Annotated in this window: 55 protein-coding genes, 8 pseudogenes and 1 other annotated feature (2 of these 64 cut by a window edge); of the genes and pseudogenes, 42 read left to right on the forward strand and 21 right to left on the reverse strand. The window is 59.5% G+C overall.

The window, feature by feature from the left end:
• Positions 1–457 carry the 5' portion of an alpha/beta fold hydrolase gene (locus tag RG540_RS28790; RefSeq protein ID WP_041366534.1) on the reverse strand. 431 nt of this gene lie to the left of the window's left edge, so only the first 457 of its 888 coding nucleotides appear in the window; its start codon is at positions 455–457; its stop codon lies beyond the left edge, outside the window.
• A 217-nt stretch (positions 458–674) separates the two neighbouring features.
• Between RG540_RS28790 and RG540_RS28795 the strand changes: the two genes are divergently transcribed.
• Together RG540_RS28795 and RG540_RS32095 are read left to right on the forward strand one after the other, a co-directional pair.
• Entirely contained in the window at positions 675–1,229 is a 555-nt protein-coding gene (locus RG540_RS28795; RefSeq protein WP_041366536.1) for a methyltransferase family protein, read from the forward strand.
• A 405-nt stretch (positions 1,230–1,634) separates the two neighbouring features.
• A complete protein-coding gene (locus RG540_RS32095; protein WP_244446726.1) occupies positions 1,635–1,796 on the forward strand; it encodes a hypothetical protein in 162 nt (53 codons plus the stop codon).
• A gap of 95 nt (positions 1,797–1,891) precedes the next feature.
• On the opposite strand, the gene RG540_RS33690 is transcribed toward RG540_RS32095, so the two are convergent.
• The gene (locus RG540_RS33690) at positions 1,892–2,125 is read right to left on the reverse strand and encodes a DUF6894 family protein (RefSeq protein WP_041365631.1); all 234 of its coding nucleotides are present in this window, start codon (positions 2,123–2,125) and stop codon (positions 1,892–1,894) included.
• 750 nt (positions 2,126–2,875) lie between these two features.
• Between RG540_RS33690 and RG540_RS31315 the strand changes: the two genes are divergently transcribed.
• From RG540_RS31315 to RG540_RS28835, 7 genes and pseudogenes are all read left to right on the forward strand, one after another.
• Positions 2,876–3,061 (forward strand): hypothetical protein, encoded by a 186-nt coding sequence (locus tag RG540_RS31315; protein ID WP_051909884.1) that lies wholly within the window; start codon positions 2,876–2,878, stop codon positions 3,059–3,061.
• 1,253 nt (positions 3,062–4,314) lie between these two features.
• Positions 4,315–6,192: a 4-alpha-glucanotransferase gene (malQ, locus tag RG540_RS28815; protein WP_041365635.1), complete on the forward strand. Its 1,878-nt coding sequence runs from the start codon at positions 4,315–4,317 to the stop codon at positions 6,190–6,192.
• A 340-nt stretch (positions 6,193–6,532) separates the two neighbouring features.
• Positions 6,533–6,670 (forward strand): annotated as a pseudogene (locus RG540_RS33360) (FMN reductase); the annotation flags it as partial.
• A 169-nt stretch (positions 6,671–6,839) separates the two neighbouring features.
• A complete protein-coding gene (locus RG540_RS32665; protein ID WP_041365637.1) occupies positions 6,840–7,697 on the forward strand; it encodes an ABC transporter substrate-binding protein in 858 nt (285 codons plus the stop codon).
• Complete coding sequence (locus tag RG540_RS28825; RefSeq protein WP_041365639.1) at positions 7,697–8,716, forward strand: ABC transporter substrate-binding protein; 1,020 nt, start codon at positions 7,697–7,699, stop codon at positions 8,714–8,716. Before RG540_RS32665 ends, RG540_RS28825 begins: the two co-directional genes overlap by 1 nt.
• Before the next feature lie 70 nt (positions 8,717–8,786).
• Positions 8,787–9,479: an ABC transporter permease gene (locus tag RG540_RS28830; protein ID WP_080725123.1), complete on the forward strand. Its 693-nt coding sequence runs from the start codon at positions 8,787–8,789 to the stop codon at positions 9,477–9,479.
• 8 nt (positions 9,480–9,487) lie between these two features.
• Positions 9,488–10,279 carry an ABC transporter ATP-binding protein gene (locus RG540_RS28835; protein WP_046601111.1) on the forward strand — a complete coding sequence of 264 codons (792 nt, stop codon included), beginning with the start codon at positions 9,488–9,490 and terminating at the stop codon, positions 10,277–10,279.
• 64 nt (positions 10,280–10,343) lie between these two features.
• On the opposite strand, the gene RG540_RS32670 is transcribed toward RG540_RS28835, so the two are convergent.
• Positions 10,344–10,526 carry a hypothetical protein gene (locus RG540_RS32670; protein ID WP_041365641.1) on the reverse strand — a complete coding sequence of 61 codons (183 nt, stop codon included), beginning with the start codon at positions 10,524–10,526 and terminating at the stop codon, positions 10,344–10,346.
• Positions 10,527–11,094: 568 nt separating this feature from the next.
• Between RG540_RS32670 and RG540_RS28845 the strand changes: the two genes are divergently transcribed.
• From RG540_RS28845 to RG540_RS28900, 11 genes are all read left to right on the forward strand, one after another.
• Positions 11,095–12,978, forward strand: coding sequence for a methyl-accepting chemotaxis protein (locus tag RG540_RS28845; protein ID WP_041365643.1), 1,884 nt, complete (start codon positions 11,095–11,097; stop codon positions 12,976–12,978).
• A 120-nt stretch (positions 12,979–13,098) separates the two neighbouring features.
• Positions 13,099–14,327 (forward strand): IS3 family transposase gene (locus RG540_RS28855; protein WP_155414875.1). Its coding sequence is split into 2 segments (ribosomal slippage): positions 13,099–13,393 and positions 13,393–14,327, totalling 1,230 coding nucleotides; the frame shifts between segments, so codons are not numbered across the junction.
• Positions 13,380–13,496, forward strand: a sequence feature (AL1L pseudoknot). It overlaps the preceding gene by 117 nt.
• Positions 14,328–15,442: 1,115 nt before the next feature.
• Positions 15,443–16,957 carry an ABC transporter substrate-binding protein gene (locus RG540_RS28860; protein ID WP_080725125.1) on the forward strand — a complete coding sequence of 505 codons (1,515 nt, stop codon included), beginning with the start codon at positions 15,443–15,445 and terminating at the stop codon, positions 16,955–16,957.
• Between the two features lie 33 nt (positions 16,958–16,990).
• Positions 16,991–17,908: an ABC transporter permease gene (locus RG540_RS28865; RefSeq protein ID WP_041365652.1), complete on the forward strand. Its 918-nt coding sequence runs from the start codon at positions 16,991–16,993 to the stop codon at positions 17,906–17,908.
• Between the two features lies 1 nt (position 17,909).
• Positions 17,910–18,848 (forward strand): ABC transporter permease, encoded by a 939-nt coding sequence (locus RG540_RS28870; protein ID WP_080725126.1) that lies wholly within the window; start codon positions 17,910–17,912, stop codon positions 18,846–18,848.
• Positions 18,845–19,822, forward strand: a complete 978-nt coding sequence (locus RG540_RS28875) for an ABC transporter ATP-binding protein (RefSeq protein ID WP_244446727.1) — start codon at positions 18,845–18,847, stop codon at positions 19,820–19,822. Before RG540_RS28870 ends, RG540_RS28875 begins: the two co-directional genes overlap by 4 nt.
• Positions 19,815–20,618, forward strand: coding sequence for an ATP-binding cassette domain-containing protein (locus RG540_RS28880; protein ID WP_244446728.1), 804 nt, complete (start codon positions 19,815–19,817; stop codon positions 20,616–20,618). Before RG540_RS28875 ends, RG540_RS28880 begins: the two co-directional genes overlap by 8 nt.
• 9 nt (positions 20,619–20,627) lie before the next feature.
• Positions 20,628–21,644: a 2-hydroxyacid dehydrogenase gene (locus RG540_RS31320; RefSeq protein WP_051909886.1), complete on the forward strand. Its 1,017-nt coding sequence runs from the start codon at positions 20,628–20,630 to the stop codon at positions 21,642–21,644.
• The gene (locus tag RG540_RS28890; protein ID WP_245291497.1) at positions 21,641–22,828 is read left to right on the forward strand and encodes a mandelate racemase family protein; all 1,188 of its coding nucleotides are present in this window, start codon (positions 21,641–21,643) and stop codon (positions 22,826–22,828) included. Before RG540_RS31320 ends, RG540_RS28890 begins: the two co-directional genes overlap by 4 nt.
• The gene (locus tag RG540_RS28895) at positions 22,825–23,856 is read left to right on the forward strand and encodes a Gfo/Idh/MocA family protein (RefSeq protein WP_051909889.1); all 1,032 of its coding nucleotides are present in this window, start codon (positions 22,825–22,827) and stop codon (positions 23,854–23,856) included. Before RG540_RS28890 ends, RG540_RS28895 begins: the two co-directional genes overlap by 4 nt.
• The gene (locus RG540_RS28900) at positions 23,843–24,742 is read left to right on the forward strand and encodes a beta/alpha barrel domain-containing protein (RefSeq protein ID WP_051909891.1); all 900 of its coding nucleotides are present in this window, start codon (positions 23,843–23,845) and stop codon (positions 24,740–24,742) included. The genes RG540_RS28895 and RG540_RS28900 overlap by 14 nt, the downstream gene beginning before the upstream one ends.
• 1 nt (position 24,743) lies before the next feature.
• Here RG540_RS28900 and RG540_RS28905 read toward each other — a convergent pair whose 3' ends face one another.
• The 6 genes from RG540_RS28905 to RG540_RS28930 form a co-directional block, all read right to left on the reverse strand.
• Positions 24,744–25,676, reverse strand: a complete 933-nt coding sequence (locus tag RG540_RS28905; RefSeq protein WP_041365654.1) for a beta/alpha barrel domain-containing protein — start codon at positions 25,674–25,676, stop codon at positions 24,744–24,746.
• A gap of 12 nt (positions 25,677–25,688) precedes the next feature.
• Entirely contained in the window at positions 25,689–26,690 is a 1,002-nt protein-coding gene (locus RG540_RS28910; RefSeq protein WP_051909892.1) for an NAD(P)-dependent oxidoreductase, read from the reverse strand.
• Positions 26,691–26,751: 61 nt separating this feature from the next.
• The gene (locus RG540_RS28915; RefSeq protein WP_041365656.1) at positions 26,752–28,284 is read right to left on the reverse strand and encodes an ABC transporter substrate-binding protein; all 1,533 of its coding nucleotides are present in this window, start codon (positions 28,282–28,284) and stop codon (positions 26,752–26,754) included.
• Positions 28,285–28,385: 101 nt separating this feature from the next.
• On the reverse strand, positions 28,386–29,321 hold the full coding sequence (locus tag RG540_RS28920) for an ABC transporter permease (protein ID WP_080725127.1): 936 nt from the start codon (positions 29,319–29,321) through the stop codon (positions 28,386–28,388).
• 10 nt (positions 29,322–29,331) lie between these two features.
• Entirely contained in the window at positions 29,332–30,249 is a 918-nt protein-coding gene (locus RG540_RS28925; protein ID WP_041365661.1) for an ABC transporter permease, read from the reverse strand.
• Positions 30,250–30,360: 111 nt separating this feature from the next.
• Entirely contained in the window at positions 30,361–31,056 is a 696-nt protein-coding gene (locus tag RG540_RS28930) for a Crp/Fnr family transcriptional regulator (protein WP_041365663.1), read from the reverse strand.
• 167 nt (positions 31,057–31,223) lie between these two features.
• Between RG540_RS28930 and RG540_RS28935 the strand changes: the two genes are divergently transcribed.
• The 5 genes from RG540_RS28935 to RG540_RS28960 all read left to right on the forward strand — a co-directional run bounded on the left by RG540_RS28935 (position 31,224) and on the right by RG540_RS28960 (position 37,726).
• The gene (locus RG540_RS28935) at positions 31,224–32,357 is read left to right on the forward strand and encodes a mandelate racemase/muconate lactonizing enzyme family protein (protein ID WP_046601108.1); all 1,134 of its coding nucleotides are present in this window, start codon (positions 31,224–31,226) and stop codon (positions 32,355–32,357) included.
• A gap of 21 nt (positions 32,358–32,378) precedes the next feature.
• A complete protein-coding gene (locus RG540_RS28940) occupies positions 32,379–33,443 on the forward strand; it encodes an Ldh family oxidoreductase (RefSeq protein ID WP_041365664.1) in 1,065 nt (354 codons plus the stop codon).
• Positions 33,440–34,489 (forward strand): ABC transporter ATP-binding protein, encoded by a 1,050-nt coding sequence (locus tag RG540_RS28945; protein WP_046601107.1) that lies wholly within the window; start codon positions 33,440–33,442, stop codon positions 34,487–34,489. Before RG540_RS28940 ends, RG540_RS28945 begins: the two co-directional genes overlap by 4 nt.
• The gene (locus RG540_RS28950; protein ID WP_041365666.1) at positions 34,486–35,484 is read left to right on the forward strand and encodes an ABC transporter ATP-binding protein; all 999 of its coding nucleotides are present in this window, start codon (positions 34,486–34,488) and stop codon (positions 35,482–35,484) included. The genes RG540_RS28945 and RG540_RS28950 overlap by 4 nt, the downstream gene beginning before the upstream one ends.
• 1,327 nt (positions 35,485–36,811) lie before the next feature.
• Positions 36,812–37,726 (forward strand): membrane protein, encoded by a 915-nt coding sequence (locus RG540_RS28960; RefSeq protein WP_041365670.1) that lies wholly within the window; start codon positions 36,812–36,814, stop codon positions 37,724–37,726.
• 55 nt (positions 37,727–37,781) lie between these two features.
• Here RG540_RS28960 and RG540_RS33695 read toward each other — a convergent pair.
• The 3 genes and pseudogenes from RG540_RS33695 to RG540_RS28965 form a co-directional block, all read right to left on the reverse strand.
• Positions 37,782–37,871 (reverse strand): annotated as a pseudogene (locus RG540_RS33695) (SAM-dependent methyltransferase); the annotation flags it as partial.
• Positions 37,872–38,016: 145 nt separating this feature from the next.
• Entirely contained in the window at positions 38,017–38,190 is a 174-nt protein-coding gene (locus tag RG540_RS32675) for a hypothetical protein (protein WP_155414749.1), read from the reverse strand.
• The gene (locus RG540_RS28965) at positions 38,187–38,387 is read right to left on the reverse strand and encodes a hypothetical protein (protein ID WP_155414748.1); all 201 of its coding nucleotides are present in this window, start codon (positions 38,385–38,387) and stop codon (positions 38,187–38,189) included. The genes RG540_RS32675 and RG540_RS28965 overlap by 4 nt, the downstream gene beginning before the upstream one ends.
• Positions 38,388–38,824: 437 nt before the next feature.
• Between RG540_RS28965 and RG540_RS33510 the strand changes: the two genes are divergently transcribed.
• The gene (locus RG540_RS33510) at positions 38,825–38,956 is read left to right on the forward strand and encodes a hypothetical protein (RefSeq protein ID WP_255761374.1); all 132 of its coding nucleotides are present in this window, start codon (positions 38,825–38,827) and stop codon (positions 38,954–38,956) included.
• A gap of 840 nt (positions 38,957–39,796) precedes the next feature.
• Here the strand turns inward: RG540_RS33510 and RG540_RS32135 are convergent.
• A complete protein-coding gene (locus RG540_RS32135) occupies positions 39,797–40,054 on the reverse strand; it encodes a hypothetical protein (RefSeq protein ID WP_046601106.1) in 258 nt (85 codons plus the stop codon).
• A gap of 696 nt (positions 40,055–40,750) precedes the next feature.
• Between RG540_RS32135 and RG540_RS28975 the strand changes: the two genes are divergently transcribed.
• The 4 genes and pseudogenes from RG540_RS28975 (at position 40,751) to RG540_RS28990 (ending at position 43,735) form a co-directional block, all read left to right on the forward strand.
• Complete coding sequence (locus RG540_RS28975) at positions 40,751–41,839, forward strand: alpha/beta hydrolase (RefSeq protein WP_080725129.1); 1,089 nt, start codon at positions 40,751–40,753, stop codon at positions 41,837–41,839.
• 58 nt (positions 41,840–41,897) lie between these two features.
• A complete protein-coding gene (locus tag RG540_RS28980) occupies positions 41,898–42,356 on the forward strand; it encodes a hypothetical protein (protein WP_155414747.1) in 459 nt (152 codons plus the stop codon).
• 475 nt (positions 42,357–42,831) lie between these two features.
• Positions 42,832–43,057 (forward strand): annotated as a pseudogene (locus tag RG540_RS33700) (ISKra4-like element ISMet1 family transposase); the annotation flags it as partial.
• Positions 43,058–43,531: 474 nt separating this feature from the next.
• Positions 43,532–43,735, forward strand: a complete 204-nt coding sequence (locus tag RG540_RS28990; protein ID WP_041365680.1) for a cold-shock protein — start codon at positions 43,532–43,534, stop codon at positions 43,733–43,735.
• 77 nt (positions 43,736–43,812) lie between these two features.
• Here RG540_RS28990 and RG540_RS28995 read toward each other — a convergent pair whose 3' ends face one another.
• The 7 genes from RG540_RS28995 to RG540_RS29020 form a co-directional block, all read right to left on the reverse strand.
• Positions 43,813–44,190 carry a response regulator gene (locus RG540_RS28995; RefSeq protein WP_041366557.1) on the reverse strand — a complete coding sequence of 126 codons (378 nt, stop codon included), beginning with the start codon at positions 44,188–44,190 and terminating at the stop codon, positions 43,813–43,815.
• A 178-nt stretch (positions 44,191–44,368) separates the two neighbouring features.
• Positions 44,369–44,626 carry a hypothetical protein gene (locus RG540_RS29000; protein WP_046601103.1) on the reverse strand — a complete coding sequence of 86 codons (258 nt, stop codon included), beginning with the start codon at positions 44,624–44,626 and terminating at the stop codon, positions 44,369–44,371.
• A gap of 172 nt (positions 44,627–44,798) precedes the next feature.
• Positions 44,799–45,803, reverse strand: a complete 1,005-nt coding sequence (locus tag RG540_RS29005) for a sensor histidine kinase (RefSeq protein ID WP_041365682.1) — start codon at positions 45,801–45,803, stop codon at positions 44,799–44,801.
• A 57-nt stretch (positions 45,804–45,860) separates the two neighbouring features.
• Positions 45,861–46,085, reverse strand: coding sequence for a hypothetical protein (locus RG540_RS29010; RefSeq protein ID WP_041365684.1), 225 nt, complete (start codon positions 46,083–46,085; stop codon positions 45,861–45,863).
• A gap of 120 nt (positions 46,086–46,205) precedes the next feature.
• The gene (locus RG540_RS29015; RefSeq protein WP_041365687.1) at positions 46,206–46,415 is read right to left on the reverse strand and encodes a cold-shock protein; all 210 of its coding nucleotides are present in this window, start codon (positions 46,413–46,415) and stop codon (positions 46,206–46,208) included.
• Positions 46,416–46,699: 284 nt separating this feature from the next.
• Positions 46,700–46,831, reverse strand: coding sequence for a hypothetical protein (locus tag RG540_RS33515; RefSeq protein ID WP_255761375.1), 132 nt, complete (start codon positions 46,829–46,831; stop codon positions 46,700–46,702).
• 580 nt (positions 46,832–47,411) lie between these two features.
• A complete protein-coding gene (locus RG540_RS29020) occupies positions 47,412–48,020 on the reverse strand; it encodes a TetR/AcrR family transcriptional regulator (protein WP_041365689.1) in 609 nt (202 codons plus the stop codon).
• Between the two features lie 566 nt (positions 48,021–48,586).
• Here RG540_RS29020 and RG540_RS33705 point away from each other — a divergent pair.
• The 11 genes and pseudogenes from RG540_RS33705 to RG540_RS33375 all read left to right on the forward strand — a co-directional run.
• Positions 48,587–48,808, forward strand: coding sequence for a hypothetical protein (locus RG540_RS33705; protein WP_407668988.1), 222 nt, complete (start codon positions 48,587–48,589; stop codon positions 48,806–48,808).
• Positions 48,735–49,046 carry a hypothetical protein gene (locus RG540_RS32780; protein WP_155414744.1) on the forward strand — a complete coding sequence of 104 codons (312 nt, stop codon included), beginning with the start codon at positions 48,735–48,737 and terminating at the stop codon, positions 49,044–49,046. The genes RG540_RS33705 and RG540_RS32780 overlap by 74 nt, the downstream gene beginning before the upstream one ends.
• A gap of 411 nt (positions 49,047–49,457) precedes the next feature.
• On the forward strand, positions 49,458–49,676 hold the full coding sequence (locus RG540_RS32140) for a hypothetical protein (RefSeq protein ID WP_080725130.1): 219 nt from the start codon (positions 49,458–49,460) through the stop codon (positions 49,674–49,676).
• 144 nt (positions 49,677–49,820) lie between these two features.
• Positions 49,821–50,319, forward strand: a pseudogene (locus RG540_RS29035) (carboxylesterase family protein); the annotation flags it as partial.
• 84 nt (positions 50,320–50,403) lie between these two features.
• Positions 50,404–51,059 (forward strand): annotated as a pseudogene (locus tag RG540_RS32145) (IS3 family transposase); the annotation flags it as partial.
• Between the two features lie 79 nt (positions 51,060–51,138).
• The gene (locus RG540_RS29045; RefSeq protein WP_041365349.1) at positions 51,139–52,173 is read left to right on the forward strand and encodes an IS110 family RNA-guided transposase; all 1,035 of its coding nucleotides are present in this window, start codon (positions 51,139–51,141) and stop codon (positions 52,171–52,173) included.
• Positions 52,174–52,558: 385 nt separating this feature from the next.
• Positions 52,559–53,044 (forward strand): annotated as a pseudogene (locus tag RG540_RS29050) (IS3 family transposase); the annotation flags it as partial.
• A gap of 62 nt (positions 53,045–53,106) precedes the next feature.
• Positions 53,107–53,343: pseudogene (locus RG540_RS33370) on the forward strand (phospholipase); the annotation flags it as partial.
• A gap of 120 nt (positions 53,344–53,463) precedes the next feature.
• A complete protein-coding gene (locus tag RG540_RS29055; protein WP_041365697.1) occupies positions 53,464–53,784 on the forward strand; it encodes a hypothetical protein in 321 nt (106 codons plus the stop codon).
• A 297-nt stretch (positions 53,785–54,081) separates the two neighbouring features.
• Positions 54,082–54,942: a subclass B3 metallo-beta-lactamase gene (gene bla / locus RG540_RS29060; RefSeq protein ID WP_041365699.1), complete on the forward strand. Its 861-nt coding sequence runs from the start codon at positions 54,082–54,084 to the stop codon at positions 54,940–54,942.
• A 103-nt stretch (positions 54,943–55,045) separates the two neighbouring features.
• Positions 55,046–55,323 (forward strand): annotated as a pseudogene (locus RG540_RS33375) (AraC family transcriptional regulator); the annotation flags it as partial.
• Here RG540_RS33375 and RG540_RS29065 read toward each other — a convergent pair.
• Complete coding sequence (locus tag RG540_RS29065; protein WP_041365701.1) at positions 55,323–55,937, reverse strand: TetR/AcrR family transcriptional regulator; 615 nt, start codon at positions 55,935–55,937, stop codon at positions 55,323–55,325. The pseudogene RG540_RS33375 and the gene RG540_RS29065 overlap by 1 nt on opposite strands.
• A gap of 116 nt (positions 55,938–56,053) precedes the next feature.
• Between RG540_RS29065 and gstA the strand changes: the two genes are divergently transcribed.
• Positions 56,054–56,614, forward strand: the 5' portion of a protein-coding gene (gene gstA / locus RG540_RS29070; protein WP_041365703.1) for a glutathione transferase GstA. 123 nt of this gene lie beyond the right edge of the window; the window shows 561 of its 684 coding nt (coding positions 1–561); the start codon lies at positions 56,054–56,056; the stop codon falls past the right edge of the window.

Raw genomic sequence — 56,614 nt, forward strand, 5'->3', positions numbered from 1 at the left:
TCTGTTTTGATGCAAGAAGAATATCGAAAGACGGGCTAAAACCCCGCAGCATCCCGATGAGTCCGTTTGAGACGGGGGGCGTGCCGCATAACATGAGGCCCGAAATGCCCTTTCCGCTGCCCGCCATCTCAACCGCGACATGGCCGCCAAGTGACCATCCGAATACAGGGAAGCGGTGAAGGCCCAAGCGGGCGGCCACCTCGCCTATGCAGTCGGCAAGACCGGTGACGGTGTAGGTCGATTGCGGATCTCGGGCATCGCTCGATTCGCCGTGGCCCGGAAGATCGATCGCAATCAGCCGCCAGTTCCGGGACAGATGGCTTTGTAATTGCCGGGCGAACACGTGCCTGGAACTGCCGGAGCCGTGTATCATAACCAGCGGCGCTGCCCCAGTCATTGTGTCGCTGATGCGCACGGACCCGTGGCGGGTGTCGATTGTACGGTCAAATACGGCCATAAGCTGCGGATCCCAAAAGCACAGCTTCAAGTCTTGCACAACAATGTCTACGGCAGGTGCATGATCATCGTAAACCGGATATAAACAAGGTTGCGTCGGCACGAAGCATTTCGATGCAGTCACGTGTCATACATGGATCATTTGCATTGGCGATGCATACGGGTTAGGTCTGTCGGCAGCAGCAATTGTAACCAACCTTAAAATGGTGGGCATCAAGATGCACGTTCTTCTCGACTTGATCATTTCGATTGCCAGCCTCACTATCGTCGGGTTCTACGCGTGGTCGTTGCGCGGCCATTTCAACTCGCCGAAGATGGAAGCCGGAGCAAAGCTGATCTCGGTCGTGGTCATCGTCACCACAGCGTTTTTCCTGTACCTAGTCTGGTCCGGGGCACAGACGCGATGGGTACAGATAGTAGGACTGGGATTTGAACTCGGGGCGGCGAGCTTATTCTGGTGGGCAGTATCGGCGTCGAGAAAGGCCAGGTTGCGCTTTGCCTTCGACCAAGAATTCCCAGATAGTCTTGTCACCGACGGCCCCTACCGATACCTGCGGCACCCATTTTACACGTCCTACCTGCTGTTCTGGTGCGGATGGGGGCTTGCTTCTTGGTCGATATGGTCGATCGTGCCGGTCTTATTTTTTACGATTGTCTATGTGATTGCAGCCCGCAACGAGGAGAGGAAGTTCTCTCTATCACCGCTGGCATCCGAATATGAAGCCTATCGGCGCAAGACCGGCTTCCTGACACCACGGTTTGATCAGCGATAGCCTATCTCTGAGGGAGGGTAGCGCGTTGCGCGTTCTATGGACGCTTCCGGTCCAGGACCGGGGCGTCCAATGTAACTGTTGTCGCCGGGTTGGGGAAACCCCAGGGCTTTCCGTTGAAGCTCTGCGTGCCGAGGATGGCCCGACTGGCTCACGAGGCTTACCTCTGCTCCGAACGAACTGCTATTTGGCCGGCACCCGTGGTTTCCCTCCGACTCCCGCGCCGCCACGCTAGAATTCCTTCATCGACACCCGGCATTTGCCTGGTGCCACAGGTCGATACTTTTGTAACGTATATAGCAAATGCCGCAATAACTAAACAAACCCCAAAGTTCCGTTCCCTATCCAGACCGTGATATCGGCTGCCAAGAGGCGCTGGAGCAGCCCTGTCTTGAGCTGGCAAAGGGGTTGACCCCTGACAACGTGGCGGAGACGGCCGGTGGCAATCTTCCTCCGGTGCTGAAAGGCCTCGCACTGCGTGCGGAAAACGTTGGCTGGACCGTTGAGGAAGCGGAAGTCGCGATCAACGAACTGGCCCAGAACCTGCTGGATGAGATGTCACTCATGTAGGCCGACGGCGATGGTTCAAGATTTGGCGTTGGACTTGTCGGCCGCCAGGTGAGCTAGTCCGAGTCGATGATAGGGATATTTTGGATGAAATCACTTCATTGATGGCTTCCGGAACCAAGACTTCGGCCAGCCAGCATGTCGCCTGCATCATTCGAAATCCGCACGCTCCAGAACGTGAACTCCCGGCGCGTCCGAAAACAATCGGCTACCAAGTCACGAATGCCTTGTCGGGATTCGGTCCTCGCAGCCTCCAGATCGGGAAGTTCCGACCCATCCGGGTCCTCGATGTGATCCCTCAAATCATTGAGATGAAAGAAATACCTCGACATTGTGTGCTCCGCTTGCGCCTAGACGCGGGGAGACGCTCCAACACGGTCTTCCACCGCAACTTTAGCACGGGTTGGGGGGGCTGTTGAATACGTTAGAGCTGGCGAGAAATATGGCGATGGCTGCCAGCCGCTCTGGGTTATCCTGCCATTCTTATTGCGATTTGTTTCGTTTGCACTCTGGGCAGCCGCCAACGAGCACACCGCGCATCGGTGAGCAATCGAGCTTTAGCGCTAACTCAGAAAATCCTATAAGGTCGAAACGAAAAAGCCCCTCCTCACGGAAGGGCTTGCTTTCATAGCCAGTCGCGGCGTTCGCGCCTATCGCGACCGTCTCGCCAATCCCGCCGAGGCGGGCCGCGACGGTCGTCCCATCCATCGCGCCGGTCTCGGTGATAATACCGCGGCGGCGGCGGTGGCGCCCACCGGCTGGGCCGGCAAAATCCGCGACGGGTCAATTCAAAACCACGGCCACATGCACGATCCACTAACTGAACGTTGGGATTCGGCGGGACAGTGATTCCGTCGGCCGGCATCGAGTTGGCTGGACCAGCAAACAATCCAGCCACCAATAGGCCAGCTGCCAAAAGTACATTGCGCATTTTCTTCCTCCATGTGGCGGCACTTAGCGCGCTGGTCGATGAACGGTGCCTGAATAGCTTCATCCCGCATACACGCAGCGCGCGCAAAATCATTGAGCTTTTTGGCTGCGAAGCAGTCTGAGATGAACGTGAAGAACATCGAGCGCGCCATATGTCGCTCGATAGATCCCGCGATCTGAGCCACGCGGGAGCGTCAGTCACCGGTAACCGGCTTGGCCCCATCCGCCTCACCAACGCGCTGATCGAGCATCTGCGCCGTCAGCCTCACGCTGCTATCGTCAATCTCAGCTCGGACCTAGCCTTCGTGTCGCTGGTGATCGCCCAACCTATTCCGTGATCTAGGCCGTCATCCCCAGCTATACGGTCTCGCTCCGTGCAGTCCCGAGGGACAAAATCGAGGTCATCGAGCTGGTCCCGCTGGCCGTGCAGACGGACCTGACACCGGCCAAAAGTCCAATGAGCGCTTCATTCCGCTCGATATCTCTACTGATCGGGTCATGTCTTGCGCGTGCTCGCCAAGGGAATCCTGACTCTTCAGTTTTTCCAGGGAGTGAGCTCCTCGCATTCGCTCGCATCAAGAGCAAAATGAGGTATGTACATCATTGTGAAGATATATCAGTTATTGCCGAGGAACTATCATCAGCTGTCCACGCCATCCGGAGCGGCGGCCGCGATCTAAACCGGTCGCGCCGGACAAGCGAGCGTATGGGCTTTTCTATCACGCGAAAATGGGCCGGAGACAAAGTCTCACGGCCCAAGTTTTTCTCATCGACGCGTAGGGAGGACAATGCGTCGAGAACCCAATGGTAGCGAATCATGGTTAACGAAGCGTAAACGCTGCTCGGTGTGTGTGTGTCGCGCGGCTCGTGGCTCTGAGACGGAGATTTTCCCTTTCATGGCCTCAGGACGTCCGAACAGAAAACCCTGCAATTGATGCGGAGCCTTGTCAGCGACGCGAGTGCGTTGTGCTTCCGTTTCAATGCCCTCGACGACGACCGTCAGGCCAAGGCTCTTGCCGAGCGCCAAGGCGCAGTCAATGACGACCTTTCAGCAACCTGCAGATCTATTAGGCCGTTTGGAACCGGGAGGCCGCCAAACGGTTTCATATGCGGCCTGTCAATTGGAACGCCTCCTATGCAAGATACACCTTCAGCATCTCCGGCCGTAGCGTCGCTTCATGACGAGCAAGCCCGCCAGAGGACTGCTCGAGCAGATCTCAACCAAGGTTTGGAAGATGCGTTTCCGGCGTCAGATCCTGTTGCCGGGACCGCAACAACGACGGCGGGGCGAACAGACGATATCGCGAAAATCCGAATCGCGAGTTCGCTCCTCGCGTCGACCAGGCACTGGCGGCGGTTAGTGGGCGGAACAGCACCCAATCTAGCGATTTCGCCCGGGAAGAGCTCCACGCAATGCGAGCGGAGGTGAAGCAGATGGCTGCCTCCACTCGGGGACTCCTTTCGGCATCTGGTCGTGTGACCGTCGGCGGGGTCGACACGATGGCGAAGCAGGTCGGTGATCGCATACAAGCTCGTCCATTCGCTACCATCGGCTGGCTGCCGTGATCGGTTATGTCTTGGGAATGACGAGATGAGTAAGCGCCCTCGCTCAGACGTGGCTGAAAAGATCGGCCGGTTGGCTTTAGATTACGGCTTGGAGCCCGAGCGGCCGTCACCGGACGGGCGGGCGGTCCTTGTCTCCAGCGAAACCAAACGCCAACTTTTGCGTGCTTTGAACGTAGATATCGACAGGGAATACAAAGATTCTCCATCTGCTCTCGACGAACCGGCGCGCCGGTCATCGCTCGACCGCAACTCACAGTGTTTCCTGCCGGCATTGCTGTCGAGCGAGCGGATCTGGGGTCTCAGCCTGCAACTCTACGAGCTCCGCTCGCAGCGGAACTGGGGCATAGGCGACTTCGAGGACCTCAAGGTCATCATCGATCTGGTCTCGTCGCTGGGCGGCGATTTCGTCGGGCTGAACCCGATGCATGCCCCGTTCCTGGCCGACGCTGGTCGCTGCAGTCCATATGAGCCGTCAAGTCGGTTCTTCCTCAATCCGCTGTATATCGCTGTGGACAAGCTTCCCGGCTTCGATGTCGATGATGCGCAGCAGAAGAGGATGACCGCGGCGCTTCGCGGTACCGACCTCGTTGAATATGGCAGCGTGGCGTCTGCAAAGCTGTCGGCGTTGCGATCGATATGGGAACGCTGGAAGAGGGACGGCAACTGTGGGCCTTACAGCCAGCAGGATTTCGGCGCGTTTTCCGAGGCTCAGGGTAAAGCGCTCCAGCGCCATGCCCTGTTTGAGACCCTATCGGAGGAAATGGTCCGGCGCGGTTTTACCGCAGGCTGGCACAGCTGGCCACAAGAATATCGCGACCCGCAAGACCCGGCCGTAGCGTCATTCGCCATCAAGCACGACGACGAGGTTCGGTTTCATGTTTGGCTTCAATGGCTCACGCATAGGCAGCTTTCCGAAACTGCCGAGCATGCCCGCACTGCAGGTCTACGCATCGGGCTATATCTTGATCTTGCAGTCGGTGAGGCGCTGGATGGATCGGCGACCTGGAGCGACCGCGATGTCTACCTCACGGGAGCGACGGTCGGGAGTCCGCCCGACCCGTTCGCGCCCAACGGTCAGGACTGGAGCTTGGCCGGGTACCAGCCCGGCCGGATCGCTTCCGGAGACGATTCTCCGTTCCGGCGCATAGTATCGCAAGCGATGCGATATGCGGGTGCGATCCGTATCGACCATGCCGCTGTCCTTCGGCGTCTTTATCTTGTTCCTCTCGGCAGCACACCGGCAGACGGCGCCTATGTTACCTATCCGGAGGACAAGCTGCTGCAAATCCTGGCCGAAGCGTCCACGAAATACCGCTGCATCGTCATCGGCGAGGACCTTGGGCTTCTTCCGGATGGATTGCGGGACGAACTCGCCGCTGCGTGCATCCTGTCCTACCGAATTCTCTCCTATGAACGTGATGACAAGAGCTTCAAGCCTGCCTCCGCATACCCTCGGCTGGCGCTTGCGTGTATCTCCACCCATGACCACCAGACGCTAGCCGGCTGGTGGCGGGGCGCCGATATCGCCATGCGTGGCGACCATGGCATCGTCTCCGAACAGTTGACCGAGCAACATGAGGCCGAACGTCAGGACGAACGCCGATTTCTCCTTGACGCGCTTGAGGCGCAAGAACGCCATCAGGAGGTCGACATCGACGGTTTGGCCGAGCTCACGATAAAGGCGCATCGCTTCATTGCGAAAACACCGAGCCTGCTGGCTGCGGTTCGCCTCGCCGATCTGTCGGACGAAAAGCGGCCGACGAACGTTCCCGGAACAAGCGAAAGCTATCCCAATTGGCGGCCCAAACTTTCGGTATCTATCGAAGATCTGCGGACGTTACCGTTGGTCAAAGCGGTGTCCGGAGCAATGCGCGAAGGCCGCGCTTCACAATCCGAAACCTAGGACGAGCGGATAAGAGTGGCGCTCCAGGCCACCGCATCCGACATCGATCGGATGCAGAGGGTTGCGAGACACAAAAAGCCGCGGGGAGTGCAATGCTAGCCGTCGATGAACTGAAACGAACGATCCGTTCCCGCCCGATGGCGGCTGTCGCGATTGCCGGTTTGCTCGGCCATATTATCGGGTTAGGCGGCTGACACCTGCCGGAAGCTCCGATCGAGGTGGTCGGTCGATGGCGCCGCACTGAAAGATGAGACAGGTCGTACGGATGTGTCCGGCGGAAAAAGCAAAGCGGCCCGCCTCGCCGCCGATCACAGAGCCGAGCAATTATCCATTCGGTTCGTTAGATCGCGACAGCTTGAAAGCAAGCCCTGAAATCTGGCGATTCAATCGTCACGCGTTGATGGTCGAGCACCAACTTCGCCCGCTCTTCGGCTTCTTCATGGCTCACACCCTCCCAACAGCCGTCTACCCGAGCAACCTGGCAAGGCTATTTACCGAGCGTGATGGACCAGGCGCACTGGATACACATTGAAACACGCCCACGCAAAAAAGGAATCCTACCGCGAGATTATTATTAGTCTACTGTTTCTATAGAGAAACCCATTGAAGGACTAGGGTGCCCTGTCAGCATTTTACAGGAGAGACAGATGGACGCATCGCTATATCGCTTCACGCTATCCCCAAACGGCCCCGTCTTCGACCTGCCGATCTACGTGGCTTTGGAGGAGGGCATTTTTGAGAAGAATGGCCTCAAGGTTGAATTTGTCAGCAAATACGACCCCCAAAGCTCTTCGCAGGACCCGTTCAAGCGCCAGAAGGAAGCGCTGTACGAAGCCGGAGCGGCGTCGGCTTATAACCTTTGCGAATGGGCAGGGCTCGACCGGTCAGAAAAGAGCACTCGCGGCAGTCAAGTGTTCGGACTGAGGCCCGCCGTTGCAGCGCAGGCGATCATCACCTTCGATGACGAGATCCAGGAGCCGCGCGATCTGGAAAACGTCGCCGTCGGCATCAATGAACTGACGGGCTCGCACTATACGACCCTTCAGCTGCTTGAAGGTGCCATCCCCCGAGACAGCATCATCGTGGAACATGCCGGCCCTCCGCATGAGCGCTACCAGTCCCTGAAGGACGGCAAGCTCAAGGCCATCGCCATCATGGAGCCTTTCATTAGTCTTGCCCTCAAGGAAGGCGCGCACATCGTGGCCGTCAACTTCTATCGAGGGGCTGAGGTCATCTCGCCGGACGTCCCGGCTGACAAGCGTGGCGCTTACGTCGCGTCGGTCAACGAGGCTGCCGATCTGATCCGCGCTGATTTTGCTCGCTACAAGCACCATGTGGTGGCTGAGCTGAATGGTCGCCTGGCGCCCGAGGAACTGGCGTCGCACTTCGTCCACTATGCGCATTCCAGGCCGCTCGATGAAAAGCGCTTCGACTACACCTATGAATGGATGAAGACTTGGAACCTGACCAAGGGGACCAGCGAATACAAGCGGCTTGTCGCCTGATGGTCAGCCGCAAGGAATATACGTTTGGTGGCCCGATTGCGGGCCGCCGGCAAGTTCTGGCGGGCTTGACGGCGTCAGCTCTAGCCCTGCCGTTCTTCCCACGCCTGTCGAGCGCCGCTTCGGACCGGCTGCCTGTCAGAATGAGCAAGGCAGGGCCTGGGACAGCCGGAACCGTCCAAGACGACCTGCTAACGAAATTCCCCGAGCTGGACCCGGGCCTGGACATCGAATGGATTGACGGCTCGCCTGGGCAGTTCCAGATGCTCCTGATAAGCGGCGCGCTCGACTGCGGACCGTTCGGCGCGCTCGGGATAGCAGAAGCTGCACAAAAAGGTGCCGAGCTTGTCATCTTCGGATCGCGGCTGAACAACCACGGCTCCTGGATCGTCAGAGGCGACAGTCCCTACCAGCATCCCTCCGACCTCAAGGGCAAGCGTATCGCTACGCAATTGCCGACCAGCGACACCTATCGCCAAGCTCGAATGGCGGCGGCACTCCAGAAGCTGGATCTGGAAAAAGACTTTCAGGTCTCGTTCGGCCCGTCGGTCTCGAACGTTGCGCTGTTCAATCGCGGCGACGTCGACGCTGTCATAGCTATCGAGCCCGTATCCACGCAGCTGATCGCGCAAGGACATCGGGAGATTGCCCGGGTTGCCGATCAATGGCGCGAAGCAACCGGTGACAACGCGCCGCTATCGCTCGTCGGCGTGTCCGCGACTGCCAAGTGGGTGGATGGGAATACGGAAACGGCACGCCGGGTCGCTCAGATGACACTCGCAGTGAACCGGCGCTTCGCTACCGAGCCGTCTTTGATACGAGACCCCGCCATTCAGGGCGGAATGGGTATCAAGAACCCCAGCGAAGAGCTTCTGGCATTGCTCGAAAAGCGATTGCCACGGGTCTACGCAACGGAATGGAACGAGGCGGTCATCAATGACTTCAATCGACAGCTCGACGTCGCAATCGATCTCAAGATCATCGAAAGGCGACCGAAATATTCCTTCGCCAAGACGCTATAGCTGGCGACTCATTTCTTCTCTCGCGCTACCCTTCAGCTTCCTGGTCCTGCTCGCGGCAGGCTGGGAAGCGATGGCGCGGAGGCTTGCCAATCCCCTGGTTCCAGGGGTGCAGGAGGTGTTCACCGAACTCGTCGACATCCTCACAAGCGGCGTGTTCTTCAGCCATATGGTGATCACGTTGGGGAGAGTGGCGCTTGGGTTCCTGCTTGCGTTCATCGTCTCGCTGGCTCTGGGCATCCTCATGGGCCGAAACAGATATGCGCGGCAGTTCTTCGAGCCCGCGATCCTGATCGGACTGACCGTTCCAGGCCTTGTTTGGGCACTGCTCTGTGTCATCTGGTTTGGCATTTCGCTGACGACATCCACTCTCGCCGTGGCTCTCAGCCTTTCGCCGCCGCTGGCACTGAGCATTGCGCAAGGCATCAAGACGGTGAACGCCGATCTCCAGGAAATCACAGCGGTCTACAGGCTGTCGACCTGGTCGCGAATGCGTTTCCTGTTCCTGCCGACCTTGATCCCGTTCCTGCTGAACGGCGTCCGGATAGGGCTCTCGATGGGATGGAAGGTTATCGTGCTGGTCGAGATCTTCGGGCTGTCCAGCGGTGTCGGCTATCGGTTGAACGCGGAATACAGTGCGATGAACGTGGCTGGCGTGCTCGCCTGGACAATCGGCTTCGCTGGGGTAATGGCGATCCTCGAATATGGCGTAATTGGCGGTGTTGAACGATACCTGACCCGTTGGCGTCGTGTGGCGACAGTTTAGGAGATCAGATGGACCACTTGAACAGCCGCATCAAGCCGGACGCCGAAGAGAGACAGCGCAGCTTGCACGTTGAGGGCGTCTCCAAGACCTATGCGACGGACGGATCGGTCGAGGTCCTGAGGAATGTCACGTTCGACGTCGGCAGCAACGAGATCATCGGAATTGTCGGCCGGAGCGGCTGCGGAAAGTCGACCCTTCTAAGACTGATCGCCGGTCTGGACGGAGATTTCACAGGACGCATTTCGTTGGATGGAAACGGCATTCTCGGCCCGGGCACCGAGCGCGGCGTTGTCTTTCAGGAGCCTCGTCTGTTTCCTTGGCTGACCGTCGAACAGAACGTTGCCATCGCGGTTCATGAGGTCGGCATACCCAAGGATGAAAAGAGGGAGCGCGTGGCACGCAATCTCGCTCTCGTCGGCCTGACCGGATTTGAAAAGCGTTTTCCGCATGAGATTTCCGGCGGCATGGCACAGCGGGCCGCTTTGGCCCGCGCGCTGACCTCACAACCCTCTCTCCTGTTGCTCGACGAGCCATTCGCTGCATTGGACGCCCTGACGAAGATGCAGATGCAAGACGAATTGATCGGCATCTGGCAACAGAGCCGCGTTTCGATCGTCCTGATCACCCACGACATCGAAGAGGCGATCCACCTATGCGACCGGATCATTGTGATGTCGCCCCGACCAGGTGAGATCAAGTCGATCACCGAGGTGAACATTACACGGCCGAGACCGCGCGTTTGTGCCGCGTCCTCGGCGCTCCGTGAACAACTGATGGCCGACCTTGGGCTTATACACTGAGGAAGTTGGGAGCCTATTCTCACCGGCGGCGACAAGCCCGCACTCTTCCGAGGTGAACGTAGATTCAGACAATGAGATCCCGCAATGCGCTGGTGCCGGCGTCAGGCCGGTAGCTCGACCTGATATTCAACCCTCGGACGCTCGACGGACCAGCGACAAGGACCGCAAGAAGGCGGTAGCAACTCTGGCTTGCCTGCTGATGCAGGCCGCCGGTCTGGTCGTCGAGGAGCTCGACGATGACCAGCACTGATTTGATTCCGATAGCGCTGCTCGCGCGCAAGTCCGTCGTTTATGTGCGGCAGGCCACGCAGTCGCGGCCTGTGGTAAACACGGTTGCGCTACCACGGAGGACGCCCTGGCGGTGACGCGCAGCATGGCTGGGCGCTGATCCGATGAACATATCGCCGCCGAGGCGTGGCCCATACCCGAACACGAACTTGAAAAAACGCTCGCAGCCAATTGAGAGGAAGCCGAATGGAGGTTGCTGTCTAGGGATACTTTACCCAAACGCCTCACCAAGTTGCACTTCCTGCCCTTGATTGCCCGCCTAATCCGTAAACGCTCGCCGTCGTAGCCATAAGTATTGGCGCGGAAAGCTTGATCCGCCCGAAGGTCCCCAGGCGCGGCAAATCGAGAGGCTGAAGGCGGCAACAAAATGCTCGCGGCGCCTGCGTTCGATCTCGCAGTCGATGGGACCGGAGAGTTCCAGAGTGGAGGTGAGCCCCGCGTTACATATAAGCAAAGCATTAAATTGTTTTTGTTACAAACTCTTGTCAGTCCGCCACAGGGTCGGACTTCCAACGGGGGGTCTTTCAATGCGTCGTCCGAGCATAAAGTCGAGCCTGCTCCTGATTTTCAGCGGTATAGCGCTTCTTTTTGCCATAGTCGCATATCTTGCGATCGATGGCCTTAGCAAGACGAACGGCTCCACCGAAGAAATCGCCACGAATTGGTTGCCGAGCGTACAAGCATCCCGGACGATCAATCTTAACATGGCGAATTTGCGCCTCGCTTACCGCGATCACATCATCGCCCAGGTGGAAGCGGAAAAGAAAACGCGCGAAGAGGCTATTGCAGTCGCCGAGGATACGGTTCGCAAATCGATAGATGCCTATCTTTCGCTGGCGTCATCGGACCGTGAACGCCAATTGATCAGCGGGATAAAGGAGAACGTTGATGGTTATATCGCCAGCAAGCCGCAGCTTCTCGCCCTTTCGCGTGTAAACAAGACCGAAGACGCCGGACAATATCTCGGCGGGAAGATGCGTACCTATTCAGACAAACTGAAAGAATTGACGACAGCTCTGGTTGAATTGAATGTTAGTGGCAGCAAAGAGGCCGCCGACGTCAGCAGGACGACCTACGCGTCTGTCAAATTCTACCTGTTTGCCGCGATTGGTTTTGCAGGGTTGCTCGTTGTCGGCGCTATTACATTCGTGCTGACAGGCATTGCCAATCCCATTACCCAGATTACAACCTCGATGAGGCGACTGGCCGAGGGCGAGACCGGTTCCACGATCCCGTTCGCCGGCCGTGCCGATGAAATCGGTTCCATGGCGGGAGCGGTAGAGATTTTCCGCCAGGCCGCCATCGCGAACAAGCGAATGGAGATGGAAGCGGAAGAAAGCCGGAAGCAGGCGGAGGCCGATCGCATCGCCACCCAGCAACAGGCGGAATCGGATGCCCGTGAGCGGTTGCGGGTAGCCACATCGGGTCTCGCGTCCGGTTTGAGGCGGCTCGCTGCAGGCGACCTCGCCTTTCAGCTCAATGAGGCGTTCGCTCCCGACTTCGAGGCCCTGCGCCACGACTTCAACCAATCCGTCACCCAACTTGGCGGAGCGTTGACGTCGATTTCCAGCAGCATCACCACGATTGACGATGGCACCCGAGAAATCTCCTCGGGAGCCAGTGATCTTTCAAAGCGTACCGAACAGCAGGCGGCCTCGCTTGAAGAGACGGCTGCCGCACTTGAAGAGATCACCGCAAACGTGTCGAATTCCAGCAAGCGGACTGAAGAGACCCGGGCGGTCGCCACGGAGGCAAACCGAAGCGCCGCGATGTCTGCGGACGTCGTTTCTCATGCCGAAGAGGCGATGGGACGCATCGAGACTTCGTCGCAACAGATTTCCAACATCATCGGCGTGATCGATGAAATCGCATTCCAGACCAACCTTCTTGCCCTGAACGCAGGCGTGGAAGCGGCCAGGGCGGGTGAGGCTGGCAAGGGCTTCGCAGTCGTTGCCCAGGAGGTGCGAGAACTTGCACAGCGTTCGGCCAGCGCGGCCAAGGAGATCAAGGGCCTCATCCAGAACTCCTCCAAGGAGGTGGAGAGCGGGGTTAAGCTGGTGCGTGATACCGGCCAGGCTCTCAAGACCATCGTCAGCTTCATCACTCAGATCAACCAGCATATGGATGCGATCGCAACCTCTTCCAAAGAACAGTCGGTCGGCCTGAGCGAAGTCAACGTTGCAGTCAATCAAATGGACCAGACCACGCAACAGAATGCGGCCATGGTGGAGCAATCGACCGCCGCCTCCGCCTCACTCGCTCAGGAAGCCCAGAAGCTGCGCGAGCTTGTCAGGCAGTTCAAGCTCGCAGATGCCGTTCCCAACCAGTCCGGAGTTCCTCGCTCGACACTGAGAGCGATGGCACAACCTACCGCCGGTGCTACCGTTCAGCGCGCTTCGGTGCGACGGTAATGTCCGTAGCTTTGCCCCGCGTTTAATTTAACGGTGGTGCTCTTGAACGGATGCGACCTGTCGACCCTGAACCGCACCGGGTTTGCCGGAGGCTCCAACTTCTGAGAGAGTGGAGCCGATATGAGCAAGACAACCAACAAGTTTTCACCTGAAGTCCGCGACCGTGCCATCCGTATGGTGCTGGATCACGAAGCAGAACACCCGTCGCGATGGGCAGCCGTTTCATCTATCGCGGCCAAGATCGGCTGCTCGCCAGCCACGTTGCATGAATGGGTGAAGAAGACCGAGGTCGACAGCGCCAAACGAGCAGGCTTGCCGAGTGATGTGGCCGAGAAGATGAAGGCTCTTGAGCGGGAGAACCGTGAGCTTCGTCAGGCCAACGAGATTCTGCGCAAGGCGTCTGCCTATTTCGCGATGGCGGAGCTCGACCGCCCCTTCAAACGATGATCTCGTTCATCGACGAACACCGAGGCGTGTTCGGGGTCGAGCCGATCTGCAGACTATTGCCGATTGCCCCGTCAACTTACTACGAGAACGTCGCCAAGCGCTTGGATGTGGACCGCCTGTCGGTCCGCGCCCGCAGCGATATCACCCTGAAGATCGAGATACGTCGTGTCTTTGAACAGAACTTCCGGGTCTATGGCGTTCGCAAGGTCTGGCGGCAATTGAAGCGGGAAGGCTTCGACGTCGCCCGCTGCACTGTCGCTCGGCTGATGAGGTCGATGAGCCTGCAGGGCATCATTCGCGGAAAGCCGATCCGCACGACGTTCCCGGACAAATCGGCTCCGAGCCCACTGGATCGTGTGAATCGCCAGTTCAAAGCTCCTGCGCCAAACAGGCTGTGGGTTTCAGACTTCACCTATGTCGCCACCTGGCAGGGCTTCGTCTACGTGGCCTTTGTGATCGATGCCTTCGCCCGTCGCATCGTCGGCTGGCGAGTGAGCCGGACGGCACACGCGGGTTTCGTCCTTGATGCTCTGGAGCAGGCGCTTCATGATCGGCGTCCCGTTCACGGCGGTGGCCTCGTGCATCACTCCGACAGAGGCGTTCAATACGTGTCCATTCGCTATTCCGAACGATTGGCTGAGGCAGGCATCGAGCCGTCCGTCGGGAGTGTTGGCGACAGCTATGACAATGCTCTCGCCGAAACGATCAACGGTCTCTACAAAGCAGAGGTCATCCATCGACGAGGGCCGTGGCGCAACGCCGAGGCGGTCGAGTTCGCTACCCTGGAATGGGTCGATTGGTTCAACCACCGGCGAATTCTGGAGCCCATCGGAAACATTCCCCCAGCCGAAGCCGAGGAGCAGTATTACGCCATACTGGACGCACCAGCCATGGCCGCATAACTTAAACCAATGGCCTCCGGCAAACCCGGTGCGGTTCAACCCAGCTTATGTTCCGGTTTGTTTCACCGATTGGGGCCGAAATGGAAATTGCTTTGGGTGCGCAAGCCCTTGAATAAGCGCACATCAAATTTGACCGACAGCATCGGCTAACGATCTCGACAGTCGGATGTGCTTGGAACCATGCGTTTGCGCTCTCGACGCTGCCGTCGTCCAGAACCTCCACGACGGAATGATGCTCGAGATCGACCATGATCGTGCGGTACCGCGAGGAATGCTGCCAGATCCAATCAACAATGCCCACAACCCGAATAGTGTCTTTTTGTATGGACGCCGAATTCTTGTGCTTCAATTGCCGCAAAATCGTGTCGTCGCTGACCGGCATTCCGAGCCGATGCAACAAGGTATTCACCCCGGCGACCCCCCACCCTGCGGCCAATCAAGCCGACAATCTCAGCCATCCGTTCAGTTCGTCGCATGTAGGGTGAAGCAATCTCAGGCAACCTGTCGGTGAAGGTTTGTCGCCCGCATTTCGGGTGTCTACACTGCCACCGGTTCAGTGCAAGCTCGATTTTCACGACTTGACCTGAACTGGCAAGTCCTGGAGGCAGCGGTTGTGCCAGCCGCGCCGGTTCCGGCTTCGCGTTCCGCCATCCGGGCAGACACCGACAGGTTCCGCAGTGGCAGAAACAACCCAGTTTTCTTTATCTTGAAGGGTGATACCCAGAACTTCGACCCTTGGGCCGGGTGACCATTTCAACTGCGTTCCCTTCCCCGCCGACCTGATTGCAAGTCGTCACCGATTTCCGAGCTCCCCATATTATGACATATGGCCCCACTCATCGTACGCGTGCGTCAATCACGATGGAAGGAATCCCCCACACGTGTCGCCTGTCCTCCCGTGAGCCAGGAATTGCCCCTCGAGAACCAAAAATAGTGATAGGTGCGGGCCGCGTTCGTTCTTACACATATGATAAGTTGAGAGCTTGATATGATTACATGACCTGTCGGCTGGGTGACAGCTTTTTAGACGATGTATGCCGAAATTGGCGGGCACGGTGCCCGGCGTGAGCTGGATGACACTCTTGTAAGTGAGCTGCCGCTACAGGGAGGGAATCATGATTCTGAGAATTGAGGCTGCACTGCGGTCTTGCGTTGCCGCATGCCTTGTCGCGACAGCGTTGGCGGCACCAGTATTGGCGGCCGAAGGGGCGATCGTCCTGGCACTTCCCTCAGAGCCCACGTCGATGGATGCTTGCGACGACAGCACCAATGCCAATGCTCGGGTGTTGCGCGGCAATGTGGTTGAAGGCCTGACGCGGCTCAGCCCGGATGGGGGCGGAGAGGTGATCCCGCTTCTGGCGACTGAATGGAAGCGCGTCGACGACAACAACTGGCTGTTCACGCTGCGCGACGGCGTCAAATTCCACGACGGTACGCCGCTCGATGCAGACGCCGCCGTCTACGGTATCAACCGAATGATGAGCGCCGAGCTGAACTGCAACACCCTGCCGCTGTTTAAAACACCCACGTCGGCTTCGGTCGAGGGCAAGATGGTGAAGATCACCACCAAAACGCCTGATCCGATCCTGCCGGCGCGCATGGCCTATGTCGATCTGCCCTCGCCCAAGACAGCTAAGGACAAGAAGAGTACTCAGCCGATCGGCACCGGTCCCTACAAATTCGTCTCGCGCGAGCCTGGCCAGTCGATCGTGCTGCAGGCCAGCGACAGCTATTGGGGCAAGCCGGTCGATTTCGCGAAGGCAACCTATGTCTGGCGCGGCGAGGCGACCATCCGCGCCTCGATGGTCAAGACGCGCGAAGCCGACATCGCTATCGACATCCCCTTCCACGAAGCGGACGGCCAACAGAACGCGCAGGAATATTCCACCAACAGCGTGTTTTTCATCCGACCGATGATGCTGAAGCCGCCACTGAACGATCTTCGCGTTCGCCAGGCGCTCGCTCATGCCATCGACAAGGACACGTTGACCGAAGTTCTGATGGAAAAGGCGGCAACGCCGGCCAGCCAATTGGTCAGCCCCCTCATCAACGGCAACATTCCTGGCTTTAGGGGCCTGCCTTTCGACGTCGACAAGGCCAAGAAGCTTCTGGCTGATGCCAAAGCCACAGGCGTGCCGGTGGATACACGCATCGAGCTGATTTCCCGCGCCGACCTCTTTGCCGGCATCGGCGAGGTCTCGCAGGCAATCCAGCAGATGCTCAAGAATGTCGGCTTCAACGTGAACCTCGTTACGGTGGACTCGGTCGCCTGGAGCCCGTGGGCCCGCAAGCCGGACTCCGCTAACCAGCCGGTGAACCTGCTGACGGTGACGCATGACAACGTTTCCGGCGACGCTTCGCTTTCCTTCCCCACCTATTTCGGGAGCGAAGCACGGCTCAGCATGGCGAGCGACGCTGACTTGAACAAGCGGCTGGAACAGGCCGGCACGCTGGTCGGCCAAGCGCGCATCGATGCCTACCGGGCCATCTCCAAGACCGCCTACGAGCAGCAGATCATCCTGCCGATCGCGGCACTGCAGAGCCGGCTGCTGACGTCCAGCAAGGTCACCTACAAGGCCAATGGCTTTACCGATATCGAGATCCATCTCGCAGACGTGACACGCAAATAAAGATTGCATTCCGCATCGACTGGACCGGATACAATGCTGAAATTCCTCAGTGCGCGATTGTTCGCGAGCCTTCTGACACTCGTAGGTGTCATGATGCTGGTCTTCTTTCTCGCCCGTCTGACCGGAAGCCCGGCGGCACTCTATCTGCCGGTCGATGCCACCGATGCGATGGTCGAAGCCTTCAATCGCCAGAACGGCTTCGATCAGCCCCTGCTGGTCCAGTTCGGCAATTTCGTGACCCATACGCTGCAACTCGATTTCGGGCCATCGCTCGCCCAGCAGCGCCCGGCCTCCGTCGCTGCGCTTTCGGCAATGCCGCAGACCATCCTGCTCGCCTTCGTCGCCATGACTTTGACGCTCCTGATATCCATTCCGCTTGGTACATTTGCCGCGCTGAAGCCCAATTCGCCAAGAGATCATGTGATCACCGCATTTTCCCTCTTCATCGCCAGCATTCCGGACTTCTGGTTCGCGCTGGTCTGCGTGCTGGTCTTCTCGGTCAATCTCGGACTGCTGCCGACATCGGGTCAGGCAAGCGCGCTGTCGTGGGTCATGCCAGTCGCGACCGTTATGTTGCATCCGGTCGGCGTCCTCACCCAGGTAGTGCGTGGCGCCATGCTCGAGACGCTGAATGCCGGCTATGTGCAAAACGCGAGAGCACGCGGCTATTCCTGGCGGCGGCTCGCCTTCCGGCACGCGCTGCGCAACGCGGCACTTCCCATCATCACGGTCGCTGGCGACCGGGCTGGGGGCATGGTCAACGGGGCGGTGATCGTCTCGGCGGTCTTCGCCTGGCCGGGCATCGGCAAGATCCTGGTGGACGCGGTCTACACCCGCGACTTCGCCGTCATCCAGGCCGGCGTCTTCGTGGTCGGCCTCACCGTCATCCTTCTCAATATTCTGGTCGATCTCGTCTATGCCGTGGCCGACCCCCGCATCCGGATTTCCTGAGATGGCGGCCCTCGACACTCCCGCACCCGCCCTGCCCTTACGAACCCGTCTATTGACCGGGCGGTCGGGACGTCTGCTCCGCTCGCCGCTCCCACTCTGCTGCGCGACCTTACTCTGCCTGCTTGTCGTGGTTGCGCTTGTCGGCACGCCGCTAGTGAAGGATTTTGCAGACACCCAGAACCTGCGCCTGCGTTTCTTCGCGCCTTTCAGCCTCAAGAATGGCTGGGGCTACATGCTGGGCACTGACGCACTCGGGCGAAGTGTGCTGGCCCAGCTGGTCGTCGGAGCCCGCACGAGCTTCCTCGTCGCCGGGGCCACGGTGGCGCTTGCTTGCTTCATCGGCACCACCATCGGCATGATCAGCGGCTATTTCGGCGGCATCGTCGATACAATCCTGATGCGCATCAGTGATATCATCGTCACAGTCCCTTCGCTGCTGCTGGCGCTCGCGGTGCTTTTCGTGCTCGACCCGAGCGTCGTCAATCTCGTCCTCGTCCTTGCCATTGCCCGCCTGCCGGTCTACCTGCGCGTATCGCGGGCGCAGACGCTGGAACTGCGCGAACGCGTCTTCGTGGAAGCCTCCAGGGCGCTTGGAGCACGAGACAGCGCCATCATCTGGCGCGACATCTTTCCGCTCGTCGTGCCGACGGTGATGACCGTCGCCATGCTGGAACTGGCAAGCGTGATGCTTGCCGCCGCCGGCCTCAGCTTCCTCGGCGTTGGCCTGCAGCGCCCCGATGTTGATTGGGGGACACTGGTGTCGGAAGGCCGGGAGTATCTCACCCGCGCCTGGTGGGCGACCGTCTTTCCCGGAACCGCCATCCTGATCACCGCGCTCTGCGCCAACCTCCTGTCCAACTGGATGCGCGCCGACGCCGATCCGATGCAGGCTACCGCCATGGATCCGGCGCACACTGGCGAAGAGGCGGCCCGTCCATGATGCACGCGTTGAAGCCTTCGCTCCTTTCCATTTCCGGCCTAGGGGTGCGTTTCGGACCCACACAGGTCGTCCGGGGCATCGACCTTACCATTGCGCCGGGCGAAAGCGTTGCGGTTCTGGGTGAATCCGGCTCCGGCAAGAGCGTCACCGGCAAGGCCGTGATGGGGCTGATCAACCCGCCCGGCAGGGTGGAGGGTTCGGTGCGCTTCGAAGGCGAGGAGCTTGTCGGGCGCAGCGAGGCGGATATGAAGGCGGTGCGCGGGCCGGGCATTGCCATGGTGTTCCAGGATTCGCTGGATGCGCTCAATCCGGTCTATTCCGTCGGCGATCAGATCATGGAAATCCTCACCGTTCGGCTCGGCTGGTCTCGCCATCAGGCGCGCTCCGAAGCTATCCGGCTGATGGAACAGGTCGGAATTTCGCAGCCAGAAAATCGGCTGAAGGACTATCCTCATCAGTTTTCCGGCGGCATGCGACAGCGCATCTGCATCGCCATGGCGATCGCGCTCAAACCCAAGCTGTTGATCGCCGACGAACCGACCACGGCGCTCGACGTCACAGTGCAAGCCGGCATCCTGAACCTGATCAACCGCCTGCGCGCCGATACGGGCATGGCATTGCTTTTCGTCACGCACGATCTCGCTGTCGCCCGGCGGGTGGCACACTCCCTGATCATCATGTATGCGGGGCGCATCGTGGAACGCGGCACTGTCGACGACATCTTTGTGCGGCCGGCGCATCCCTACACGCGGGCGCTGCTTGCCTCCAATCCCGGCTCGGTCCGCCACTGGTCGCAACTGCAGCCGATTTCCGGAAGCCCTCCGGACAAGGCCGCGCGTTTTGCCGGTTGCGCCTTTGCGCCTCGCTGTCCGCGGGCCGAGGCACGCTGCACGGACGAGGCCCCAGAGCTGCGGCGCATTCTGCCCAATCGCGAGAGCCGCTGCCATTTCGCCGAGGAGATCGCCCATGCCTGAAGCGGATATGTCTGCGGCAAAATCGGCGAATGTCCTGTCTGTGCGCAACCTCACCAAGCATTTCGGCTCCGTCAAGGCACTCGACGATATCAGCTTCGATATCCGTGAAGGGGAAATCCTCGCGGTGGTCGGGGAATCCGGCTCGGGCAAATCCACACTGGCGCGGGCAGTGCTGCGGCTGATCGATGCCAGCGGTGGAGAGGTTCTATACCGTGGCAGCAATATCTTCGGGCTGCCGCGGGAAGAGATGCGGCGGATGCGCCAGCACATGCAAATGATCTTTCAGGACCCCTACGCTTCGTTACATCCGCGCCGGCGGGTCGAGGACCTGATCTCCGATCCCTGGCGCGTCCATCTAAATACCGTCGCCAAGCCGCAATGGGAGGCTCGCGTACGGGAGTTGCTGTCGCAAGTCGGCCTTCCTGAAAGCTATGCCGGCTATTATCCTGCGCGGCTCAGCGGCGGCGAGCGCCAGCGCGTCGCCATCGCCCGCGCATTGGCGCTCCAGCCGGATTTTCTTATCCTCGACGAACCGGTTTCGGCGCTCGATGTTTCGATCCAGGCGCAGGTCATCAAGCTGCTCATGGGCCTGCAGGAGAAATTCGGTTTCACCTGCATGTTCATTTCCCACGATCTGGCGCTGGTGCGCCTCATCGCCCACCGGGTGATCGTTATGTACCGCGGCCAGATCGTGGAGCACGGGGAAACCGAACGTATCTTCACCGCGCCGGCCCATGATTATACCCGGCTGCTGCTCGACTCCTCGCCTTCGCTGGAAGGCGAGACCGTTTATTAGGATTATTTCATGCGCGTTCTTGTCGATTGGGATATCCCGCCCGAGGAGCGGCCAGTCATCGATGCCTGGTCCGAAGGTATAGAGGTCATCGAAGGCGGCAGCAGATTGACGAAGCGGCAGAGGCTCGACCTTGCGCCGACACTCGACGTACATACCGGCCTGATGCGTACCGCGAGCCGCGCACTGCTGGAGGCGGCAACCGGCCTCAAACTCGTCAACCTGACGGGGCATGGCGTCGATCTCTTGCTGCGGGACGGCATACCGGACCTCATGAAGGCCCGTGGCATCCGTCTTGCCACCGCCGACGGAGGCGACATCGCCATCGCCGAATATGCCATCATGGCCATGACCATGCTGTCGCGGCAGGTTCTTCGCGCCCATGCGGCACTGGTCGAGCGGGGTCTGTGGGATGGCAAGCGCGGCCCGGAACTCCATGGTGCCACACTCGCGATCGTCGGTTACGGCAGCATCGGGCAGGCGACCGCCAGCCGGGCGGAGGCCATGGGCATGTCGGTCGGCATGGTGACGCGCAATCCAGCCGCTTATGCCGACCGGCGTCATGCCCGCGCCTTCGCCTACGGTTTCGATGGGCTCGAAACGGCCCTGGCTCAGGCCGACTACGTTCTGATGACTGCGCCGTTGACAGCGCTGACCCAAGGCATGTTCAACGCCCGGCGCTTTGCCGCGATGAAGCCGGCGAGCTATCTCGTCTGCATCACCCGCGCTCCGGTCATCGAGGAGCAGGCGCTGTTCGAGGCGCTGCGATCCGGGCATCTCGCCGGCGCCGCGCTCGATTGCTGGTGGCATGAGGAGGAGGATGGTTCCGGACGCGACGGGTACCCCGCCAATCTGCCGTTCCACCAGTTCAATATGCTGATGACCCCGCATTTTTCAGGGACGACCTTCGGCACCCGCCGCCGCGCCCTTGCGCTGATCGGGGACAACATAACCCGCCTCATGCACGGCGAACCGCTCCTCAACGAAGTTTCCACCGAGGATCTCAAGATAATGGCGATGCAACCATGACAGCAAAAGACATGAAACCCGATGGTGACATTTCCGGCCGCGAATGGGAGATCGCCCGGATCGGTGTCCGGACCTTCAGATACACCTCCTTCATCCGGCGCGGCTTCGGCCATTCCCATCCGGGTCCGCCGAACGAAGCCCTGCAGACGCTTTTCGAGATCGAGACGCGCGGCGGAGCGAAGGGTTATGCTTTCGGGATTGCTCCCGATCTCGCAGAGCGCACGCTGAGGCCCATGCTGATCGGCGAGAACGCGCTCTATCGCGAGAAGATCTGGCAGAAGCTTTCCGAGCTTCAGCGGGGCAACGGCGCCACTCTAAACGACGCGCAGATGGCGCTTGTTGATGTCGCTTTGTGGGACCTTGCCGGGCGCGCCTTCGGCCAGCCCGTCTACCGGCTACTCGGAGCCTTCCGCGACAAGATCCCGGCCTATGCGAGCACGATGTGCGGCGACCACGACATGCCCGGCGGGCTGAACAGCCCGGAAGCCTATGCCGATTTTGCCGTGCAGTGCCGCGATGAAGGTTACACCGCATTGAAGATGCATCCATGGATGCCACCCGTACCCGGCGCGCCTTCCGTCGATCGGGATATCGCCATGTGCGTCGAGGTGCGCAAGCGGGTCGGCGACAGCATGCATCTGATGCTCGATCCCTACCACCAGTACAGCCGCCAGGAAGCAAAGAGGATCGGCCGCGCCATCGAGGAACTCGGCTTCCTCTGGATGGAAGAGCCGATGCGGGAGGCGAGCGTCAGCTCCTACCAATGGCTGTGCGACGAACTCGACCTTGACATCTGCGGGCCGGAGACTGCGCCGGGGCAGATCTGGACGCGGGCGGAATGGATAAGGGCCGGCGCCTGCGACATCCTCCGGACCGGCGTCCTCGATGTCGGCGGCATTACGCCGGTGATGAAGACGATCCATCTGGCCGAGGCCAACGGCATGTCGATTGAGTTGCACCAAAACGGCGCGGCGACGCTGCACGCGCTCGGCGCCATGCAGATTCCCGGCCGTTACTACGAACGCGGCCTGCTGCACCCGTTGATCGACTATACCAAACGCACCCCCTGGCTCGCGACCATCGACGACGCGATGGACAAGGACGGTAACGTCCATGTGCCGACCGGCCCCGGCATGGGCTGGGATATTGACTGGGACTTCATCAAGACCAACGAGGTGGCATGATGCGCGTCGGGGTCATTGGAACCGCCTTCGGCGAAAGCCGCTGCCAGATGCTCCAGCAGACGCCGGAGGCGCAACTGACCGTCGTCTGTGGCCGCGATGCCAGCCGGACACGCGCCGTCGCGGACCGGTACGACGCGGCCGCCGAGACCGACTGGCGCCGCATGATCGACCGCGATGACGTCGATGTCGTTGCGGTGTACACCTCGACCGACCTGCATGGGCCGATCGCGGCGGCCGCAGCGAAGGCCGGCAAGCACGTGGTCGTCAGTAAGCCGACGGCCGTCACGCTGGAAGAAGGCCGGGCGATGTTGACATCGGCACGATCCGCGGGAACGCATCTCGTCGTCGAGTTCGATACGCGTTACCTCACAGCTCCCTACCGGGTTCACAAGGCGATAGCTGAGGGGCGCCTAGGCCGTCTGATCCAAGGCGAATACGCCAACAAATGCCTGCGCGGGCAGGCTTATTACGACGAGGGCTCCGGCTGGCGCGGCAAGGCGGAATTCGGCGGCGGCTGCCTCCTGAACCAGGGCGTCCACGCGATCGACCACCTTCTCTGGTACCAGGGTGCAGTCGAGGGTGTGTGCGCCCTCAGCGGCACCTACGCGCATGATATCGAAGCGGAGGACGCGGCAAGCGCCATTATCCGGTTTGCCGACCAGTCCATCGCGACCCTGACGGTCACGACGACCTTCAATTCAGGGCTGCGTGCCGGCCGCTATGGCGGCGGCGGGACATTGAAGCGGGCGCAGGTGCATGGGGTAAGGGGCGCGGCCACGATCGAGGGCAATGAGGTGACCCATTGGGTCATGCCCGACGAGGATGTCGAAGCCATTCTTCCCGAAGCTCCACCGCTCAACGTCTTCCAGGATCTGGCCTGGAATCTGAGGGACCCCGCACGGCGCTCCACGACACTGGTCAGCGGCCCATCGGCACTGGAATCCATCTATCTCACCACCGCGCTGCGGCAATCCGCCGAACTCGGCCGGTATGTCTCGCTCGCGAGCCTCGGCCATGGCAGGGACTGAGCCGGTGGTCCGTCTCGTCGCGGATCTGCCTGTCGCATTGAACGACAATCTGTCCGTCAATGCCTCCGAAACATTGCGGCTCGCAGCACATGTCCGGGCAGGTGGCGTTCCTGAATTGCTGTTCAGCGGCAATGCAAACCTGTCGGCCTTCAGCCTCGCACAGTTCGAAACCGTGCTCGATCTGGCCGGCGAGGCAGCACGATACGGGCCGGTGACGATTGGGATCGGCCCCGAGCTTGGCCGCATGCTGGATCAGGCGCCGCTCATCGAGCGGTCAGGCCTGAAGGACGTGCTGGTGCTGCCGATCCACGCACCGGCCGATACGCACGGAACAGCCGACGGCATCCGCCATATCGCCGACCGTCTGGGCCGAGGCGTCATCGTGGATCTCATTCGGGACAATCACCTGCGGCCGGTGACGCTTCGCAAGCTGCTCGATGAAGGCTCGATCGTTGCGGCCCGTTATTCGGTTCAGATGCCCAATCCCGGAGATGACGGTTATCTCGACCGGGTCATCGAGGTCATGACGCGCGAGCGCATGATCGGCGGACTGGGAGAGGCTGCGATCCTCGATCATCTGGCTGTCCGCCGGTTTGGTGCGATCACATCAGGCGCAGCGGCGCTTGTACCGGCCCGCATCCGCGCGGTCGTAGAAGCGATCGCCATCAGTGACATGGCTCTCGCCCGTCGACTACTCACGCCGGTGCTCGAGCTTGAGCGCGTGCGCGCCATGCTGGGTCCGATCCAGGTCCTGCACGACGCTGTCACACACGCCGGAATTGCAGCCATGGGCCGTCAAATGCCGATGCTGTCGCCGGTCAAGGTCAAGTATCGCGCAGACATGGAGGCCGGGGTCGAGGCCCTGCTTGCCTCAGCCCGCGCTTGAACTATGCGGACTGGTGTTGACGTGCTTTTCGCGCGATGTCTTCGATACGGCGCAATGCCTCCAACACCCGCAACACTTCGGGCATGTTGCGCTCCTTGACGACGGAAACCATCGGCATCATCGGCCCCATGTCGGCAATGCCGGAGGCGCTGATGGCGCTATGAAGGACTTGAATGCCGCCAAAACTTGCCCGGACGCGCTCGAAGTCGATAAAGGGTTCGATGTCGACTTCGATACCGGCGCGCAGGCCGTCAAGCAACGCCATGGCGGCGGCCGGCGCGATGCAGACGGCCCCAGATGTAAAAGTGGCGACACCGCGGCGGCCCACATGGTCGACAATCGGCGTCTCGCCCATTCCGCTTGCCACCAGGTCGCGGCCGACAGCCGAAAGCACGGAATCGAGGTAAGGATCATCCGCCGGATCGCAACGTTCGACCGCATACTTGACGAACCGGACCGCCCCTTCGGCGATGAGCTTTTCCAGAACTTCGGGCCGCACATACATCTCGCGCTTGAGATAGACGATCACGCCAAACCCCAGCCGTGCCGCGATCCGTCGGATGCCATCGCCGACACCGTGAGAGTCCGATGGAAAGCCGGTCGGCAGCAGCATCACATTGCGCAGGCCCGAGCGCTCCACCAGCGGCGCCTGATCCATCATCTTTCCGTAGTCTGGACCGATCGAGGTGATGACATGGGCCATGTTCGCCGCGTCCGCCATGGCGGCCAGCGCGTCCGCGTAGTCGTCCAGTCCGAAGTGGTAGAGATTGGCGTTCCCGCCATAAAGCAGGATATTGACGCCACCATCGACGATATGGCGGGCGAGCAGCGCGTTCGGCTCCGGTGCGACCTTGAGCGACGCAGTCAGTGCAAGCGGCGGCACGGCCACGACTGATTTCTTGAAATCCTGGGGCGTCAGCATCGTGGCAGTCATCGGTCGGTCCTTTCAGATGGCGGAGATCATCAGGTGGCGCGCCCTGAGAACATTTCTTTTGAGGATTTCCGGATTGACGAGCCGTTCCGGTCGGGCGCCGGAAAGATAGAGGGCGATATTGGACAATGTCCCTTCGACCTGCCGCTCCACGATCTCGATCCCCGCGCCGCCGACATGGGGCGTGGTAATGACGTTCGGCATGCTGCGCAGCACGTGGTCGGGCGCGAGTGGTTCATCTTCGAACACGTCGAGGCCAGCGGCGCGAAGCCCTCCGGTCTGCAGCGCTTCGATCATGGCGGCCTGGTCGACGATCTGGCCGCGGGACGTGTTGATGAGCACGGTGGTCGGCTTCATCAAGCCAAGCGCGCGTCGGTCGATCATCTGCCGCGTCTCCTCGACCAGCGGGACGTGCAGCGAGATGACGTCGGCAGTCGAGAAGATCGCATCGAGCTCCGCCCATTGCGCACCGGCCGGCAGGGCAACCTCACGGTCGCGCTGATAGCAGATGACGCGGGCCTCGAGGCCGAGCAGGGCGCGTGCTACCTTGCCGCCAACCGCGCCGACGCCGATGATGCCCACGGTCCGGCCGTTCAGCATGAAGGGCTGCGCACCGGGCAGGTCGCGAAGCCATTTGCCTTCGCGCATGCTGTCGATGAAATCGAGCGATCGCCGCAGGGTGAGCAGCGTCAGCAGGACGGTGTGTTCGGCTACACTTGGGGAATTGAAGCCGCTGTTGACCGCCACAAGTATCCCGAGCTTCGATAGCAGACCCAAATCGAACCAGTCCGCTCCCGAGCCGGATCGATGGACGAATTTCAGGTTGGGCGCCTCCGTCACCATGTCCCTTTGGAAGGCGAATGGCAGGACGCGGCGGAAGCCCACGACATCCGCCGGTCGCATCGCTTCCGCCAGTGCGTGGGGGTCGGTGATGCTGCTAGGGAAGTAACGCACATCGTGCCCGTCAAACCGGTGTCCAACACCTTCGCGATAGGCTTCGTCGAGAAGAATGATCATCTGATTGCCATCAAAACGAGGGCGGGACACAGGTTCCTGACCTTATGCCCCCATGATTGCGCTACCGGGAAAGCTTTACAGTGTTGAAATACACGAAGCCATCGTCGCGCGGCGTCCAGGTCGTCCGGGCGGACAGGCCGTGGATGTAGTCGATGCCGAAAATCGGGATGACCCAGTATTTGCCATAGGCATCCGCCCAGAGGCTGCGATAGGCCGTGACCCGCTCGCTGCCGCTCAGAACGGCCGCCTTGTCCATGCCGGCCTGGAATGCCACATCGTCGGAATGCGAGAACTGGCCGGTTCCGTAGTAGAAGTTCATCACGCGACTGGTGTCGAACTGGATGTTGCTCGCCGAAATGATGATCATGTCGGTTCGCTCCTGGCCTTCCTTGTTCGCAAACAGCAGGTCGCGCCAGGGGCCGGCTTCCATCGGGACCAGCGTGACCTTGAGGCCCGTCTCCTGCAGCATGCCCTGCATGGCCTCGGCAAGTTCGCTGACATTCGGAATGAGGTCGGTGCGCACGATCAGCTTGAGCTGCTTGCCGGTTGCTCCCGCGGTGCTGACGAGGTTCTTGGCCTCGGCCGGGTTGCTGGGATATTCCTTGAGGTCGGGATTGAAGCCGAGCGCCGAGGGCCGGATGATCTGGCCGTTCAGGGGCGTCGAAACACCCGGATAGAGCGCCTGCCGGATGGTAGCCGTGTCGATCGCTTGCGAAATCGCCTTGCGCACGTTGACGTCGGCAAGAACCGGGTTCTTGACATTCAGACGGAGGAATACGGCCTCGGTCGTATGTTCCGCCACGGACTTCGGCAGGGGCTTTGCCTGCTCCTGGGAGATATTGACGGCGATGTCGGCCTCTCCGGCCCGCACCATTGCCGCCCGAACGGCCGCTTCGGAGCGCGAGACGATGCGCACCTGTTCTATCGTCGGTCTGTTCTTGCCATCCCAGTAGTTCGGGTTGGCCTTGAGGGTGATGTGGCTGCCCTTGACCCACTCCGACAGCGTATAGGGACCGGTCCCAATCGCGCTGGTCGCGGTGGCCTCATCGCTCGTCGAAGTCAGCCATTTTGGTGCCATGATGTAGAGCTTGAGCAGCCGGCTCGGCAGCGTCGGGTCTGGCGACATGGTCTTGATATCGACCGTCATGTCGTCGATCTTCGTGGCGCTTTCGATGGTGCTGTAATCACCGCGGCAACGGCTCGACATTTTGGGGTCGAAGTAATACTTGATCGTCTCGGCGACGGCCGTGGCATCCAGCGCCTCGCCGTTGGAGAACTTTATCCCGGGCCGCAGCTTGAACCGCCAGGTGACCTTGTCGGTCTGCTGAAAGCTCTCCGCCAGCCATCCGACGACCGACCCGTCGGCTGCACGCTGGGTAAGGCGTTCATAGATGTTGTCGGTCACGAAATTGGTTTCGTAGCGGCATGCATCACGCGGCAGCATCGTCGCGGGCTCAGCCCCGATCGCGACCGTCAGCGCTGCGGCAGTCTGGGCATACACGGTCCCGGTGGCGAGCGGCAGAGCCGAAATGCCGGCAAATACGCTCAGGGTGACCGCAAGACATGATGGAAGAATCGGCTTCATTTTCATCATTTATGTCTCCTCCTCTTTGCGCCTTTTCCGGCGCTGCTTTTCTGTAGACGAAGATTGCGCCCGTTTGGACAAACGGCGCTGTCAAGCAGATGACAACTGCCTCAATGCTTGGTCAGCCGGGCAGCAATGCGTTTGCGATAGATCGGATCGTTGACGCTGCGCGCCCAGCCCGCAAGCAGATTGGTCGACAGCGTCGTCAGCGCGATGGCGAGGCCGGGGAAGGTCACCAGCCACCAGGCCGAGTCGATGTAGGATCGTCCCTGCGCTAGCATCAGGCCCCAGGAGGCGTCCGGTGGCTGGATACCCATGCCGAGGAAGCTTAGTCCCGCCTCCGACAGCATAACGCGGCCGAACTCCAGCGAGATGAGGATCAGCAAAGTCGATGTGAGGTTGGGCAGGATGTGAAACACCACGATGCGCAGATGCGTCGCGCCGAGCGAGCGCGCGGCCTCGACAAAAAGCGTCTGGCTGAGCGACAGGGTCGTCGCCCGGGTGACGCGGGCAATCGCCATCCAGCGCGTCAGTGCCAGCACGAGGACCAGATTTGCGATGCTCGGCCCGGCGGAATAGATGATGATGAGCGCAAGGAGCATCTGGGGGAAACCCATCTGGATATCCACCAGACGCATGATGATGTCGTCCGTCCGTCCGCCCCGATAGCCGGCGATCAGACCCAGCGTAATGCCGATCACGCTGGAAATAATGATAGTAATGAAGCCGACGCCGAGTGAGATGCGGGCGCCGAAGATCAGGCGTGCCAGGAGATCGCGGCCCAGCTGGTCTGTACCGAGGACATGAAGCCCCAGATTGCTTGCAAACATCGGGGGCTTGTTGCGGCCGAGCAGATTCTGCTTGAGCGGATCCAGCAGAACGCCCAGCTGAACGAGCTGGTCTGCGAATACGGCCCCGGCTGTTACCACGAGCAGGAAAATGACGGCTGTGAGCGCGACCGGGTCGTGCAGCAACAGGGACCAGTTGGAGAGCGGCCTGCGACGCCGACCTGTATCGCGTTCACGGGAAGAAGTCACAACAGCCATCAATCCACCTCTACGAATACCGGATGCGCGGATCGAGCCACGCATAGGCGAGATCGACGATCAGGTTTACCGCGATGACAGTCAGCGCCACGAAGATGACGCTTGCCTGAATGACGGCGAAGTCGCGCCGCTCGATGGCGTCGATGGTCAGCTTGCCGATGCCAGGCCAACCGAAGATGACCTCGATCACGACCGAACCGTTCAGCAGTCCGATGATCTCGTCGCCCAGTATGGTGACGATCGGCAGCAGCGCGTTTCGCAAACCGTGACGGATGACGATGACGCTTTCGTACAGCCCCTTGCTGCGGGCGGTCACCAGATATTGGGCATTCAGAACATCCAGCATGCTGGTCTTCACCACCTGCGCGAGGCGACCGATGCTCTGTGCCGAGATCGCCAGCATCGGCAGGATGAGATATTCAAAGCCGCCGTAGCCGGACGTCTTGAGCCAGCCGAGCTGCACGGAAAACACCGTGATCAGCAGCAATGCCAGCCAAAACGTCGGCACCGAGAGACCGAAGATCGATATGACCGTCGCCAGCCGGTCGAAGATCGACCCCGGCTTCAATGCTGCGCCGATGCCAACCGGAAGTGCGATAGCGAACGCGAAGGTCAGGGTTGCGAAAGCCAGAAGCGCGGTTGCAGGAAAACGGGACAGAACCAGCCCCATGGCCGGTACGTTCTGCCAGAGCGACATGCCGAAATCGCCGCGCAGCAAGTCCAGCACGTAGTAGCCGAACTGCGCGATGAGGGGATCGTTAAGGCCCAGCACCTGTCGCATCTGCAGATACTGCTGCTCGGTCGCATCGATCGGCAACATCAGGCGGGCGACGTCGCCGATCTGACGGGTCACGAAAAACACGACGATCGTCAGCCCGGCGAGAACAAAAAGCGACTGGACCAGGCGTCGTAAGACATATTGCGCCAATAATTCCTCCCGTTACCGGCCTCCTCGCCGGTTTGGACTTTTGCGGCGATCATACACCGCAAGCGGGCGGGTTCTGTCACATGGCCGACAAGAACCGGGCGAACGACGTGGCTAGTCGCCACGTGTGCGTTCGAGCAGTTCATCCAGCCGGGAGGGGTTCTGAAGCTTGATGGAGCGAAGGCCCAGCTCCACGAGGCCCGCATCCCGCATTTCTCCCAGGATGGTCGTGACAGTCTGGCGGCTGAGGTCGCAGACGCGGCTGATCTCCTCGTGGGTAATTCGCAGCTGTGGCTGTGGCGAACTGACCAGTTCCGGCGTGCTCCGTGCCAATTGCAGAAGCACATAGCCCACCTTGCTATAGGCGGTCGTCCCGCGCAATTCAGCGCGCATCTCGCTCGATCGGGTGAAACGGAACATCATGCTGCCCAGCATTGCAAGCATGATATCCGGGCGGCTGGCCAGCATGTCGAGGAAGGCGTCGGTGCCAAGTTCCCAGATTTCGGCATCGTGAAGCACCCCCGCCTGGCGGGTCCGCTGTTCACCGATCACCGCTTCCGAATAGCCGAAAGGCTCGCGCGGCCCTCGGATCGACAGGGTCACCTCCCGGCCGGATGCGTTGAGCCCGGACGTTTCGATCACTCCGCTTTTGACCGCGTAGACCGCCTTGGCCGGCATTCCCTGATGAAAAATGACGTCCTTGCGGGCAAACGAGCGCAGAATTCCGCGCTCCGCTATCGCATCGGTTATGTCGGCACGCCAGTCGGCGACGGACTTTTTTCTGAACTGGGCAATGAGAGGGGCGGTCATGGTGACAAGCTTTTCAACGTCGGTCCCTCCAGTTGTCGCCCAGACGACGGAACAGATACGGCGACATTGCCTATTATCGACCTGGGCCGAAGATCGTCAAGCTGATCACAAACGCCCGGCATACGCCACCGGCGTCTGTACTAGTGAATATTCAAGGAGACACGGGCTTGAAGATCGCTCGGATTGAGACGTTTCGTTACTGGGCCAAATGGAAAAACTGGATCTTCGTGAGAGTGGAGACCGATGACGGCCTGCATGGCTGGGGCGAAGCATCGCTCGCCGGTGCAGTCGATGCGGTGGAACGTTCCATCCATGAGCTGGGCCAGGTGCTGATCGGGCAGGATGCGGGCGGCGTCGAGCGACATTGGCAGGCCATGTTCCATACCTGGCGGTGGCGCGGCGGCGCCATTCAGTCCACCGCCCAGTCGGCGCTCGACATTGCCCTGTGGGACCTCGAAGGAAAGCGTCTCGGCGTCCCCGTCTACCGGTTGCTCGGCGGGCCATTCCATACCCGGATACGGGCCTATGCGAGCCATTGGCTAGGCGACGTGAAGACTGCGGAGGAGGCTCATGCCGGCGCCAGGGAGGCTGTACGGCTCGGGTTCACGGCGTTCAAATGGAACCCGTTCAAGTCACCGCGTTTCCGCACGCACGAGGCGGAAACCATCATGCACGACACCGCGCTCATGGAGGCGGCGCGCGATGGCGCGGGACCCGGTGTTGATATCTTCTGCGATCTCGGCGAACGTCTTTCCGCTCGCACCGCGCTGGCCGCCGCCCGCTCCTTCGCCCCCTTCCGTCCGGGTTTCTTCGAGGAACCCCTGCCTTACGAAAACGCCAAGGCGATGATTGCGCTCAAGCAGCAGATGCCCGTCCCCATCGCCACCGGCGAACATCTGATGAACCGCTGGGAATTCCGCGAACTGGTGGAGGGAATGGGCGCCGATATCCTGCAGCCCGATCTTTGTCACGGCGGCGGCATCACCGAGGTCAAGCGCATCGCGACATTCGCGGAAAGCCATTTCCTGACGATGGCGCCACATAATTCGGCAGGGCCGATCGGAACCGCGGCCTCGCTTCATCTCGCGGCATCCATTCCCAACTTCTATATTCTCGAGCAGATGGAGGGCGAACGCGAGATGCGCGATTCGATCTGTACCGATCCCCTGATCATCGAGGACGGATATTATCTGCTGCCCACCAAGCCGGGACTTGGCACCGACCTGGATTTCACCGCAATTGCAGATCGTGCGAGCCAACCCCTGCCGATCCGCCATACAACAGCATCGCGCTGGCACTGACCGACACCCGAGGAGACCGACATGCCCATGATTTCCGCATCCCGCATGCACCAGCTGGTGCAGGAAACCCTTGTCGCCGCCGGACTGACCGACGAAGAGGCGACGATTTGCGCCGATGCATCGGTCTTCGCGGACCTGCGCGGGGCCTCCACCCACGGTATCGTCTATATCGTTCGCCGCACGCTGGAGAGCATTCGCGACGGCAAGACCGTCTCCGGGTCGGTGATCGAGACCGTCAAGGAAAGCAGTGCGACGGCGCTTCTCAAGACCGCCGGTGTCGTCGGACCGGTCATGGGCAGGCAGGCGATGGAAATCGCGATCGACAAGGCCGAAACCAGCGGTACCGGGATCGTCAACACCTTCAACGGCAACCCCATCGGCCTGCTTGGCTATTATGCCAATCTCGCCGCCCAAAAAGGCATGGTCGGCATTGTCATGGCCAACACCTCGCCGTCGGCGGCACCCTATGGCGGCACCAGTCTGGTGCTCGGCACCAATCCCTTCGCCTATGCCGCCCCCTCCTCGTCGAGCCGGCCGATCCTCTTCGACATCGCCACCACAGTCGCGTCCTACGGCAAGCTGCAGCGCGCAAAGCGGCGCGGGGATCGGCTGCCGGACGGCTGGCTGATCGACAGGCAGGGCAATCCGGTGAACGATCCGGCAAAGGCCGACGAAGGCGTGATGCTTCCCTGCGGCGGCCACAAGGGGTCGGGCCTTGCCATCCTGATCCACCTGCTCACGGGCGCGCTGTCCGGCACCACCGTCGGCGGCGAGGACACCCACAATCATCCCGACCTCGCAAGGCGCGGCCAGGGGGCGCTGTTCATGGCAATCGATCCGGATTGGTTTGCGTCCGGCGGCGTCTTTGCGGATCTGGTCGAAAAGCAGATCGGCTTCATTCATGACGCGGCCCCCCTTCCGGGGGGCAAAAATCCGATATATCCCGGTGAACGGGGATGGGCCGAACTCGACCGGAGAACGCAAGAGGGAATCCCGGTTCCGGAGGAGGACTGGGCAGTGGTGATCAAGGCGATCCAGCAGTCGAAGCTGTCGACGGACCATCTGTTGCGCGGAATCCCGTCATGACGCTGACGCAGACGCAGACGCAGACGCAGACGGCGCAACCACTTCTCGATGTGCGCGGGCTGACCACGAATTTCTACACGGAGGACGGGATCGTGCGCGCCGTGCGCGACGTATCGTTCCATGTCATGCCTGGAGAGACGCTGGGGGTGGTCGGAGAATCGGGGTGCGGCAAGAGCATCACCGGCCTCTCGATCATGAGGTTGGTTCCAACTCCCCCTGGCAGGATAGATGGCGGCGAGGTTCTGTTCGACGGACGCGATCTGCTGAAGCTTTCCGCCAACGACATGCGGGATGTTCGCGGCAGCAGCATGTCGATGATCTTCCAGGACCCGATGACGTCGCTCAACCCCGTACTTACGATAGAGCACCAGATCGGCGAAACGGTGCGCCGACATCACGGCCTTACCCGCAGCCAAGCCCGCGCGCATGCCATCGACCTCCTGCGCAGGGTGGGAATTCCGAATGCCGTGCAGCGTGCCGACGAATATCCCCATCAGTTCTCCGGTGGCATGCGCCAGCGCGTGATGATCGCCATTGCGCTATCCTGCGACCCGCGTCTGGTCATCGCGGACGAACCCACGACCGCTTTGGACGTGACTATTCAGGCACAGATCCTGGAACTGATGAAGGACCTGCAATCGCAGCACCGCAGCGGATTGATCATGATCACCCATTCCATGGGCGTGGTCGCCGGGATCGCCGATCGGATACAGGTGATGTACGCCGGCACGATCGTCGAAACCGCAACCGCCGAAGAACTGTTCGCCAATCCCCGCCATCCCTATACCGTCGGTCTGATGCAATCGATCCCGCACCTGAACGCGCGCGACAAGACGCCGCTGCGACCGATCAATGGCCTGCCTCCGGGCCTCATCGATCCGCCCGATGCCTGTCCCTTCGCGCCGCGCTGTTCCTATGCGCGCGCTGCCTGTCGCGAGGTCCGGCCGCCGCTGCAGGAAGTCACGGCCGGGCATTCGAGCGCCTGCTGGTTCTGGGACGAGGTCTCGCGTGAGCGATCCGCCAGCCTTGCCGGAGCAATCGCATGACGCACACCGGTCCCCTTCTGGAGGTCCGCGACCTCGTGAAGCACTTCGGCGCAATCCGGAAAGTGGACGGGCGCGATGTGGGAACGGTGAAGGCCGTCGATGGTATCTCTCTGACCATCGCACGCGGCGAGACGGTGGGCCTTGTCGGCGAGTCCGGTTGCGGCAAGTCCACCGCGGGGCGCGCCATCCTTCAATTGCATAGACCGACATCCGGCGCGGTGTTGTTCGAGGGCCGCGACCTCACCAGGCTCAGCGAACGCGAGATGCGACACATGCGCCGCAGGATGCAGATGATCTTCCAGGATCCCTATGCATCCCTGAACCCCAAGATGACCGTCGCTCGCATCGTCGGCGAGCCGCTGGTCATCCATAACCTTCTGCCGCAGAAGCAGCGGCAGGCCCGCGTCGTCGAACTGCTTGAACTCGTCGGGTTGAAGGCGGATGCGGTCAACCGTTATGCGCATGAGTTTTCAGGCGGGCAGCGCCAGCGCATCGGGATAGCCCGGGCTCTTGCAGCCGATCCAGATCTGATCGTCTGTGACGAGCCGGTTTCGGCGCTCGACGTCTCCATCCAGGCTCAGATCGTCAACCTTCTGGAGGATCTGCAGAAACGACTGGGAGTAGCTTATCTTTTCATCGCCCATGATCTTTCGGTCGTGCGGCACATCTCAAATCGCGTGGCGGTCATGTATCTTGGTCGTATCGTCGAGATTGCCGAAAGTGACAAACTCTACGAGGAGCCTTTGCACCCATACACACGCGCGCTGCTCTCAGCCATCCCAATACCTGACCCGGTGATCGAGAAGCAAAGAAAGCGTATTATCCTATCGGGTGATATTCCAAGCCCCGTAAACCCACCTTCTGGATGTCGCTTCCGCACCCGTTGCCCAGTGGCCATGGAAATTTGTGCGCAGGTCGATCCGGTTTGCATTGAGCACCGGGACGGCCATCGAGTGGCCTGCCATCTTTACGCGGGTCAGAGCCAGGGGATTTGAAGGTATCGGATGAAATGTCATCGCAAAGTCCCGGTATAGCCGCTCGTGTAGTCTAGGTTCAGACTCCCGACAATGCGCCACTTTCCTACGTCGTCGAGGAGATGAACCGGCATCTACGGCCGGATCGTCCTTGCGAATTCGGCCCTGGCCGACCGCCGTGTCAGCGGCACGACCAAGGTTGCGACATCGATGACGCGCTTGCCTTTGTGACAAAGGCGCTCGGCGTGAAAGCGACACGTCTCGGCTCCCTGATCGTCATTCTCGGTTAAACGGCATCAGAGGTAATCACGAGAAACGTTCCGAGAAACGCGCCCGCGAAAAGGCAGAAGCATCACCGGGAGCTTGGGATAAGAGCGCCGAAGAAAGAGAAGGCGGCTACACGTCCGAAACCGCCCGGCTAGTTGCTGGTTAGATACCTAAAGCTCGACCTGCGCCATAATGTTCATGGCCTGCAAGTTCGCGTCCAAGGATGAAACTAAAGACCGGTTCAGGCTGCCCTTCGTCCGCTCGCTGCAAAATCGGCGGAGCGACTGCGATTGCCTCTGCATAGCCAGCAAGCGCTTGTGACCGCAGGCCGAGTGCCTGTTCAAAGGCATCGTCCGGCCCGATGTATCAGTTCTCGGAACAACGCCGCCGCTGGCGAGCGAAGTGTTCCGTTCAGGAGCGAGAATGGAATTGCTTATGACGTTATTCCCCAGATCAACGGGGAGAGGTGAAGGTAACGGACCGAGCCTTCGTCTCTTGGAGCCCGAAAGCGCGCGCCGGACGTGCCTATGCGGCACACATGGTGGCTGACCGGATGGTGTCGCCGGATTTTTCAAAGTCCGACCGATACCCTCGGAGAAACCGGCGGAGATCCGTGGAAGCCTTGCCGATCGAATCGGATGGGCGCCCCGGGCCATACGAACACCGTCCGGAAAGGCCACGGCAGAGGGACCGAAGTCTCGGGCATAAACCGCCGAACGGGGCGCTGAGAGGTGTCACTTATTACTTACTTTACGAGGCAGCTTTCAGCGCCCGTCCGAACATGATCCCGACCACGGCGAGAGATCGCGCGTGAACGACGAGGCTTGCCTTTTCAAAACCTCTCTCCCTACCCGACCGAGCGCAGATGACGACCCAACCAACCCCTGGACGTGAAAACCGGCAAATATCCGAACTACAGGAACCAATGGTCAGCAAGCGTGTTGAAGAGGCGCAATCAAGATCAACAAACCGTTATCTTTCAGGAGGTTCACCATGGGACGCGGCATTCTGCTCTGGCTTCTCGGCATTCCGCTGCCGATCGTCATCCTTCTCGTTCTCTTCATGCGTTGAGGAGGCGAGCATGCCAATTTCATCCACAGGCTCCGCCATCGCAACTCCGGTGGAGTCGTCAAAATCCGCGATCGCATGGGGACCGATCATCGGCGGTGCGGTCGCCGCCATCGGCATCAGCCTCATCCTCATCCTTTTCGGTTCCGGCCTTGGCCTCACCATGATCTCTCCCTGGTCGGGTGAAAGCAGTTCGGCCGCCACCGTCGGCATCAGCGCGGCGATCTGGCTGGTGGTGGTGCAATGGCTGTCGGCAGCGCTCGGCGGATATCTGACCGGCCGGCTGCGCACCAAATGGGCCGCCGTGCACACCGACGAGGTGTTCTTCCGCGATACAGCCCACGGCTTCGTCTCCTGGGCCGTCGCGACCGTCTTCGTGGCGGGCTTCCTGGCTTCGTCGCTCGGCTCGCTGGCAAGCACCGGAGCGCAGGCCGTCGGATCGGCGGCAGCGACCGCAGGCGTCGCCGGCACAACAGCGGCCGCGTCGTCGGGCGGCTCATCCGGCGGCACAGACATGGCGACGTCCTACTTCACCGATGCGCTGCTGCGTCCGCAGCAGGCCCAGGCCCGCGCCCAGAACGACAATGCGGCGGCAACCACGGAAGTGTCGCGCATTCTTCTCAACGGTGCTGTCCAGGGCGGCGTGCCGGAAGACGACAAGGCCTATCTGGCAACGATCGTCGCGGCCCGCACCGGTCTTTCGCCGCAGGATGCCCGCGCTCGCGTCGATGCGGTCCTGAAGCGGATCGAGGATGCCAAGGTCGCGGCCCAGAAGGCCACGGACGAGGCCCGCAAGGCGGCAGCCACGACGGCCCTGGTCGGCTCGCTGTCGCTGCTTGTCGGCGCCTTCATTTCGTCGGCGGCAGCCGCACTCGGCGGCCGTCAGCGGGATGAGGAAGAAGACCTGCTGGTTGCGACACGTTACTGACCACCGCGATCATGATGGAGCGGCCATGCGAGAGCTTGGCCGCTCTTTTTCACGTCTATGGCTTGACGGCGCGGATGTGCAGGAAGATCGGCGCGACGCGGCTGTCGGCGACGACCGGCTCGGCCCGCGCCACCTGTTCGTCAGCCTGGATCATCTGGGAACGAAGGTCGTCATCGATGCGCCCAGAGCACCGCAGCTGAGACAATCACGACACAAATGATGAAAAGCAATGCATATGAACCCATAATTGATACTCCCAAGAGAGTACAACTCATGGGCGGTGAAAAAGTTTAGCCGTGGTCGAATTTGTTAAGGCCTGGAGGCTTCGAACCGGCCATCCAGATGTAGATGCGCTCCGGTGTCTCGTCTCGCAGATACGGGCAGGCACGCCTGTCTTGTTTGAGGATGGCTGCGGTCTTGCCCTCCTCGAATATTTTCTTCCGCTGTTCGTTGGTCAGGGTCATTGGTTGCTCGCCGGTTTGTCTTCCTCGGTGAAGCGTTCCAGAGTCTTCAACGATGATCGATAAGTGAGGAGACGTTGCAGCTCGTCGGAATTGGGGCCTTCAGTAATATTATTCATGTTCACCATCTCTGGATGGCGACGCTCGATATAGGCGATCAACAGTCTGTAGATCAGAATCTGTTCTTGAATGAGGTCCAATGCTGCAGCCAATCTGTACAAGACGGGAAATATAGCCTGGCGCCCGTTTGAGCGCATTGCGACAGATCAAAGTTCAGCCGGAGCTAATTCAGTTTCTTCCCGGAAATGTGTAGCGGTGAGGTTGGAACCCGGAATACGCCCGGGGGATGATCCGGGTCAGCATGCCACTCTGCATCGGGTGAACATCTGGGGCACGGCATGCCGGCGGCGCCACAGCCGCAGCAGCGCTTCCCACTCCAAGCCCTTGTTGGATGAGCTTCACATACCCAGCCGGTATCCTGACATGATTTGCATTGTCGCATTCACGCGCCTCCGTTCGCACCGGGAACATGGAGTCGCCTGCCTCATGGTCAACGGGATCGAAACCAGAACAAACGGCCAAAAATCAGACTGACGCAGTGAAAAGGGCAGCGGGAATAATTACAGGGATTGATGACATGCAGCTTCCGAGAAAAGCAGCCAAGCTCGAATGGAACTTGAACACGACCATCAACCTGATGACGTTGATCGGCATTCTGACGGGCGGAATCTATATCTGGACAAACACGACCGTGATATCGAAGACTTGAAGAAATGGCGGGTATCGAGGATTGTCGCAAGGAGAGGTTTGCCGAGACGAGAGCACTTGAAGCCAGCTTCAACGAGCGCCTTCGCGCCGAGGAGGTCCGCGGGAATGACGTTGGCCGAAAGATCGACCATCTCACCTGTCGCGTGACGGTCGCTGAGGAGATGCGAGCTCCTGTCCCTACAGCGCAGTTTCTGACCCAGAGCCTTTCCTCGCGTGGGTGGAAGGTTTCGAGTTCTGTTCTGTTCGGTGAACCGACGCGGAGCGCATCGATGTGGCGACTTTAACTTTCTCGCCTCAATACTCCCTTTGATCGAATTGATCACTGCGGCGCCATTGGCTTAAATTTCGGGAATAGGTCGGGCATAGAAGAGCCCGACTGCGAAAGCCCGCGCTTCCGGGGTATTGACGCGGGCTTTTCACCTCCCGCAGCGTCTGATGGGAAACTCCGGCATCCCTCATTCGGAACGTTCGTCGTCGGTCGCAGTTAACGACGCTCAGGCTCTATAAGCGGGCATGGTCTCAAGGCAAGGCTATCAACATGATGTTGAATTCACCGGGACATTTTGACACAGACTTGCTGTCTGCCTTTGTGTCGAAGATGATAATCCACGGCACTCTGCACTGAAGTCGGTAGGAAATTGGAAGGTAGAGGGGGATAGCCAGTTCCTCGACCTGCTCGGGCTTTCCCCCTTCGAGACCGACTTGTCACTGGAACTGGACATTAGTGATTTCAGCATTCTTGACGATCATGCTTCCAAAGCTCGGGTCGCTGTCGGCCTGACAGTAAAATGGCCACCGGCGGTGAGCCGACGGCCTGACAACTTGCTTAAAGGGACGGAGCTTATTTACTCGGAGCGCCCGTGCTTGGTGCCGGGGTTGCTGTCGCAGGCGCAGCGGCGGCCGGCGCTGCCCCGGTGGCCGGCGCTGATGTTGCCGCCGGTACATTGATGTTTACGTCGGTGCCGCCACCATTGATGTCGATAACGCCGGAAAACATCAGCAGCGCTCCGACAGCCAGCACAGCAATAATAACAGCCACAGCCCATGCGGCGCTGCTGCTCCTGCCAGTGTTGATCACTGTAGGTCCACGATCAGTCATTTCATTCTCCGCGCCGGTACTGCCAATGTAGCGCAGGGATGCGGCGCATGTTCCAATCCACCTACCCTTGCGCGCCCCCCTGTGGAGGCGCACAACCTCTAGATCGAGCGGTGACTATGTATTAGACGGGCCCTCCCCGTGTGGTCGCAGGTGGTGGTGGCGCACCCCAGCCGTCTAGTCATCGGAGCCGAAGACCTGCCTGCGATTCTTCGCCGCTTCCTAGGCGATTTCCTTCGCTCCGAGCAAAGCCTAAGATTGTTGAGGAAACGCGAGGGTTCAGGACAAAGCCAGCTGATAGAGTGGCAAAATTGCCGGCCGGCTCGATGATCGGGCCGATGCCGGGGCCGACATTTGAGAGCGCGGTGACGACGGCGGAGGTTGAAGTTAGAACATCGCAGCCCATCCCAGCCAGCGCCGCGCTCCCGGCCACCCATAGGGTCAAGTAACTAATGAAGAAGATTAACACCGCGCACGTCCGCATCGACCGCGACGCCCGTATATCTCACGACTTGAATACTGCTCGGATAAACAAGTTTTGAAGTGTCGGCCTTATCGTTCTAAATATGAGGACGAATCGGCATGCCTTCATGCCGCCCGCAGTCGAGCCCGAACATCCCCTTACAACAGTCGCGAAGAACACCAAAATGACCGCGAAGGGTGACCGAGACCTGAGCCCCTGAACTTCCTCGCAACGTTATGTCCTCTTTCACGGAGCCGCACCATGCACCTAAACTCTCTCGACCATTCCGCTGGTTCATTTTGAGGCTCTCGTTCAAGCGCCTTTCCTTGGGCTTGGTTGCGCTGGCAGGTCTGCCGATCGCGGCGGGCAGTACCTACGAGGCGCTGTCGCGGTATTGGGTTAAGGAAAAATACCCGCCGCCAGGCAGACTGGTGGACATCGGAGGACGCAAGCTTCATCTCGATTGCCGTGGACAGGGAGAGCCGACAGTCATTTTTGAGGCGGGCCTGGACAGCTATGGGACGCTGTCGTGGGCAAGGGTGCACGACACCGTTGCGGGCGTCACCCGCGCTTGTGCCTATGATCGCGCCGGGATTATGTGGAGCGAGCCAAAGTCCACGCCGCAGCATGCCGATGCTGTGGCAGACGATCTCCATGCGGCCCTGGCTGCAGCCGGAGAAAAGGGGCCTTTCATTCTGGTCGGCCATTCGATCGGTGGCCCTTACAGCATGGCCTACACGCGAAAATTTGGCGATCAAGTTGCGGGCCTGGTGTTCGTCGATGCCTCGCATCCGGAGCAGGTCGCTCGATTTGCCGAAGCGGTGAACCCGCCAAAGGATTTCACCAGCGACGCCTTGAAGGTCGCGTCGAGCCTTACGTGGACCGGGATTATCCGCGTCATGGCGGCGGCTGACGGAGAGCCCGATGTTCCGGCACACGTTACCGAACAGTCCAGGGCCTTTGCCGGTACATCCCTGGCGGCCGTGATGTCCGAAAACAGGAATGTCGACCGGACACTGGCGGAGGCGGGCAGCCTCCGCACGCTGGGTGACCGTCCCCTGGTCGTGCTCACGGCAATGGCACCGCTGATCGAAGCTTCGTTAAAAACGGAGAACATGTCCCGCGAGAAGGACATGCGTCGCCGTGAAGTCTGGACAAAGCTGCATGAAGACGAGGCCTCCTGGTCGACGCGCAGCCGGCACCAGCTTCTGCCGGATTCCGGACACTATATCCAGTTCACTCGGCCCGGCGTGGTGATTGCCGCCGTCCTCGAGGTTGTGAACAACGTGCGGCTGGAAAATATCGGCGTGGGCGAGATGCGTTGACGGCAAAGCGCCCTGTCGGCGTCGCTGTTCTTTTATATAAATGACGGATTAGAACGACATGTCTCTTAAATTTCTTCCGCTTGTTGCACTGCTAGCATCCTGGCCCCACGCAGCGGTCGCCGCTGACGATTTTCCAAAGCGCCGGTCAGGTTTGTGGGTGTTCAACTCTCCGGATAATCGCTTGGTAAAGGGGAATTTGTGCGTCGATGACACCCATACGAACTTCATCGAGACAGATATCTGGTCGAATTTCGCGCAGGAGTGTGTGACATTCAATAGCGTCGGCAATCTCAGACCCCGGGAAATCAAAGCACACTGCCATTCCTCAATGACCGGAAAGGTAAAGCTTTCCGTCACCTATGACGGAGATTTCGAATCCAGCTACCACTTTGTTTCGGTCAGTTCGTTTGAGGGGGCTGACGGAAAAGCTGACCAGCTCATTTCGACAGTCGAGGCAGTGTTTCAGGGTCAATGCCCCGGCAACATGAAACCAGGCACGCGAACGCTCGGCCGCTAAGGCTGGCTTGACAATGCTCCACAGGATGTCGCTTCTCCTCGCAATCCCCGCTGGATGATGTGCAGCGATTGCTATCCAGGCATGGTGGGTGCGTTCGCGCCGCTGAAGGAAATCTGCCCCGATCGGGCGACGTCTGAGCTGATGGAACTGACGGCACAGCTGGCGAGCGTTATATCCCACAGGCAGGCAGCGAATGTACTCGCCAAGTTTCTTCCTGTTGAGCCAACCGAGACGCGCGCGACCGCGCGCAAGCGTACCATCAGGCGAGCGGATCGACAACCAGGTTCAGGCGAGCGGATCGACAACCAGGTTGCAAATGAAGAGTGGCTCGCGACAAGGAAGATGGAGGAGCGGCATCAACTCGAAATGCCGCTTCCTGGTGATCAACGCAAAGAGTTCGTCATCAGCATCGACACCGCCATGTTCGTAGCGCCGAACCCAATTCAGCGCGAAGCTTCGAGCTTGTTGTTCGCAGCTCCTGACCTATATTCAGATCGAACCGCGGTGCGATCGTCAACTATGGACAATGCTACCGAGCCGGGCTTCGTGTCGCCACAACCCTCGCTGAGTCAGCGGTGAACTCGTTGGTCGGCAAGCGGATGCTCAAGAAGCAACAGATGCGCTGGACGCTCAACGGTGCTCACATCCTCATGCAGGTTCGGGCGGCCGAGATCAATAGTGAACTTCCACCACCGCCGTGATCTGGCGCTGCCGCACGTTGAGGTACTGGTGGGGCGCCTTCAAAATCCATTGATCGATAAACTCGCCGCCTCATCAGGAAACACCCGAGGCTGCCGCACCGGAGGCCGAAGCTCCGGCGGATGAGATGGACTTCGTCGGCGATGACATCTGATCTCGACGTACGCCTACGCAGTCGTGAGCGAGCCGTGCGTGATTGGTTTGATGTGGCTTGGTCAGCGCAGACATGCACTACTGCGACTACTAGGGAGAAGAGGTCGTCGTTCGCCTTATCGGCGGTAGGGCGATCTCTATCCACGTCAACGGAAGCTGCGCTAGGCCCTACCCTCCACGAAAAGACATTCAGGGAAGCTCGGTTTTGTCTCGGCTTGCTGGGGTTGCGGTTTATAAGCTGACTTCCGGGCCGCTGGGTTGCCGACGACACCTTACCGCTCTACGTTGCGACCGCAAGATTGCAAATACGGGAATAGGATATCATGGCGACCGGTACGGTAAAGTTTTTCAACGACGACAAGGGTTTCGGTTTCATCACGCCCGAGAACGGTGGACAGGACGTTTTCGTTCACGTCTCCGCGCTTGAGCGCGGAGGGTCGCTCCGGGAGGGCGACAAGGTCAGCTTCGAACTCGGGCAGGATCGCAAAACCGGGAAATCGAAAGCCGAAAGCGTTTCGGTTCTCTGAGGAGAGAACCCGCATCTCGGTTATTTGCTGCCCCGCCTCGGGGTGGAGCCCCTGCGGATTCAACATGTTGGCCTGAGTTAGCTCGCCAGCGAGGTCTCGATGGGTACCACCTCGGCTAGCGCCTCGACTACCTCCGAGATAAGATAAGGTTTCGGAAGAAACTTGCTGGATGACGGTAGCACACGGTCGCCGCCGAGGTGGCGGCCGGACGTGACGACTATCGCGATTCGGCGTCCTTGCTTCGCAACAAGGTCGACAAGATCAAACCCGTTAAGTGGTCCAGGCATATCGACGTCGGTCACGAGCGCGTCGATATCATGGGTGCCGAAAACGACGACCGCTTCCAAGACATTGGACGCCTCTAGCACGTGGAAGCCCTCGTCCTCTAGCGCTTCCATCAGCAACATTCGGATCAGCGGCTCGTCGTCGACGACAAGGACGGTACGCGAATACATGTTCGTCTCCTCAGTGGCTGCAGCGACAACTCGCAACTCCCGTCTCCCGTTGATCCCCGTCCAACAGTCTTTGCTAACAAACTTAATAAAATGCGAATGATCGCTTTGACGGGCGGCATCCCTGCCCATACCGTCGAGGCCCAGAGGTGGCCGCCCCGGACACCTCGCCAGCTAGATCCTATTGGGATGCGGAAGTGTAACCTTCCTGGCCGTCATCGCCCGTGTCGTCTCCCACTCCCAAGACCTGAAGAAGCGCCTCTCGTTCCGGGCCGAACGGTTTTGTGTTGAGGAAGTCGGCTACTAACGTTTCGGTCTCGTGCCCACCTGAAGGCAGGTTGGCACGGTGAAGGACGGCGAGTTCACCGTCGCCCTCGCGCTTACCGAGAAACCAGCGGTCGCCGTTGGAGCTCGTTGCGAACTGTTGAAGATCACGCATGGGCTATCCTTTCCGACAGGCCCTGTTCATCCTGATGAAACGACGGACGAGTTCGGAGGTTTCAATTAGTTCCTTGACGCGGCAAGCGTTCAGCCGTTACGAAGCACGCGATCTCGAATTCCGCAAACATGTGCAACCAATGGCTACCCGCTGGCCGTGAACTGCCTATTCGCTAGACCGCGAGCTTGTTACCGTCGATCTTTAGCGTGACGAGGACACCGCTTTTGGACCAGTTATGGCTGATCGTTCCGCCAAGGTGTCCCGTCATCGTGCGTGACAGGAGCTCGCTCCCGTACCCGCCGGCTCCTTGAGGGGGCGAGACCTGGGGGCCACCCTGCTCCGTCCAGACCACCTCCACGTCGTCGCCAATCATACTGCCGGACACGTCAAGCGTTCCTTCCGGGATCGAAAGAGCTCCATATTTCAGGGAGTTCGTCGCCAGTTCGTGGATGACGAGCGCGAGGCCGGTCGCCGCCGCCTCACCGACGCCCATGCGCGGAACCGCGACCCTGATACGCCCTGCGAACGCGCCTTCGTCTTCATACGGCGCAAGCAGTACCGTGAACAGGTCACCCAGCAAGGCCGCTTCGCCTTGGTCACCGGGCAATGGGCGGACGAGGTCGTGGGCGCGCCCGAGGGCCGTCAGGCGTTGCGTCAGTTGTTTGGCCATATCCTCGATCGAACTCGAGGACCGCGACGTGATCTGAGTCAGTCCGGAAGCGACGGCCAGCAGGTTCTTGACCCGATGGCTCATTTCCCCTGCCAGCAACTCATGCCCCTCTTCGGCCTGTTTCCGGCCCGTGACGTCAAGAAAAATTCCTGTCATGTTCCGGTTCCTGATGCCCGCGTCACTGCCTTGACCACGGGCGGAAATCCACCTGACATCCTGGCCGACCAAAATCCGGAAGTCGATTTCGTAGGCTCCGACGACAGCACGCGTTGCGGAGAACGCGGCCCTCACCCGGTCACGGTCGGCGGGATGGATCTTCGCAGACAGGTCTTCAAAGGAGAGTCGACCCTCCCGCGACACGTCCCACAAGCGATAACCCTGGGTGTCCATGACGAACACGTCCGTGTCGACGTTCCAGGACCACATTGCCACTCCGGCTGCATCCAATGCATGGCGGAGTTGCGTTGGTCCCCAGTCCAGATGGGTCTCGGTATCGTGCGCCGTCATGAAAACTCCCTGAGCATTGTCCCTTGTCAGGGAAGAGGACCGCCACCTTAGAGTGGATCAGGGCTTTTTAAGGCGCCTGCTGATAAGGGCCTCGGCGGCGGCGGCGATACCCTGTGCCTCTTTGGCAAGGCGCGCCTCGCGTAGCCGCAATGTCTTTGCTTCTCGGGCCTGGACGATCGCGTCGAGTTCCTCGACCGCATGAGCGCGTGCGAAAAACTCCGTCCGGGTGTGCTCGAACGCAATCTCAGCCTGCTGCCGCGATTTTGAATGTGCCTGTGTCATGGGTGGTCCAAAGTAGGTCGCGAGAACGGAAAAAGGCCAGGCTGTTCACCTGGCCTCGCAGATATCTTGCTTTCGACAGTGCCAGTACATCCGTGGTCAAGGGAAAGCAGGAACCTAAAATCAAGCCGCCTGAAGATTGCAGGCCGACATCTTGCCCGACTTCACGTCGCGCTCGAGTTCGTAGCCTACCTTCTGGCCTTCGACGATTTCGCGCATTCCGGCGCGTTCGACGGCCGAGATGTGAACGAACGCGTCAGCGCCGCCATTGTCGGGCTGAATGAAGCCGAAGCCCTTGGTGGAGTTAAACCATTTTACTGTGCCTGTGGTCATGATGAACCCTTTCAAAGCAAGAATAAGCGACCGCAAGGCCGGAGCCCTGCGGATGGTGATAGCGATTGATTTTGAAAGGGAAGTTCGTCAGGCGCGGTGCTAATCGCGCGGAAACCAAAGTTCAGCAAGCAAAAGATCGATAAACCACAAATAGCGGGATTTTACTGAGGAGTCAACTTTTAGTTTTGATCAGTTGAATAGTTTGATGGGCGCGGTACCTACGCCGCATGGAAAAAACACAGATAGAAGACATCAACAGCCAGATCCTCAAGCTCCGGACGGCTTTACCGATCTGAGGTGTCGAGGCCAACGATCTCGTCGAGCTCGCTCGCGATGCGGAACGTGCGGCTGCGAAGGTTGACGAAAGAACGATGCAGCGAATGCGCGGCCTCATAGAAACGACGACCGGCTGGCACAACACACTCCTCTATTGGGAGGAGCAAGCCGCAGCGCCAGCTTTAAGCGCCGACTTCAGGGTATTGCGGGGATCGCTGGACGCAATGCGAAAAGAAGTGGCCGACGCCGCGGCCTCGTTCGATATGTAGTTGACGGATTTCCAGACCTCGGTCATGTTAAGTACGCTTTAAATGGCCGGAGAGCTGCGTCTGGCCATCGCCTTGACCAAGACGGTTCCGAAGACCGGCGTTGAATTCGCGGTGGATCGCGACGTGCCATTTTCTGTCCACGTCACCAAAAACCGTCGACTCATCTTTGCTCTCCCAGACGAGACTGCGGTCTAACCTTTCACAGGAACGCGCCAGCCAAGGCGTGAGGGAAGACGGCCGCGAGTCAGATGGACTGTGTTTCGGCTTGGCATTGACCCTACCGTAGGCGCCGAATGTTGCCCCCCACCACACCGAACAAAAGGCACATTGAACAGCATGTTAAGCCAGCCAGACCAGGGTCGTTCTTCCCCGCCGAAAGGGGTCAAACTTCAACGTTTAATCACATGCCGTTTGCCTCTGGGTCAGACCAGGCCATCATTGGACGAAAACGCTACCTCGATGAAAAAGCCGCGATGGTCGCCTCGCACGACTCCTTGAACCGTCGGCTCGACCCTTCAGGCCCACTTGTCTGGACGCTGACGCGAGCCCCTTCAAGCAGAAGGGATAACGTGTCCGCCAGCAGCTCTGGGTTCGACGAACCTGCTGCCTCGCACACCGCCGCGAGTCGGTTGCGCTGGGAATTCTTGAATTCCTGAACAACCGCGTGGGCTGGATGGTCGCTGTCACGCAGCTCGACCGCAGCGTTCGCGAGATCGCAACCGCCGGGTTCCTGTTCCAGACGGTCCACCTGGAATTCGACCCATCGCTTCAACTGCGCGGCAGCATCGCCTGAGAACTCTCTCTCCAACTCGTCCCAGATGGCCCCCGCCCGTTGCGTCACCTGGCGCAGAGTTGCGCAAAGAAGCTCGTCTTTTGAACCGAATTTTCGGTAGAGCGTCATCTTGTTCGTCTGGGCGGCCTCCGCAATGGCGTCGACGCCAATCCCTCGAATCCCGAATTTTCGAAAAAGGTCCGCCGCTGAAGACACGATGCGCTCACGGGGAGGAATGGCCGCCGGTGCAGAAGGATCGGCGGCTTTATCTGGAAATTTGGTTGACATGGGTGTGACCGGTCGGTAACGCTTATCTGTTACTTACCGGTAACACCCCACGGTAGCTCAGTCAAGGATCGCGAGAGGATTGGAAATGGCACGGCATGACGATCTGACGCTCAACGAAATCCTCTCTGACCCAATGATCCTATTATTGGCTCACGCGGACGGATGGTCGAAGGCTGAGTTTCGAGACGAGATGATCTGGGCCTCTCAAGTGCTGAAGCGTGGGCCCCGCGACCTCAATGCCACGGTAGCCCGAGCTTCGCCGCGAAACGGCCGTCCTCTTGAGGCAGGGTGCTGCGCCATTTAGCTCCTTTTTCGCGCGGCTCTGAACTCATGCCGGATTTGCCAACGTTGAGATGGACGTTGTGCCTGGAGTTCCGGCAGCCGAGAAATAATCGCTATGTCATGTGAACCTGAATTCACAGTCAAGGTATGACTAAGGGGTCCTTATGACAGTTCAGCAACTCGATCTTAAGACGATGCTCACTGAGATCGGTCGGGCTGGGCCCTCGATCAGTGGCAGCACTGCTGCGCTGGTTGCGGCCCAGCTCGGCACCGCCATGGTACGGATGGCTCTGGCGGTTTCGCATAAGCATGGCAGCGACACTGATCTGCTGATCGAGGGTCTCGACTCCATCCTCTCCGAAATCAAAAACGCGACGGAGAAAGATCGGGCTGCCTCATCTGCCCTGATAGATGTATACCGTCAGGACTCCAATGAAGAAGCTAGAAGGTCAGCGCTGGTCGATGCAACACGCGAACCGCTTGCCGCCCGCTCATTGGCTTGTTGAACTCCTGGAGCTGCTGGCTGACGCCCCCGATAGGATCACCGAGGCCGTGGCGAGCGACTTCTACGGCGGCGTCGAGCTGATCGGCGCAGCGTTCAAAGCTGTCATGTTGGCTGTGGCAAGCAATTTGCTGGGTGATGACGCTGAGCAACTACGGGCTCGAACATCTTACAACCGGCCCAACCTTTTCGCCCGGTTTGAACTGGCAAGGAAAAGCTTGCGGCCAGATGGAGAAACGTGAAGTCTCAGCGTGACCCTGTGCATTCTTTGCGCCCCCCAAGAAGGGTATCGTAGGGGAACTCCCTGTGGAAGTCACCGTTTCAACAACGACAGAAACACAGGAGATCAGCATGCCTGACAACAATGATAGAACGGGGGTAACTGCCTCCGCGAACCCAGTCGATGAAAGTTTGCCAACGAACACCGGACCATCTCGCGGCGGCAATAGCAATCCGAGCCAGGAACTTCAGGAATTACGAGCGGAGCTGCGGGCTTTGCGAAGCGCGCTTCGACGCCCTCCACTGGTGTTATCGCCCAGTGCCGCCAGCACAGCACGCACCGTACGCGAAGAGGTCGAATACCAAATTCGGCTACAGCCTATCGCGTCGGTCGCATTGGCGGCGATTGTTGGTTTCGTATACGGGGTCGCACGATGAGTAGAACATCAACCGACGCTGCCCGCCTTGCCGAAGAGTACGTTCGTCTTGGGGGGAAACGTAAAGCCAAGCTCGATGACAACATCGTCAGCACGAGATTATGGGATGACGAACCGCAAGAAGCTGCCGATTTTTGGCGCAGCGAGATAGAAACACTTTCCGAAAGCAAGCGACGAGAGGTCGAGACGAACCTCCCGAACATAAACCCCGGGTAACGACGTGCCCCGGTTGTCGGCAGCATTATCGACCTCCCACTTGGCCTTTCCGGTCAGGTTGTCGGAGTCCGGGAAGGCAGGCGAAGTGTTCAGGTGCAGGGCCGCTTGCGGCCATTGATTAACATTTACGGAGGAGTTGAACGGATGACGCGAAGGATTTTGTCTGCAGCATTGGTCGCCGCGTTGGGGATGTGCACGCCTGGTGCCCGCACATGCTGATCAAATTGCGACGACATCGGCAGCTACCGTGAAGAACGACCTCAAGTATCTGATGTACACGCCGAATGGCTATGAGACGTCCAACGACTCCTACCCGCTCGTCGTATGGCTTCATGGAGGTGACCAGGGTGGAGGCGATATCGAGAAGGTCAAATCGAGCGGCATGCCGAAATTGATCGAAGAGGGCAAGCAGTTCCCGTTCCTAGTCTTCTCGCCTCAAAACCCGAGCGAGGAACTGCTCTATCCCATCGAGAAGGTAGAAGCGGCACTTGAGGAGGTCATCTCAAAATACCGGGTTGACCACTCCCGTATCTACATCGTCGGCTACAGTCGGGGCGGCTTTGGAGCTTGGGCCATGGCAGAACAGTTCCCGCAAAAATTTGCCGCCGTAGTTCCGATTTCAGGTGGTGGCAATCGTCACTACAGAGGTGGCTCGGGAAATCTGCACAGCTAGGATAAGTGGAATTTCTGCCTGACTTCGGCTTAGATGCCGAGAACAGGAGATACCATGACGAGACGACCGCGCCGGAACCACAGCCCGGCTTTCAAGGCAAAGGTGGCGCTTGCTGCGATCAGAGGCGAGCAGACGCTGGTGGAATTGTCCCAGCAGTTCGATGTGCATGCCAACCAAATCAAACAGTGGAAAGACCAGCTCCTTGAGGGGGCGACGGGCGTTTTCGGCGACGAAGCGAAGACGGAACCGGCGGGGCCGACCGTCGATGTGAAAACGCTGCACGCCAAAATCGGCGAACTGACGCTGGAGAACGATTTTTTATCCGGAGCGCTCGGCAAGGCGGGATTGCTGGGCGGAAAGAAATGATCGACCGCTCACACAAACTTTCGGTCGCGCGTCAGGCGAAGCTTCTCGGCTTCAGCCGAGGCAGCGTCTACTATTCTCCACGGTCAGTTTCGGACGTCGACCTGGCTTTGATGCGCCGGATCGATGAACTGCATCTCGACTACCCTTTTGCCGGAAGTCGGATGTTGCAATGGCTTTTGAGAGGAGAAGGGTTGAATGTCGGGCGGCTTCACGTCGCCACGCTGATGAAGAAGATGGGCATCGAGGCGATCTATCGCCGCCCGAACACCTCCAAACCAGCGCCTGGGCACAAAATCTATCCCTACCTGCTGCGAAAGCTGGCGGTTACGAGGCCCAACCAGGTCTGTTGGGGTGGACGGCTCCCAACGGCATCGCGATGTGCCAGAATGAGTTCGTTGAAAGCTCAATCGAGGGAGACCGTCCGTGGAACAGATTATCCGAATTGGTATAGATACGTCAAAGAGTGTTTTCCAGCTGCATGGCGTGAACGCAGCCGAGCAACCAATCCTTCGCAAGAAGCTTTCGCGCAAAGAGATGGTGAAATTCTTTGAGAAAGCGCCGCCGACTATCATCGCACTCGAGGCCTGTGGTGGATCTCATCATTGGGCAAGGATGTTAAGTTCGTTTGGTCATGAGGTGAAGCTGATCGCGCCTCAATTGGCGAAGCCCTATGTGAAGCGCGGCAAGAACGACGCTGCGGATGCGGAAGCCTTGTGCGAGGCGATGAGCCGACCCACCATGCGCTTCGTGCCGGTCAAGGCTGCGGAGCAGCAGGCGGCATTGATGCTGGTCGGCATGCGAGAGAGACTCATTCGCAATCGGACGCAGCTCGCCAATGCGATTCGCGGTTTTGCCATGGAGTTTGGGATCGTCGCGGCCACCGGCATGTGCCGCATCGAGCCTTTGTTGGAGCGCATAGCGGCTGATCAATCGCTACCTGAACTGGCCCGCGCGCTTTTTTCCATGCACGGCGTTGAGTATCGAGATTTGCTTACGGAAACGAAAGCAGTCGAGGAAAAGCTTACCGCGTTACATCGCTCCGATGAATGCAGCATGCGGCTGGCCGAAATACCAGGCGTCGGACCGGTTGGCGCATCGCTGTTGATGATGAAGACGCCCGATCCCAAGATGTTTAAGTCGGGTCGCGATTTTGCCGCCTGGATAGGTCTTACACCCAGGGACCATTCAACCGCAGGCAAGGTCAGGCTCGGGGTGATCACCCGAGCTGGCGACGAAATGCTGAGGAGCATATTGGTGGTTGGCGCAACTGCCCTTCTTCAATATGTCAGAGCAGGTCGAAGCAGACATACTTCCCGGTGGCTGATCGAGCTTTTGCAAAGGAAGAAGCCGAAGCTGGTTGCGGTGGCGCTCGCCAATAAGATCGCCCGCATCGCCTGGAAGCTCATGGTGAGCGGCGAAAGGTACAGGCGAGCAGAAGGTCAGACACAGGCAGTATAGGAGATTGGCCATCTCGGTGAGCATGATATGAGTGCTACCGTGTTGAGCTGATGCTGTGAACTTGCAAGAGAAAAGCAGATGGTGTGATCGATCGATCCAAGACGCGTGAAACTCCGCATTGCCCAATGGCCGTCAAGGGTCGCAGGTCTGTTAGGAACACGAGTTGCGGAAACCATCTTGGCCAGTGGTCATGTGCGACCACACAAAAAGGCCGCACATATGGAAGCAAGCGATCCGATCAAAATATTTGTAAAAACACTTGCAAGTGGGAGCCGTCCACATATGGCCAGTGGTCATGTGCGACCACACAAAAAGGCCGCACATATGGAAGCAAGCGATCCGATCAAAATATTTGTAAAAACACTTGCAAGTGGGAGCCGTCCACATATGGGCTATGGACCTGACATATGTTCCGATGGCGCGCGGCTTCGTCTATCTCTGCGCCGTCGTGGACTGGTTCAGCCGGAGGGTTTTGTCGTGGCGGCTGTCGATTACGATGGAGGCGGACTTTTGTGTCGAAGCGGTCGAGGAGGCGCTGGCTCGCTATGGAAAGCCGGAAATCTTCAATACGGATCAGGGATCGCAGTTCACCTCCATCGACTTCACGGCGGTGCTGAAGAAAGCGGAGATTGCTATCTCGATGGACGGCAAGGGCGCGTGGCGGGACAATGTCTTCGTCGAACGGCTTTGGCGGTCGATCAAATACGAGGAAGTCTACCTCCACGCCTACAAGACCGTGTCCGAGGCCCGCGCGGGGATCGGTCGGTATCTGAACTTTTACAATACCCGACGTCCACATTCATCCCTTGACCGGCAAACGCCGGATCAGGCTTACTTCAACGCGCTGGCACCGATGATGGTGGCGGCATAATCAAGGCGGAAACCCACTTAGAAAAACGCCCGAAACTGTTCAGACAAACCGAGCCACCTCTCTACCTCAGCAGGACCAATGAGAAGGCTGCCTTCTGGGTCTTCCACGGGACAGAAGACGACATCATCCCCCTCTCAGATTCCGTCATCATGTACGAACGCCTCAAGGCTCTGAAACGTGATGCTCGACTTAGCGTCCTGGAAGGCGTGGACCATTCGAATATCGAAAGGGCAGCTCTAAACGATCCAGAACTATGGGACTGGTTGTTGAAGCAACGTCTTGATGTTGCCCCCAAGTAGCCGTTTCACGGTCCGCCGGAGTAATCGTGACACAGAAGCGCCAGAGGCAGACAACGCGGTTTGCGAACTTTTCACCATCGTCTCCTAGTTTTACAAAACAACGAGTGAGCGGGGACGCCTGTGGATTGGATTGACGTCAAACCCTTGGGGTTGCTTCTGGCTGCGATTGCTTTGTTGAATTTCCCCCTCGCCTTGTTCCAGTTTTGGCGGGCCACCTTCCGATTTGACCGGATGATAACTGCTCTCAAAGTGCTGGCGGCACTTATTTTCATTTGGATATTGCTGACTTTGATCCACCGCCTTCTCGATGAGTCGGCTTACGAGGGATGGCTTTTAACTGCCGCGATTTTCAACAATCTGGCGCTTGCGGTCGCTGTTCCCTCGTGGGCAGGCGCACCGCTTGGACAGGCACTCGCGTGGTTTGTTTGGCGGCTGACCTGATGTGGTGGACGCCTCTCCCGATGTGACTTCGACAGCCACACTTTGGCACATTGCGATGCCGGGAGCGGAGGCCGTCCACCACATCAGGTCACGCGAAGCGCCTATGGGCCGAGCTAGACCGCGGGGCCATGGCGAAGAATTCGGGCGGCCGTGGTTGCGATAAAAACCTAGCAAGAAGCGCCTCCATCTACCCAATCTGACGGCAGGCCTAAAAAATCTAATGGCTCGCGCGAGATATTGTCGTTTGAGGCTGACGGTTCAAGTTCTTAGGTTGCTGTCGAATAGGAGACATATTTCGTGAAACAAATCATCTTTATGAGCATCGCCCTTTCTATCTCGTCGGCTCCAATATCGTCGGAGGTTTTCGCGCAGCAGCCAGCCGCCTGGAGCGAACCGGCATCGCCTTTCAGGATCACCGACAACATATATTATGTCGGAACCAAAGGGCTCGCCTCCTATCTCATCATCTCGGGAAGAGAAGCCATCCTTCTGGACGCTACGCTCGATGAAAATGTTGCGTCGATCGAGCGCAACATCCAATCACTAGAATTCGGCCTCCGGGACATAAAGATCATCATTAACAGTCACGCCCATTTCGATCATGCGGCTGGGATCGGCCGCCTGAAGAAAAGCACCGGCGCAGAAGTGGCAGCGATGGCGGGTGACAAATCAGCACTAGAGAATGGTCGACAGGAAGGGGATACCGACTACGGTGGCGCCGTTTTCCCGGCAGTCAAGGTAGATCGAATTTTGAACGATGGCGACAAAGTAACGCTTGGGGATGTTACGTTGACGGCATCCCTCACGGCCGGACACACCAAGGGATGCACGACATGGTCGATGACCTCGCCAGATCGGGGCTCTGTTCGCCGGGTGGTCTTTCCCTGCAGTATATCTGTCGCCGGCAACATTCTCGTAGACAACAAGAGCTACCCCACCATTGTCGAGGATTTTCGTCGAAGCTTCGGCCGGCTGGCCTCCATGAAGGCCGATGTCGTTCTGCCGGCCCATCCAGAAGTTGTTGGTCTTTTCAAGCGTAAGGAAAAGCTTGATGCCGGCGACAACCAGGCCTTTGTCGACAGTGGATTGTTGATCAAGATCGTAGATCAATCGCGCGTAGCGTTCGACCGAGCCTTGGCATCAGCGCGAGCGAAGTGACGGAATGGTAAAAGGGGAAGTCTTCGTTCAGTCTTTCATCCTCATGTCCTCTGCATTTGTCGCCGCGGCGCGGACTTCTCGTTTTCGTGAGGGCGCCGCGCCAATGACCCTATCGAACCTCGCAAAATGTCGCGTTCCGAGCGGGATATGGATGGTACCTCCTCAATGTGGTGTCTGGGTCGCACGGGTTATGCCGCATAGCAATGTAGCGACCGCCAACGTCCGCTTGTTCTTCCTCTTCGTCAAGCCGGGGCCGCCGATCTTCCGGATCGATGCGGCCGCTCTCTCTCGCCGCTGGTGAGAGAACTTATCATTGAGATGGCTGAACAGTCCGCAGTCGTGATGGCCGATGCTGAACTCTTCGCAACACTGCTTCTAAATTAGGGCGCGCTCCCGCAGATCAGCTCGACGCCTGACCGGGCGATCGCTTCCAGCGTCTCGCGGCTGTCGCCGGCGCGGGCGCGGACGGCGAGCGAATGCATGACGGCGGAGGCGAGCCTGGCGAGCATCTGCGGATCGGCGCTTTGAGGAAGCTCGCCCCTTTCGACGCCGAGGCGCATACGCTTTTCGATCTCGTCGTCGAAATCGTTGAGGCTGCGGCCGAGCACCTCGCGGACCCGCTCATGCTGGACCGCCTCGGCCGATGCCGTGCCGATCAGGAGACAGCCGCGGGCAGCCGTTTCACCGTGCAGATAGATCGCCAGCGCACCGGCATAGACACGGGCGATATTATCGCGAAGCGACAGTGACGGGTCGAGCGCTTCGGCGAGCGTATTCATGCCGTCCTGCCGATAACCTTCCAGCGTATCGAGATAGAGATCCTCCTTGTCGCCGAAGGCGCCGTAGAGGCTCGGACGGTTGAGGTTGGTCGCAGCACTCAGATTGTCGAGCGAGGCGGCGGCAAACCCTCTGTCCCAGAAGACATCCCGCGCCTTGCCGAGCGCCGCCTTGGCGTCGAAGGCCCTCGGACGGCCACGCTTTTTCTCGTCTTTCATATCTGTACCGTTTCGCATTAAATTCTTGACGAGAGTTATTTTATGCGAAACAGTACAGATGTTCAAACGCTATCAACGGGCGGCATCGACCGCCTCCACAAGGAGAGGAAACCGCAATGAAACTTTATATGCACGCCGCGGCCTGCTCGCTTTCGCCGCACATCATCTGCCGGGAGCTGGGGCTCGAAATCGAGCTGGTCCAGGTCGACCGGCAAACCCACAGGACGAGCAACGGCGAGGATTACCTCGCAATCAACGGCAACGGCTATGTGCCGGCGCTGATGCTCGACGATGGCAAGGTGCTGACCGAGGGGCCGGCGATCGTGCAGTTCCTCGCCGACAGCGTGCCCGAAGGGGCAGCCCTATTGCCTGAGGTCGGCAACATCCGCCGCAACGAGGTGCAATCCTATCTCAACTTCATCACCGCCGAGTTGCACAAGCCGATGGTGCTGCTCTTCAATCCGATTTATTCCAGCGTTCATGGAGAGGTCCGCGCGCTGATATCGAAGCGGCTGACATGGCTGAACGACCGTCTTGCCGGACGCTATATCACCGGCGATACGTTCACGGTGGCGGATGCCTATCTCTTCGTCTGCCTGAACTGGTCGCCCTGGACAGACATCGATCTCAAGCAATGGCCGGCGCTGCACGGCTTCATGGCCCGGGTGGCAGCACGG

Origin of the sequence: Neorhizobium galegae bv. orientalis str. HAMBI 540 (genome assembly GCF_000731315.1) — a bacterium.
Lineage (GTDB): Bacteria > Pseudomonadota > Alphaproteobacteria > Rhizobiales > Rhizobiaceae > Neorhizobium > Neorhizobium galegae.

Excerpts from the sequence above, each read along its gene's own strand:
- RG540_RS28795 (WP_041366536.1), top strand. The coding sequence starts at position 675 with ATGCACGTTCTTCTCGACTTGATCATTTCGATTGCCAGCCTCACTATC.
- RG540_RS33690 (WP_041365631.1), bottom strand. The coding sequence starts at position 2,125 with ATGTCGAGGTATTTCTTTCATCTCAATGATTTGAGGGATCACATCGAG.
- RG540_RS31315 (WP_051909884.1), top strand. The coding sequence starts at position 2,876 with ATGTCGCTCGATAGATCCCGCGATCTGAGCCACGCGGGAGCGTCAGTC.
- malQ (WP_041365635.1), top strand. The coding sequence starts at position 4,315 with ATGAGTAAGCGCCCTCGCTCAGACGTGGCTGAAAAGATCGGCCGGTTG.
- RG540_RS32665 (WP_041365637.1), top strand. The coding sequence starts at position 6,840 with ATGGACGCATCGCTATATCGCTTCACGCTATCCCCAAACGGCCCCGTC.
- RG540_RS28825 (WP_041365639.1), top strand. The coding sequence starts at position 7,697 with ATGGTCAGCCGCAAGGAATATACGTTTGGTGGCCCGATTGCGGGCCGC.
- RG540_RS28830 (WP_080725123.1), top strand. The coding sequence starts at position 8,787 with ATGGCGCGGAGGCTTGCCAATCCCCTGGTTCCAGGGGTGCAGGAGGTG.
- RG540_RS28835 (WP_046601111.1), top strand. The coding sequence starts at position 9,488 with ATGGACCACTTGAACAGCCGCATCAAGCCGGACGCCGAAGAGAGACAG.
- RG540_RS28845 (WP_041365643.1), top strand. The coding sequence starts at position 11,095 with ATGCGTCGTCCGAGCATAAAGTCGAGCCTGCTCCTGATTTTCAGCGGT.
- RG540_RS28860 (WP_080725125.1), top strand. The coding sequence starts at position 15,443 with ATGATTCTGAGAATTGAGGCTGCACTGCGGTCTTGCGTTGCCGCATGC.
- RG540_RS28865 (WP_041365652.1), top strand. The coding sequence starts at position 16,991 with ATGCTGAAATTCCTCAGTGCGCGATTGTTCGCGAGCCTTCTGACACTC.
- RG540_RS28870 (WP_080725126.1), top strand. The coding sequence starts at position 17,910 with ATGGCGGCCCTCGACACTCCCGCACCCGCCCTGCCCTTACGAACCCGT.
- RG540_RS28875 (WP_244446727.1), top strand. The coding sequence starts at position 18,845 with ATGATGCACGCGTTGAAGCCTTCGCTCCTTTCCATTTCCGGCCTAGGG.
- RG540_RS28880 (WP_244446728.1), top strand. The coding sequence starts at position 19,815 with ATGCCTGAAGCGGATATGTCTGCGGCAAAATCGGCGAATGTCCTGTCT.
- RG540_RS31320 (WP_051909886.1), top strand. The coding sequence starts at position 20,628 with ATGCGCGTTCTTGTCGATTGGGATATCCCGCCCGAGGAGCGGCCAGTC.
- RG540_RS28890 (WP_245291497.1), top strand. The coding sequence starts at position 21,641 with ATGACAGCAAAAGACATGAAACCCGATGGTGACATTTCCGGCCGCGAA.
- RG540_RS28895 (WP_051909889.1), top strand. The coding sequence starts at position 22,825 with ATGATGCGCGTCGGGGTCATTGGAACCGCCTTCGGCGAAAGCCGCTGC.
- RG540_RS28900 (WP_051909891.1), top strand. The coding sequence starts at position 23,843 with ATGGCAGGGACTGAGCCGGTGGTCCGTCTCGTCGCGGATCTGCCTGTC.
- RG540_RS28905 (WP_041365654.1), bottom strand. The coding sequence starts at position 25,676 with ATGACTGCCACGATGCTGACGCCCCAGGATTTCAAGAAATCAGTCGTG.
- RG540_RS28910 (WP_051909892.1), bottom strand. The coding sequence starts at position 26,690 with ATGATCATTCTTCTCGACGAAGCCTATCGCGAAGGTGTTGGACACCGG.
- RG540_RS28915 (WP_041365656.1), bottom strand. The coding sequence starts at position 28,284 with ATGATGAAAATGAAGCCGATTCTTCCATCATGTCTTGCGGTCACCCTG.
- RG540_RS28920 (WP_080725127.1), bottom strand. The coding sequence starts at position 29,321 with ATGGCTGTTGTGACTTCTTCCCGTGAACGCGATACAGGTCGGCGTCGC.
- RG540_RS28930 (WP_041365663.1), bottom strand. The coding sequence starts at position 31,056 with ATGACCGCCCCTCTCATTGCCCAGTTCAGAAAAAAGTCCGTCGCCGAC.
- RG540_RS28940 (WP_041365664.1), top strand. The coding sequence starts at position 32,379 with ATGCCCATGATTTCCGCATCCCGCATGCACCAGCTGGTGCAGGAAACC.
- RG540_RS28945 (WP_046601107.1), top strand. The coding sequence starts at position 33,440 with ATGACGCTGACGCAGACGCAGACGCAGACGCAGACGGCGCAACCACTT.
- RG540_RS28950 (WP_041365666.1), top strand. The coding sequence starts at position 34,486 with ATGACGCACACCGGTCCCCTTCTGGAGGTCCGCGACCTCGTGAAGCAC.
- RG540_RS28960 (WP_041365670.1), top strand. The coding sequence starts at position 36,812 with ATGCCAATTTCATCCACAGGCTCCGCCATCGCAACTCCGGTGGAGTCG.
- RG540_RS32675 (WP_155414749.1), bottom strand. The coding sequence starts at position 38,190 with ATGACCCTGACCAACGAACAGCGGAAGAAAATATTCGAGGAGGGCAAG.
- RG540_RS33510 (WP_255761374.1), top strand. The coding sequence starts at position 38,825 with ATGCAGCTTCCGAGAAAAGCAGCCAAGCTCGAATGGAACTTGAACACG.
- RG540_RS32135 (WP_046601106.1), bottom strand. The coding sequence starts at position 40,054 with ATGACTGATCGTGGACCTACAGTGATCAACACTGGCAGGAGCAGCAGC.
- RG540_RS28975 (WP_080725129.1), top strand. The coding sequence starts at position 40,751 with ATGTCCTCTTTCACGGAGCCGCACCATGCACCTAAACTCTCTCGACCA.
- RG540_RS28980 (WP_155414747.1), top strand. The coding sequence starts at position 41,898 with ATGTCTCTTAAATTTCTTCCGCTTGTTGCACTGCTAGCATCCTGGCCC.
- RG540_RS28990 (WP_041365680.1), top strand. The coding sequence starts at position 43,532 with ATGGCGACCGGTACGGTAAAGTTTTTCAACGACGACAAGGGTTTCGGT.
- RG540_RS28995 (WP_041366557.1), bottom strand. The coding sequence starts at position 44,190 with ATGTATTCGCGTACCGTCCTTGTCGTCGACGACGAGCCGCTGATCCGA.
- RG540_RS29000 (WP_046601103.1), bottom strand. The coding sequence starts at position 44,626 with ATGCGTGATCTTCAACAGTTCGCAACGAGCTCCAACGGCGACCGCTGG.
- RG540_RS29005 (WP_041365682.1), bottom strand. The coding sequence starts at position 45,803 with ATGACGGCGCACGATACCGAGACCCATCTGGACTGGGGACCAACGCAA.
- RG540_RS29010 (WP_041365684.1), bottom strand. The coding sequence starts at position 46,085 with ATGACACAGGCACATTCAAAATCGCGGCAGCAGGCTGAGATTGCGTTC.
- RG540_RS29015 (WP_041365687.1), bottom strand. The coding sequence starts at position 46,415 with ATGACCACAGGCACAGTAAAATGGTTTAACTCCACCAAGGGCTTCGGC.
- RG540_RS29020 (WP_041365689.1), bottom strand. The coding sequence starts at position 48,020 with ATGTCAACCAAATTTCCAGATAAAGCCGCCGATCCTTCTGCACCGGCG.
- RG540_RS33705 (WP_407668988.1), top strand. The coding sequence starts at position 48,587 with ATGGCTCTGGCGGTTTCGCATAAGCATGGCAGCGACACTGATCTGCTG.
- RG540_RS32780 (WP_155414744.1), top strand. The coding sequence starts at position 48,735 with ATGAAGAAGCTAGAAGGTCAGCGCTGGTCGATGCAACACGCGAACCGC.
- RG540_RS32140 (WP_080725130.1), top strand. The coding sequence starts at position 49,458 with ATGAGTAGAACATCAACCGACGCTGCCCGCCTTGCCGAAGAGTACGTT.
- RG540_RS29065 (WP_041365701.1), bottom strand. The coding sequence starts at position 55,937 with ATGAAAGACGAGAAAAAGCGTGGCCGTCCGAGGGCCTTCGACGCCAAG.